The sequence below is a fragment of the Inquilinus limosus genome (assembly GCF_051487185.1).
GTDB classification, from domain to species: domain Bacteria; phylum Pseudomonadota; class Alphaproteobacteria; order DSM-16000; family Inquilinaceae; genus Inquilinus; species Inquilinus limosus_F.
In genome coordinates this window covers 57,672-99,999 of the sequence record NZ_JAHVDK010000033.1, presented here as the reverse complement: position 1 = coordinate 99,999, position 42,328 = coordinate 57,672, and the positions used below count along the sequence as shown (strand labels likewise).

General features: G+C 68.2%; 46 protein-coding genes (1 of these 46 running past the window's edge). 21 read left to right on the top strand and 25 right to left on the bottom strand.

What is annotated here, in order from left to right; genetic code table 11:
- On the bottom strand, positions 1-218 hold a 218-nt coding region (locus KXR53_RS30045), incomplete at its 3' end, for a hypothetical protein (protein ID WP_437379210.1).
- On the bottom strand, positions 215-448 hold the full coding sequence (locus KXR53_RS30040) for a hypothetical protein (RefSeq protein WP_437379208.1): 234 nt from the start codon (positions 446-448) through the stop codon (positions 215-217). The genes KXR53_RS30040 and KXR53_RS30045, both read right to left, overlap by 4 nt.
- A gap of 146 nt (positions 449-594) precedes the next feature.
- Here KXR53_RS30040 and KXR53_RS30035 point away from each other — a divergent pair, with 146 nt between their 5' ends.
- A complete protein-coding gene (locus tag KXR53_RS30035) occupies positions 595-1,266 on the top strand; it encodes a LuxR C-terminal-related transcriptional regulator (protein ID WP_437379206.1) in 672 nt (223 codons plus the stop codon).
- 248 nt (positions 1,267-1,514) lie between these two features.
- Here KXR53_RS30035 and KXR53_RS30030 read toward each other — a convergent pair whose 3' ends face one another.
- From KXR53_RS30030 to KXR53_RS30000, 7 genes are all read right to left on the bottom strand, one after another.
- Positions 1,515-2,450, bottom strand: coding sequence for a M10 family metallopeptidase C-terminal domain-containing protein (locus KXR53_RS30030; RefSeq protein WP_437379204.1), 936 nt, complete (start codon positions 2,448-2,450; stop codon positions 1,515-1,517).
- A 119-nt stretch (positions 2,451-2,569) separates the two neighbouring features.
- Positions 2,570-3,493, bottom strand: coding sequence for a M10 family metallopeptidase C-terminal domain-containing protein (locus tag KXR53_RS30025; RefSeq protein ID WP_437379202.1), 924 nt, complete (start codon positions 3,491-3,493; stop codon positions 2,570-2,572).
- Positions 3,494-3,756: 263 nt separating this feature from the next.
- On the bottom strand, positions 3,757-4,677 hold the full coding sequence (locus KXR53_RS30020) for a M10 family metallopeptidase C-terminal domain-containing protein (RefSeq protein WP_437379200.1): 921 nt from the start codon (positions 4,675-4,677) through the stop codon (positions 3,757-3,759).
- 162 nt (positions 4,678-4,839) lie between these two features.
- Positions 4,840-5,292, bottom strand: a complete 453-nt coding sequence (locus tag KXR53_RS30015; protein ID WP_437379198.1) for a GFA family protein — start codon at positions 5,290-5,292, stop codon at positions 4,840-4,842.
- 241 nt (positions 5,293-5,533) lie between these two features.
- Positions 5,534-5,920, bottom strand: a complete 387-nt coding sequence (locus tag KXR53_RS30010) for an ester cyclase (RefSeq protein WP_437379196.1) — start codon at positions 5,918-5,920, stop codon at positions 5,534-5,536.
- A gap of 11 nt (positions 5,921-5,931) precedes the next feature.
- The gene (locus tag KXR53_RS30005) at positions 5,932-6,468 is read right to left on the bottom strand and encodes a VOC family protein (protein WP_437379194.1); all 537 of its coding nucleotides are present in this window, start codon (positions 6,466-6,468) and stop codon (positions 5,932-5,934) included.
- Between the two features lie 24 nt (positions 6,469-6,492).
- Positions 6,493-8,097 carry an AAA family ATPase gene (locus tag KXR53_RS30000; protein ID WP_437379192.1) on the bottom strand — a complete coding sequence of 535 codons (1,605 nt, stop codon included), beginning with the start codon at positions 8,095-8,097 and terminating at the stop codon, positions 6,493-6,495.
- Positions 8,098-8,486: 389 nt separating this feature from the next.
- Here KXR53_RS30000 and glpX point away from each other — a divergent pair, with 389 nt between their 5' ends.
- The 9 genes from glpX (at position 8,487) to KXR53_RS29955 (ending at position 17,242) form a co-directional block, all read left to right on the top strand.
- A complete protein-coding gene (glpX, locus tag KXR53_RS29995) occupies positions 8,487-9,464 on the top strand; it encodes a class II fructose-bisphosphatase (RefSeq protein ID WP_437379190.1) in 978 nt (325 codons plus the stop codon).
- A 423-nt stretch (positions 9,465-9,887) separates the two neighbouring features.
- Positions 9,888-10,832: a phosphoribulokinase gene (locus KXR53_RS29990; RefSeq protein ID WP_437379188.1), complete on the top strand. Its 945-nt coding sequence runs from the start codon at positions 9,888-9,890 to the stop codon at positions 10,830-10,832.
- Between the two features lie 48 nt (positions 10,833-10,880).
- Positions 10,881-11,960: a class II fructose-bisphosphate aldolase gene (gene fba / locus KXR53_RS29985; protein ID WP_437379186.1), complete on the top strand. Its 1,080-nt coding sequence runs from the start codon at positions 10,881-10,883 to the stop codon at positions 11,958-11,960.
- A 17-nt stretch (positions 11,961-11,977) separates the two neighbouring features.
- Positions 11,978-13,459, top strand: coding sequence for a form I ribulose bisphosphate carboxylase large subunit (locus tag KXR53_RS29980; RefSeq protein ID WP_437379184.1), 1,482 nt, complete (start codon positions 11,978-11,980; stop codon positions 13,457-13,459).
- A gap of 10 nt (positions 13,460-13,469) precedes the next feature.
- Complete coding sequence (locus KXR53_RS29975) at positions 13,470-13,868, top strand: ribulose bisphosphate carboxylase small subunit (RefSeq protein ID WP_437379182.1); 399 nt, start codon at positions 13,470-13,472, stop codon at positions 13,866-13,868.
- A 185-nt stretch (positions 13,869-14,053) separates the two neighbouring features.
- Positions 14,054-14,971 (top strand): CbbX protein, encoded by a 918-nt coding sequence (gene cbbX, locus KXR53_RS29970; protein WP_437379180.1) that lies wholly within the window; start codon positions 14,054-14,056, stop codon positions 14,969-14,971.
- Positions 14,968-15,657, top strand: a complete 690-nt coding sequence (gene rpe, locus KXR53_RS29965; RefSeq protein ID WP_437379178.1) for a ribulose-phosphate 3-epimerase — start codon at positions 14,968-14,970, stop codon at positions 15,655-15,657. Before cbbX ends, rpe begins: the two co-directional genes overlap by 4 nt.
- Positions 15,654-16,346 (top strand): HAD family hydrolase, encoded by a 693-nt coding sequence (locus KXR53_RS29960; protein WP_437379176.1) that lies wholly within the window; start codon positions 15,654-15,656, stop codon positions 16,344-16,346. Before rpe ends, KXR53_RS29960 begins: the two co-directional genes overlap by 4 nt.
- Before the next feature lie 2 nt (positions 16,347-16,348).
- On the top strand, positions 16,349-17,242 hold the full coding sequence (locus KXR53_RS29955; RefSeq protein WP_437379174.1) for an HAD-IA family hydrolase: 894 nt from the start codon (positions 16,349-16,351) through the stop codon (positions 17,240-17,242).
- 44 nt (positions 17,243-17,286) lie between these two features.
- On the opposite strand, the gene KXR53_RS29950 is transcribed toward KXR53_RS29955, so the two are convergent.
- The 7 genes from KXR53_RS29950 to KXR53_RS29920 all read right to left on the bottom strand — a co-directional run bounded on the left by KXR53_RS29950 (position 17,287) and on the right by KXR53_RS29920 (position 22,802).
- Positions 17,287-17,919, bottom strand: a complete 633-nt coding sequence (locus KXR53_RS29950; protein WP_437379172.1) for a hypothetical protein — start codon at positions 17,917-17,919, stop codon at positions 17,287-17,289.
- Between the two features lie 13 nt (positions 17,920-17,932).
- Positions 17,933-18,790 (bottom strand): ABC transporter permease, encoded by an 858-nt coding sequence (locus KXR53_RS29945; protein WP_437379170.1) that lies wholly within the window; start codon positions 18,788-18,790, stop codon positions 17,933-17,935.
- Positions 18,787-19,533 (bottom strand): ABC transporter ATP-binding protein, encoded by a 747-nt coding sequence (locus KXR53_RS29940; RefSeq protein WP_437379168.1) that lies wholly within the window; start codon positions 19,531-19,533, stop codon positions 18,787-18,789. The genes KXR53_RS29945 and KXR53_RS29940 overlap by 4 nt, the downstream gene beginning before the upstream one ends.
- 60 nt (positions 19,534-19,593) lie before the next feature.
- The gene (locus KXR53_RS29935; protein ID WP_437379166.1) at positions 19,594-19,971 is read right to left on the bottom strand and encodes an endonuclease domain-containing protein; all 378 of its coding nucleotides are present in this window, start codon (positions 19,969-19,971) and stop codon (positions 19,594-19,596) included.
- A gap of 113 nt (positions 19,972-20,084) precedes the next feature.
- Positions 20,085-21,050, bottom strand: coding sequence for a YVTN family beta-propeller repeat protein (locus KXR53_RS29930; RefSeq protein ID WP_437379164.1), 966 nt, complete (start codon positions 21,048-21,050; stop codon positions 20,085-20,087).
- Positions 21,051-21,060: 10 nt separating this feature from the next.
- Positions 21,061-22,326 (bottom strand): ABC transporter substrate-binding protein, encoded by a 1,266-nt coding sequence (locus KXR53_RS29925; protein WP_437379162.1) that lies wholly within the window; start codon positions 22,324-22,326, stop codon positions 21,061-21,063.
- Positions 22,327-22,430: 104 nt separating this feature from the next.
- Positions 22,431-22,802, bottom strand: coding sequence for a c-type cytochrome (locus KXR53_RS29920; RefSeq protein ID WP_437379160.1), 372 nt, complete (start codon positions 22,800-22,802; stop codon positions 22,431-22,433).
- 222 nt (positions 22,803-23,024) lie between these two features.
- Between KXR53_RS29920 and KXR53_RS29915 the strand changes: the two genes are divergently transcribed.
- Together KXR53_RS29915 and KXR53_RS29910 are read left to right on the top strand one after the other, a co-directional pair.
- Entirely contained in the window at positions 23,025-24,002 is a 978-nt protein-coding gene (locus KXR53_RS29915; RefSeq protein ID WP_437379158.1) for a quinoprotein relay system zinc metallohydrolase 2, read from the top strand.
- A 24-nt stretch (positions 24,003-24,026) separates the two neighbouring features.
- The gene (locus tag KXR53_RS29910; RefSeq protein WP_437379156.1) at positions 24,027-24,824 is read left to right on the top strand and encodes a quinoprotein dehydrogenase-associated SoxYZ-like carrier; all 798 of its coding nucleotides are present in this window, start codon (positions 24,027-24,029) and stop codon (positions 24,822-24,824) included.
- A gap of 163 nt (positions 24,825-24,987) precedes the next feature.
- Here KXR53_RS29910 and KXR53_RS29905 read toward each other — a convergent pair whose 3' ends face one another.
- Positions 24,988-25,329, bottom strand: coding sequence for a hypothetical protein (locus KXR53_RS29905; protein ID WP_437379154.1), 342 nt, complete (start codon positions 25,327-25,329; stop codon positions 24,988-24,990).
- A gap of 83 nt (positions 25,330-25,412) precedes the next feature.
- Between KXR53_RS29905 and KXR53_RS29900 the strand changes: the two genes are divergently transcribed.
- The 5 genes from KXR53_RS29900 to KXR53_RS29880 all read left to right on the top strand — a co-directional run bounded on the left by KXR53_RS29900 (position 25,413) and on the right by KXR53_RS29880 (position 30,180).
- Positions 25,413-25,868, top strand: coding sequence for a hypothetical protein (locus KXR53_RS29900; protein ID WP_437379152.1), 456 nt, complete (start codon positions 25,413-25,415; stop codon positions 25,866-25,868).
- A 458-nt stretch (positions 25,869-26,326) separates the two neighbouring features.
- Positions 26,327-28,129, top strand: a complete 1,803-nt coding sequence (xoxF5, locus tag KXR53_RS29895; RefSeq protein ID WP_437379150.1) for a lanthanide-dependent methanol dehydrogenase XoxF5 — start codon at positions 26,327-26,329, stop codon at positions 28,127-28,129.
- Positions 28,130-28,223: 94 nt separating this feature from the next.
- Entirely contained in the window at positions 28,224-28,778 is a 555-nt protein-coding gene (locus KXR53_RS29890) for a c-type cytochrome, methanol metabolism-related (RefSeq protein WP_437379148.1), read from the top strand.
- Between the two features lie 10 nt (positions 28,779-28,788).
- Positions 28,789-29,622 (top strand): substrate-binding domain-containing protein, encoded by an 834-nt coding sequence (locus KXR53_RS29885; protein ID WP_437379146.1) that lies wholly within the window; start codon positions 28,789-28,791, stop codon positions 29,620-29,622.
- 6 nt (positions 29,623-29,628) lie between these two features.
- Complete coding sequence (locus KXR53_RS29880; RefSeq protein WP_437379144.1) at positions 29,629-30,180, top strand: PQQ-dependent catabolism-associated CXXCW motif protein; 552 nt, start codon at positions 29,629-29,631, stop codon at positions 30,178-30,180.
- A 123-nt stretch (positions 30,181-30,303) separates the two neighbouring features.
- Here the strand turns inward: KXR53_RS29880 and KXR53_RS29875 are convergent, their stop codons facing one another.
- From KXR53_RS29875 to KXR53_RS29850, 6 genes are read right to left on the bottom strand one after another with little or no spacing between them, the layout of a single operon-like run.
- Positions 30,304-30,582, bottom strand: a complete 279-nt coding sequence (locus tag KXR53_RS29875; protein ID WP_437379142.1) for a type II toxin-antitoxin system ParD family antitoxin — start codon at positions 30,580-30,582, stop codon at positions 30,304-30,306.
- Between the two features lie 60 nt (positions 30,583-30,642).
- On the bottom strand, positions 30,643-31,392 hold the full coding sequence (locus KXR53_RS29870; RefSeq protein ID WP_437379140.1) for an ABC transporter ATP-binding protein: 750 nt from the start codon (positions 31,390-31,392) through the stop codon (positions 30,643-30,645).
- Positions 31,389-32,171, bottom strand: a complete 783-nt coding sequence (locus KXR53_RS29865; protein ID WP_437379138.1) for an ABC transporter permease — start codon at positions 32,169-32,171, stop codon at positions 31,389-31,391. Before KXR53_RS29865 ends, KXR53_RS29870 begins: the two co-directional genes overlap by 4 nt.
- On the bottom strand, positions 32,161-33,144 hold the full coding sequence (locus KXR53_RS29860; RefSeq protein ID WP_437379136.1) for an ABC transporter substrate-binding protein: 984 nt from the start codon (positions 33,142-33,144) through the stop codon (positions 32,161-32,163). Before KXR53_RS29860 ends, KXR53_RS29865 begins: the two co-directional genes overlap by 11 nt.
- A gap of 4 nt (positions 33,145-33,148) precedes the next feature.
- Positions 33,149-33,997: an S-formylglutathione hydrolase gene (gene fghA, locus KXR53_RS29855; RefSeq protein ID WP_437379134.1), complete on the bottom strand. Its 849-nt coding sequence runs from the start codon at positions 33,995-33,997 to the stop codon at positions 33,149-33,151.
- Positions 33,997-35,124, bottom strand: a complete 1,128-nt coding sequence (locus tag KXR53_RS29850; protein ID WP_437379132.1) for an S-(hydroxymethyl)glutathione dehydrogenase/class III alcohol dehydrogenase — start codon at positions 35,122-35,124, stop codon at positions 33,997-33,999. The genes fghA and KXR53_RS29850 overlap by 1 nt, the downstream gene beginning before the upstream one ends.
- 289 nt (positions 35,125-35,413) lie before the next feature.
- On the opposite strand from KXR53_RS29850, the gene nosP reads away from it, so the two are divergent.
- Both nosP and KXR53_RS29840 read left to right on the top strand, forming a co-directional pair.
- Positions 35,414-36,520, top strand: a complete 1,107-nt coding sequence (gene nosP, locus KXR53_RS29845; protein WP_437379130.1) for a nitric oxide-sensing protein NosP — start codon at positions 35,414-35,416, stop codon at positions 36,518-36,520.
- 3 nt (positions 36,521-36,523) lie between these two features.
- On the top strand, positions 36,524-39,202 hold the full coding sequence (locus tag KXR53_RS29840) for a NahK/ErcS family hybrid sensor histidine kinase/response regulator (protein ID WP_437379128.1): 2,679 nt from the start codon (positions 36,524-36,526) through the stop codon (positions 39,200-39,202).
- A gap of 142 nt (positions 39,203-39,344) precedes the next feature.
- Here KXR53_RS29840 and KXR53_RS29835 read toward each other — a convergent pair whose 3' ends face one another.
- A complete protein-coding gene (locus tag KXR53_RS29835; RefSeq protein WP_437379126.1) occupies positions 39,345-39,998 on the bottom strand; it encodes a response regulator in 654 nt (217 codons plus the stop codon).
- A gap of 219 nt (positions 39,999-40,217) precedes the next feature.
- On the opposite strand from KXR53_RS29835, the gene KXR53_RS29830 reads away from it, so the two are divergent.
- Positions 40,218-40,814 carry a sugar phosphate isomerase/epimerase family protein gene (locus KXR53_RS29830; RefSeq protein WP_437379124.1) on the top strand — a complete coding sequence of 199 codons (597 nt, stop codon included), beginning with the start codon at positions 40,218-40,220 and terminating at the stop codon, positions 40,812-40,814.
- Between the two features lie 20 nt (positions 40,815-40,834).
- Here KXR53_RS29830 and KXR53_RS29825 read toward each other — a convergent pair whose 3' ends face one another.
- On the bottom strand, positions 40,835-42,067 hold the full coding sequence (locus tag KXR53_RS29825; protein ID WP_437379122.1) for a TIR domain-containing protein: 1,233 nt from the start codon (positions 42,065-42,067) through the stop codon (positions 40,835-40,837).
- Between the two features lie 190 nt (positions 42,068-42,257).
- On the opposite strand from KXR53_RS29825, the gene KXR53_RS29820 reads away from it, so the two are divergent.
- Positions 42,258-42,328, top strand: partial view of an ABC transporter substrate-binding protein gene (locus KXR53_RS29820; RefSeq protein WP_437379120.1) — the beginning only. It continues 1,006 nt past the right edge of the window; the window shows 71 of its 1,077 coding nt (coding positions 1-71); its start codon is at positions 42,258-42,260; its stop codon lies beyond the right edge, outside the window.

The window sequence follows — 42,328 nt, the reverse complement described above, 5'->3', positions numbered from 1 at the left end:
TCCATCGCCTCGTCGGCCATCTCCAGCCAGCGCTCCGCCTGCACCGGATAGCCCCAGCGCCGGCACAGCGCCGCCACCGCGACCTCCGCCCGGCTGGCTTCCACCAGCTCCACCACCTCCGGCCGTTCCAGCCGCTCGGTCAGCTCGGCGGCGCGGCGATCGGCCTCYTCGCCGTCCTCGGAYACCTCATAGGCCGCCGCCATCATCGCCAGCTTCACCCGCAGCGCGTGCCAGTCCTCCTGCTCAGCCGCACGGCGCGCGAGGCGGTGGCGATCCGCTGGCAGTAGTCGACGCCGGGCTGCGGCGCCTGCAGCGCCTCCTGCTGCGTCGCCCGGGCGATCGACATCTGGATCTCGACCAGCTCCGCCAGCACGCGCAGATCCGCCGCCCGCCCCTTCTCGGGAGCGGCCGGGGCCTCCGGGGCCGGATCGGTCTGCGCCTTGTCCATGGAACATATCATGAACATGATCACAGATTAATACAACTGCACAATGTGTTTACACCACCCTGCCCCCGCGCCTTGGCCCCAAGGACGACGGACAGCGGAGCGCGGACGGGATAGCATCCGGCGGAACCCTTGACCCAGCGCACCGGATGACCAGGCCCCCTCCTCTTTCCCCGCAGTCGCTGCTGACGCCCGCTTTGGGCGGGGCTGAGGCGAACCCGATCCGCCTGGGCCTGGCCGACAAGAACCCGCTGGTGCTGCGCGGCCTGCAGTCGCTGTTCGGCGAGGATCGGCGGTTCGAGCTGGTGGTCTCGGCCAGCGACGGCGAGCGCTTCCTGGACGCCGTGGCGCGGTTCGCGCTGGATGTCGGCATCATCGGCTGGGTGATGCCCAATGGCGACGGCCGCGCCGTGCTGGAGGCGCTGCGGAGCCGGGACTCCGCCCCGCGCATCGTCGTCTACACCGGCGCCGAGCCGGCGGCGGCGCGCGCCGCCATGCAGCTGGGCGCCGCCGGCTTCCTGTCGAAATCCGAGCCGCCGGAGCGCCTCCTGGACGTGGTGGCCGAGGTGGCGCGCGGCCGCATGATGTTCCCCTTCCTCGACCTGGGCCGGGCGCCCGACGACCCGCTGGCCTGCCTGACCGTGCGCGAGCGAGAGCTGCTGGAGCGGCTGGCCGAGGGGCTGAGCAACGAGGGGCTGGCCCGGCGCTTCGGCCTGTCGCCGAACACGGTCAAGTTCCACCTGCGCAACCTGTACGAGAAGCTGGGCGCCGCCAACCGGGCCCAGGCGGTGGCCGTGCTGCTGCAAAGGGACAGGGGGTAGCCGGCCATGCTTTTCATCCTCCCCCTCCCCTTGCGGGAGGGGGTAGGGGGAGGGGTTTGGCGCCGCCAGGGCCGATGTTGGACGTCGCCACGACCCTGGCAGAAATGTCGATCAATCCCGCGCCGGTTCTCTTCGATCGGCACCCCCTCCCCCTACCCCCTCCCGCAAGGGGAGGGGGAGTGTGGAGTGTGCGGGATCGGTGCGCTGGAATCCAGGACGACGATCTCGGGCGGCCCCGGCCTCTTCCCTCAGAGCAGGATGTCCGAGGCCGTGATCTCGGTCAGCTGCTGGTACGGCTGCGGCTCGAGCACCACCGCCATGTCGGCCTGGCCGTCGCCGTCCGCGTCGGCGGAGACGAGCAGCCCGTCGCCCTGGCGCTGATAGCGCAGCTCGCCGGCCGTGCCGCTGAAGGCGGCGTCGCCGATGAAGGTGAAGGCCTGGTTGCCCGGCGCCGTCTGGTCGGCGTCGATCCGCGACACGTCCAGGATATCGCGGACGCTGAAATCCATGACCACATCCTCGCGCCCCGGCTGGCTCTCCACCAGCCGGTCGATTCGGATGGTGTCGACCCCGTTGGCCGTGTGGATGCGGTCCGCGCCCAGCCCGCCGACGAAGGTGTCGTTGCCGGAGCCGGGCTCGATCTCGTCGTAGCTCCTGAACTCGTCGTCCCCGCCGCGCCCGGACAGGAGGTCGTCGCCGAAGGTCGTCTCGATCAGATTGGGGCCGTCGTCGCCGACGAGGATGTCGTTCCCGGCCGTATCGATCAGGTTTTCGATGTCGCGCAGGTCGTATTGATACATCAGCCCGGAATGCTCGGACCGGACCGCCGCCCGGCCTTCGGCCAGGGTGATGAAGGCGCCATCACCGGTGCCCGCGAGGTTCAGGGTGTCGGACCCGGCGCCGCCGTCGATCAGGTTGCCGGCGCCGACGGCCGACGCGGCGAACGCGTCGTCTCCGCCACCGCCATACAGGCGGTTGCCGCCGCCGGTGAAGTGGATATTGTCCTCGATCTCGCCGCCATGGACGGTGTCCCCACCGTCCTCCAGATGGATCGACGTCCATCTGGCGGTCGTCGTCCGGACCTCGATCACGTCCGCGCCGGTATAGGCGTTGACGCGGTAGTCCTCGTCGTCGCCGTCCACGATAATGTGGTCGTTGCCGGTGGTGCCTTCGATCGTCGCCATGCCTGCCTCCGTCGGTGTCGGCTTCGCTGCCGCGATGATAGGAAGGCGATCAGTATAGGTAATACGACGTCCTATGGAACCCGTGGCGGCGGACTCGGCCGGCGACTCCGGCCCTACCGTCAGAGCAGGATGTCCGAGGCCGCGATCTCGGCCAGACGCTCGAACACCACCGCCATGTCGGCCTGGGCATCGCCGTCGGCGTCGGCGGAGACCAGCAGCCCGGTGCCCTGCCGCTCGTAGCGCAGCTCTCCCGCCGTGCCGCTGAAGGCGGCGGTGCCGATGAAGGCGAAGGCCTGGTCGCCCGGCGCCGTCTGGTCGGCATCGATGCGCGACAGGTCGAGGATGTCGCGGATGCTGAAATCCAGGACCACGTCCTCATGCCCCGGCAGGCTCTCCACCAGCCGGTCGATGCGGATGGTGTCGACCTCGTTGGCCGTGTGGATGCGGTCCGCCCCCCGCCCGCCGACGAAGGTGTCGTTGCCGGAGGGTGAGACCTCGTCGTAGCTGGTGAAGGTGTCGTCCCCGCCGCGCCCGGACAGGAGGTCGTCGCCGGAGTCCGTCGACAGGCTGTTGGGCCCGTCGTCGCCGACGAGGATGTCGTTCCCCAACGTGTCGCTCAGGTTCTCGATGTTCCGAAGGTCGTACTGGTAGAAGATCCCGGACGACTCGAAGCGGACGGCCGCCCGGTGCTCCGCCAGGGTGATGAAGGCGGCGTCGCGCGCATGGCCGCCCTCGGGATCGAAGGTGTCGGCCCCGCCGCCACCGTCGATCAGGTTGCCGGCGCCGAGGGATACCGCGCTGAAATCGTCGTTCCCGCCTCCGCCGTACAGGTGGTTGCCGCCGCCGTTGAAGCCGATCAGGTCGACACTGTCGCCGCCATTGACCGTGTCTCCGCCGTCGTCGAGATGGAGCCCCACCCCGGCGGTGTCCGGCAGGATGATGTCGATCACATCCGCGCCGGTGTATGCCTTGACATAGTAGAAGTCTTCATCGCCCTGCACGATCAGATGGTCGTTGCCAGGGGTGCCTTCGATCGTCGCCATGCCTGCCTCCGTTGTGTCGGCTTCGCTGTCGCGATGATAGGAAGATGGTCAGTATAGGCGATGTGCGATCCTATGGAACCCGTGATGGCGGAATCAACCGGCCCGCCGGCTCTCCCCCTCACCCTCCCGTCGCCTTCGGCGCCGGGCCCCTCCCTCTCCCCGAGGAGAGGGGAATGCGAGCCACGGCCCCTTCACCTCTCCTTGGGGAGAGGTCGAAATCGCGGCAGCGATTTCGGGTGAGGGGGCGGCGCCGGCCCCGCCGGTCAGAGCAGGATGTCCGCGGCCGCGATCCCGGCCAGGCGCTGGAATCTCACCGCCATGTCGGCCAGGCCGTCGCCATCGGCGTCGGCGGAGACCAGCAGCCCGTCGCCCAGCCGCTCGGTGCGCAGCTCCCCGGCCGTGCCGCTGAAGGCGGCGGCGCCGATGAAGGTGAAGGCCTGGTTGCCCGGCGCCGTCTGGTCGGCGTCGATGCGCGACAGGTCGAGGGTGTCGTTGACGCTGAAATCGGTGACGACGTCCGCCCGCCCCGGCAGGCTCTCCACCAGCCGGTCGATGCGGATGGTGTCGGCCCCGCCGGCGGTGGTGATGGTGTCCGCCCCCCGCCCGCCGACGAAGGTGTCGTTGCCGGAGCTGCGGGGCGGGATGTCGTCGCGGCTGGTCAGCACGTCGTCGCCGCCGCGCCCGGACAGCAGGTCGGCGCCCCCGGTCGCCTCCAGCCGGTTGGGGCCGTCGTCGCCGACGAGGATGTCGTTCCCGGGCGAGTCGCGCAGGTTCTCGATGCCCCGCAGGTCGTATTGGACCAGCAGCCCGGACTCCGGCGACCGGAGGGCCGCCCGGTGCTCGGCCAGGGTGATGAAGGCGCCGTCGGCACCGCCGGCGGAGACGGTGTCGGCGCCGCTGCCGCCGTCGATCAGGTTGCCGGCGCCGACGCCCGACACGGCGAAGAGGTCGTTCCCGGCGCCGCCATACAGGCGGTTGCCGCCGCCGGAGAGATAGACGGTGTCCCAGCTGTCGCCACCATGGACCGTGTCGCCGCCATCCTCCAGATGGATCGAGGTCTCGCTGGTCGCCGGCAGCAGGATGTCGATCACATCCGCGCCGGTGCGCGGGTTGACGCTGTAGAACGGGTCGTCGCCCTGCACGACCAGGTGGTCGTCGCCCGGGGTGCCTTCGATCGTCGCCATCTCCGCCTCCGCGCTGCCGGCATCGTCGTCCCGACGATAGGAAGGAGGTCAGTATATGTGATGGACGACCCTATGGAACCGGCACGGACGACGGCGGATCCAGTGATCCGATCGAGACGGACGGTTCCCGAGGCTCGGCGCGCAACCTTGGCAAACGCACCGTCAGGATCGCTGCTGCGGGAGTTGGAGCAGCTCGCACCGGAAGTCTATCCAGGGATGCCTGGACTGTTCCCAAGCCGATACCGTCGGCGCCGGGAAACCCGGGTCGGCAAAGGCGCCGACTGCGATGCCGACCTGCCCCGGCCGAAAGTCGGCCTCCCAGAAGACGGTCGTGCCGCAGTTCGGGCAGAAGTGAAAATGAAGCTTCCGGCCCTTCTGACCGTCTCGCACGAAGACGCTGCTCACGCCCTCGGTTCTGACCTGGTCGACGGGGAAGAAGGCGATGAGCCCGAACGCCGAACCCGTGCGGCGCTGGCACTGTTCGCAATGGCAGGCGGCAATCAGGGCGGGATCGCCCGACACCTCGGCCCGGAGCGCCCCACAGCAGCACTGCGCGATCCTCTGCCGCTCCAGATCCTTGAATGAGACGGAGGCGCCGGCGGCGTGCTCGGCCATGGCTCCACCCCTGTCGCAGGTCGGCATGGCCGGCTGACCCATCAGCTCCAGCCGGCCTGAAAACGAGGAAAATTTTATCCTTTTGGCGGCACTCCATCAATTGATCTGCGGCCCGGGATTCGCTGACCGACTATGGGGCAGGACGTTTCGCCACGATCTGGATGGTTTCGGAATCGCCGTCGGAATATGGTCAGCACAAGCGACACACGGTCCTATGAACCCCGTGGCGGCGGATTCATCCTCACCCCCGCAATTGAGCCTCGATCGCCGCCTTGTCGATCACCGACCAGACCTGCACGATCTTCCCGCCCCGGAACTCGTAGAACACGTTCTCGCTGAAGGAGACCGTGCGGCCGTCGACGTCGAGCCCGAGGAAGCGGCCCCTGGGCGAGCAGGTGAAGTCCAGCCGCGCGGCGACATAAGGCGGGTCGCAGACCAGCAGCCCGATATTGAAGCGCAGGTCGGGGATCTCGCGGACATCCTGCTCCAGCATCGCGCGATAGCCGGCCAGGCCGAAGGGCCGGCCGTTGTGGCGCGCCCCGTCGTCGACGAAATCGCCCAGCCGCGCCCAGTCCCGCCGGTTCAGGCAGTCGATATAGGCGCGGTAGAGGGTGGAGAGGTCGGCCATAGCAGGAACTCTTACGCCGTGGGCAGCTTCGCGACCAGCTGGATGTGGTTGCCCTCGGGGTCGGCCAGCCAGGCGGCGCGCAGCGTGCCGATGAAGTCGTGAGGCGGCGAGACCAGGCGCGCGCCGCGGGCGACGAGGGCGGCGGCCGCCGCGTCGACATCCTCGGTCCACAGCGCGATCTCGCCGCGCGGCGGGCCGGCCGGCCCTGAGGGTCCGGCGTCGAGCGGCAGGCCGTGCATCGCCTTCGCCGCCGCGATCGAGGCGAAGCCGAGGACGAAGGCGCCGAGCCGCAGCTCGACGCGCCCTCGCTCGGGGTGCGGAAGGTCTCGGCGAAGCCGAACGCCTCCCGGTAGAAGGCGGCGAGGCCTTCCACGTCCCGGACATAGAGGTTGACCATCGCGTCCCGGGCGGGGATGGGGGGCATGGCGGGATCTTGCTGGCAGTGGGACGTGCTGAGAAGCGATGTAGCGTAGCCAGAAGGAGTGGAGGCAGCCAAGGTTCGATAGGCGGCTAATATCCAAACACCCTCTTGGGCACGAGATCGCCATTCTGTGCCTGCCACCTTCAAAAGGTTACGACGCGATGTCGGCGGCCAAAGTTCCAAATAGACTCCGAACGAAATCAAGCGCGTCCCTGTCGTCCATCAGCAACTTTCGTACCGCGCCTTCGTATTGTTCTCGCCCTCGAAAGCCCAGATGTGTTGCTATCCGTCCTAGAACTGGTGTCTCTCGCACCGGATATCTCTCAATAACAAAGCCAAGATCGCCAGAGTCACAAGCCTGCTGAAGGCGCGCGACCTCCGCGGCGACTACAGCCGGTATGTCGATTGCGACATTGATCGGTTGGGCGGCGGAGATATCGCTTTGCCGCGGGAGCCGGCTCATCAGACTTTGCCTGATGGTAGCCTCTATGCCACGCTCACTCAGGCGTTGGATATGTGGCCGCAGCGCCTCCAAGGCACTAACTCGCGCCCCTTCGAGCAATTGTTCGGCATCAGTACCCAATACACGGCTGTGTCGCAACACTACTCGCTTTTGAATATCTAAGTTGTAGTAAATTGATTCGATGGAAAAGACCGGGATGGCGTACACACCTTTGGTGCGTAACTGCTCTATATCTGCCTGTACACGTCTATCATTATCGATGATACCGAATGCTTGCAGCCAATGAAGATCTTTGGCACTCCGAATTCCAGATACTGCGTGCTCTACGTCTCGGCATGAGGACTTTGCGATCACAGATACATTAGGAAATATCAAACTATAAATGGGCTTGTCGAGGCTGCGATCCGTTCCTTCCACAAACAAAAGTTTTCTACGCCCCCCGAGGATGTCTTTCTTAAGCTCGTCATCGATCTCCGCTTCGGAAGCGATCAAGTCGGCATCCCAACCTGTAACGTTGGAATCTTTATAAGTGCACGCTCGGAGCAGCAGCGTTCGCGAACTCGGATTATCAAGAGGCAGCATCACATCATGCGTTGAGATAACGAATGTACAATCCGAACGATGAGCAACGAGCAATGTTATAAGCGGCGATATAATTGACCTATGCAGGTGCCTCTCAGGTTCGTCAATTAGAATGAGTGATTTTGGTTTTGCGGCCAAAACATCAGCAGCAATCAACAATGCATTTCTCTCTCCATCGGAGAGCTCCGCAATACTATAAGGATTGCAATTCGATTTATTAGCAATAACTTCATCATAATCGCGAATGGAAATTTCTATTTGTAAATTAGACAACTTTAAGAGATCATTTATAACCTTAATTGGCGAATCCTTCTTGGAAAGCTCACTCGCAAGCTCAACATTTTGCGAATCCATGGCATCAGCAATTAGGCGCGCACGACGGTTTTCGGCATCTATAAGGTCATAAATCGATGTCACCGCGCGTTGATGCGAGTAATCATCTTTCCATCGAGAATCAATACTTTTATCACTGGCATTAATATTTGATTCCGCATTTTTTCTATCGTAGGATGACATACTTATGGCGCGCGAGTGAAACCATGTTTGACGGTGAGCTAATATACGACGAACATTTCCCGAAGAAGTCTCGTATAATTTATGCATGAGACTAGATTTTCCAGTCCCATTTGCGCCAAGAACAAACATTACATCCCCACAATTCAAATTAATTTCCAAATTTTTATCGCCGGGTATGCTCAAATTGAATGACATGTTTTACTTCCTCTATACGATTTCACTCACAATGCAATAATCAGACAACATAAGTCCAGCATGAAGTGGCCGGAGACTCGTAATCCCATCAGAACCGGGCGATCCTAGCAACAGTATATGAATGAGCGCGATGACTGGAGCAAGGCGGTCGGACGTGCTCTCTTGGGTTTCCGCCTTTCAGCCATGCTAGATCGTCTCCACAGATATCCCACCCATCCGGGTAGCTCCCACCCCACCCGTAAGATCGTGCCCGCCCACCCGGGCGGGCGTTCCGGTTCGCTGTCCCCTCCCCGATCCTGACGGTCCATGGGGAGCGCGAGACTCCCCGCCGATCAAAGCCCCCGCCTCGGTCCTCCCGGCCGGTTCGCGGGGAACGGGTGGAGATGCGCATGACCGGTGCCGCCATCGCCGAGGACGGCTTCATCTACGCGCTGCGCCGCGTCACCGAGGCCGCCGCCCGCGCCGCCTTCGACTGGATCGGACGCGGCCGCAAGGACGAGGGCGACGCCGCCGCGGTCGACGCCATGCGCACCGTCCTGAACCATCTCGACATCGACGGCCGCGTCGTCATCGGCGAGGGCGAGAAGGACGAGGCGCCGCAGCTGTACAAGGGCGAGCGGCTGGGGCGCGGCGGCGCCGGCGATCTCGCCGTCGACATCGCGGTCGACCCCGTCGACGGCACCAGCCACCTGGCCAACGGCCAGACCAACGCCCTGGCCGCCGTCGCCATGACGCCGCAGGGCGCCATGTTCGACCCAGGCCCCGCCTTCTACATGGAGAAGTTCGCCGGGCCGCCGGCGGTGAAGGGGCGCATCGACCCGCTGGCCCCGACCCGCGACAAGCTGCGGCTGCTGGCCGAGGCGCTGGGCAAGCCCGTCTCCGAGATCTGCGTCTATGTGCTGGAGAAGCCGCGCCACCGCAGGCTGGTGGAGGAGATCCACGCCGCCGGCGCCCGCGTCGCCCTGTACCCGGCCGGGGACGTGGCCGGCGCCATCGTCGCCGCCATGCCGGGCGGCGGGGTGGACTGCCTGATGGGCACCGGCGGCACGCCGGAAGGGGTGCTGGCGGCCTGCGCCATCCGCGCCCTGGGCGGCGAGTTCCTGGGCCGCATCGACCCGCAGCTGGAGCATGAGCGCGCCGCCGTGGCCCGCGAGGGCATGGACACGAGCCGCTGGTGGACGGTCGAGGAGCTGGTGCGCAGCGACCGCGTCTGGTTCGCCGCCACCGGCATCACCACCGGCCTCCTGTTCGAGGGCGTGTCGCGCCGGGGCCCGAGCATCCGCACCCAGTCGCTGATGCTGACCGCGCCCGACCGGCGCTGGCAGGTGCTGACCACCTATGTCGAGGCGGCGGAGGCGGGGCGGTGACGCACGACCTGTCGAGGCCGGAGTCGCCCCCTCACCCTCCCGCCGCCTTCGGCGTCGGGCCCCTCCCTCTCCCCGAGGAGAGGGGAACATGAGCCGAGCCCCGCATCACCTCTCCTTGGGGAGAGGTCGAAATCGCGCAGCGATTTCGGGTGAGGGGGTGGCACCGGCCGCTCCGGCGGCTCTGGCCGAGACAGCCCCCTCCCCCTATCCCTCCCGCGAGGGGAGGGGGAGGATGAAACAGGCGGCGCCGCCGCCACCCCGCCCCACCATCCCTCCGCCCGCCGCGGCGATCTTCCGGGCGGAGGCAGCCCCCTCCCCTTTTCCTCCCCCTCGGGGAGGGGGCGACATCGCCGGCCGCAGCTGGATCAGGCCCAATCCTTCCGAGCCGCGCCCGAGGCTCACGACCCGAGATGGGAGACAAGAATGACCAAGCCCTCCTTCGACCGGCCGATCATCCTCGGGATCGTCGGCGACAGCGCCGCGGGCAAGACCACGCTGTCGCGCGGCATTGCCGAGATCCTGGGCCCGCAGCGCTGCACCCTGATCTGCACCGACGACTATCACCGCTACGACCGGCGCGAGCGGGCGGCGAACGGGGTCTCGGCCCTCGACCCCGCCGGCAACTACATCGACATCCTGGAGCAGCATCTGCAGCTGCTGCGCCAGGGCCAGCCGATCCTGAAGCCGATCTACAACCACGACCACGGCACGCTGGACCGGCCGGAATACATCGAGCCGAAGGAGTTCGTGGTGGCGGAAGGGCTGCTCGGCTATGCCACAAGGGCGATGCGCGACTGCTACGACGTCAAGATCTACCTCGACCCCGAGGAGGAGCTGCGCGTCCGCTGGAAGGTGCACCGCGACACCACCAAGCGCGGCTACACCGCAGAGCAGGTGCTGGAATCACTGAAGAAGCGGGAATACGACAGCCCGACCTTCATCCGGCCGCAGCGGCTGTTCGCCGACATCGTCATCCGCTTCCAGCGCCCGCCCGGCGCCAACAACGGCGGGTCGCCCGACACCGACCATCGCCTCGACGTCGCCCATATCCTGCGCCCGACCCTGCCGCACCCGAACTTCACGCGGCTGATCGAGGCGGTGGGCGACGGCAGCGTCGGCTTCGAGCTGACCCGCGACGAGGGCAAGCCGGTCGACGTGCTGGAGATCCGCGGCTCGATCTCCGACCGCCGCGCCGAGCGGGTGGAGGAATACCTCTGGGAGCACATCCCCGAGGCCAGCCATCTGCGCGACGGCCTGGGCCGCTACGAGGGCGCCGCCGGCCGCGTGGTCAGCCACCCCCTCGCCCTCACCCAGCTCCTGGTCGCCTTCCACATGGTCAAGGCCGCCCAGGGCGTGCACGCGGTGTGAGGACAGAACGCCAGAGCCCGCGCCCCGACTGAACCCAAGGAGGCCCCGATGGCCCGCATCACGCTGAGACAGCTGCTGGACCACGCCGCCGAGCACGGCTACGGCGTGCCGGCCTTCAACATCAACAACATGGAGCAGATCCTGGCGATCATGGCCGCGGCCCGCGCCGTCGACGCGCCGGTGATCCTGCAGGCCAGCCGCGGCGCCCGCTCCTATGCCGGCGACCTGATGCTGGCGAAGATGGTGGAGGCGGCGGAGGCGATGCATCCCGGCATCCCGATCTGTCTGCACCAGGACCACGGCAACGACGACGGCACCTGCCTCTCCGCCATCCAGCACGGCTTCACCAGCGTGATGATGGACGGGTCGCTGGAGGCCGACGCCAAGACCCCGGCCAGCTGGGACTACAATGTCGGCATCACCCGCCGGGTGGCGGAGACCGCACATGCCGTCGGCGTGTCGGTCGAGGGCGAGCTCGGCGTGCTCGGCAGCCTCGAGACCGGACAGGGCGAGGCCGAGGACGGGCACGGCGCCGAGGGCGCGCTGGGCCACGACCAGCTGCTGACCGACCCGGACCAGGCGGTGCAGTTCGTGCGCGAGACCAGGGTCGACGCCCTCGCCATCGCCATGGGCACCTCGCACGGCGCCTACAAGTTCTCGCGCCGGCCGGACGGCGAGATCCTGGCCATGCATGTGGTCCAGGCGATCCATGAGCGGCTGCCGGAGATCCACCTCGTCATGCACGGCTCCTCCTCCGTCCCCGAGGCGCTGCAGGAGCAGTTCAACCGCTTCGGCGGCGAGATGCCGAAGACCTGGGGCGTGCCGGTGGAGGAGATCCAGCGCGGCATCCGGCACGGGGTGCGCAAGGTCAATATCGACACCGACTGCCGCCTGGCCATGGCGGCCGAGATCCGCCGCGTGGCGGTGGAGAAGCGGGGCGAGTTCGACCCGCGCAAGTTCCTGCAGCCGTCGATGGCCGCGCTGGAGGCGCTGTGCCGCGAACGCTACGAGCAGTTCGGCACCGCCGGCCAGGCCGCGAAGATCAAGCCCCTGCCCCTGCCCGAGATGGCGAAGCGCTACCGCTCCGGCGCGCTGGACCCGCGCATCGCGGTCGGCGCCGCGGCATGACCCCACAGGAGAGCGCCATGAGCACGAATGTCACGACCCTCGACGCCAAGAGCGGCACCGTCACCGGCAAGGAGCGCTACAAGGCCGGCGTCCTCGAATACCGGCGGATGGGGTATTGGGAGCCCGACTACCAGCCCAAGGACACCGACGTCATCGCCCTGTTCCGGATCACGCCGCAGGACGGGGTCGACCCGATCGAGGCGGCGGCGGCGGTGGCGGGCGAGAGCTCGACCGCGACCTGGACCGTGGTCTGGACCGACCGGCTGACCGCCTGCGAGAAGTACCGGGCCAAGGCCTACCGGGTGGACCCGGTGCCGAACCAGGAAGGCCAGTACTTCGCCTATATCGCCTACGACCTCGACCTGTTCGAGCCGGGGTCGATCGCCAACCTGACCGCGTCGATCATCGGCAACGTCTTCGGCTTCAAGCCGCTGAAGGCGCTGCGGCTGGAGGACATGCGGCTGCCGGTCGCCTATGTGAAGACCTTCGACGGGCCGCCGACCGGGATCGTGGTCGAGCGCGAGCGGCTGGACAAGTTCGGCCGGCCGCTCCTGGGCGCCACGGTGAAGCCGAAGCTGGGCCTGTCCGGCCGCAACTACGGCCGCGTGGTCTACGAGGCGCTGAAGGGCGGGCTCGACTTCACCAAGGACGACGAGAACATCAACTCCCAGCCCTTCATGCACTGGCGCGACCGGTACCTGTACTGCATGGAGGCAGTGAACCGGGCCCAGGCGGTGACCGGCGAGGTCAAGGGCACCTATCTCAACGTCACCGCCGCGACCATGGAGGACATGTACGAGCGGGCGGAGTTCGCCAAATCGCTCGGCAGCGTCATCGTCATGATCGACCTGGTGATCGGCTACACGGCGATCCAGTCGATGTCGAAATGGGCCAGGCGCAACGACATGATCCTGCACCTGCACCGCGCCGGCCACGGCACCTACACCCGGCAGAAGACGCATGGCGTGTCGTTCCGGGTGATCGCGAAGTGGATGCGCCTGGCCGGGGTCGACCACATCCATGCCGGCACCGTGGTCGGCAAGCTGGAGGGCGACCCGCACACCACCCGCGGCTATTACGACATCTGCCGCGAGGACCAGGTGCCGCAGAACCTGGCCAACGGCGTGTTCTTCGACCAGCCCTGGGCGTCCCTGCGCAAGGTGATGCCGGTGGCGTCGGGCGGCATCCATGCCGGGCAGATGCACCAGCTGCTCGACTATCTGGGCGAGGACGTGGTGCTGCAGTTCGGCGGCGGCACCATCGGCCACCCGATGGGCATCCAGGCCGGCGCCACCGCCAACCGCGTGGCCCTCGAAGCCATGATCCTGGCCCGCAACGAGGGCCGCGACACCAAGGCCGAGGGGCCGCAGATCCTGGCCGACGCCGCGCGCCACTGCCAGCCGCTGCGCCAGGCGCTCGACGTCTGGAAGGACGTCACCTTCGACTACGCCTCGACCGACACGCCGGATTTCGTGCCGGCCGTCACCGCCGCCAGCTGAGGAGGCCGCGATGCGCATCACCCAGGGTTGCTTCTCCTTCCTGCCCGACCTGACCGACCGGCAGATCGCCGCCCAGGTCCAGTACTGCATCGACAACGGTTGGGCGGTGAACATCGAGTTCACCGACGACCCGCATCCCCGCAACACCTATTGGGAGATGTGGGGCCTGCCGATGTTCGACATCCGCGATGCCGCCGCGGTGATGACCGAGCTGGCGTCGTGCCGGAAGGTGCATGGCCACCGCTACATCCGCATCTCCGGCTTCGACGCCACCCATGGCTGGGAGTCGCTGCGCATCTCCTTCCTGGTCAACCGCCCGCCCGAGGAGCCGGAATTCCACCTGGAGCGCCAGGAGGCGGAGGGACGGAGCATCCGGTACACGACGAGGCTGATCGAGGCGCCGCGCTAGCCCCCGGCGCCTGAGCCACCCCCCTCACCCGAAATCGCTGTGCGATTTCGACCTCTCCCCGGGGGAGAGGTGAATGGGATGCAGCCTCCCTTCCCCTCTCCTTGGGGAGAGGGAGGGGCCCGTCGCGAAGCGACGGGAGGGTGAGGGGGAGAGCTGACATAGCAGAAAAGACGAAGAGGCCCGCCATGACCGATGCCGCCCTCGAGGCGCCCGCCCGCATCGACCTGCGCCAGGAATTCGCCGAGACCCGGATCGACGAGGTGTTCGACCAGCTCGACCGCGAGCTGGTCGGCCTCGCCCCGGTGAAGACCCGGATCCGCGAGATCGCGGCGCTGCTGCTGGTCGAGCGCGTCCGGGGCCGGCTGGGCCTCGCGGTCGAGGCGCCGACCCTGCATATGAGCTTCACCGGCAACCCGGGCACCGGCAAGACCACGGTCGCCCTGCGCATGGCCGACATCCTGCACCGGCTCGGCTATGTCCGGCGCGGTCATCTGGTCTCGGTCACCCGCGACGACCTAGTCGGCCAGTACATCGGCCACACCGCGCCCAAGACCAAGGAGATCCTGAAGAAGGCGATGGGCGGGGTGCTGTTCATCGACGAGGCCTATTACCTGTACCGGCCGGAGAACGAGCGCGACTACGGCCAGGAGGCGATCGAGATCCTGCTGCAGGTAATGGAGAACCAGCGCGAGGACCTGGTCGTCATCGTTGCCGGCTATGCCGACCGGATGGAAACCTTCTTCACCAGCAATCCCGGCTTCCGCTCGCGCATCGCCCATCACGTCGAATTCCCCGACTTCACCGAGGCGGAGCTGATCGCGATCGGCGAGGGCATGCTGGAGCGCCAGAACTACCGCTTCAGCCCGGAGGGGCTGGCTGCCTTCCGCGACTATGTCGCCCGCCGTATCCGCCTGCCGCATTTCGCCAACGGACGGTCGATCCGCAACGCGCTGGACCGCGCCCGGCTGCGCCAGGCCAATCGGCTGGTGCGGGACATGCCGCCCGACCTGACGGTCGAGGATCTCGTCACCATCGGCGAGGCCGACATCCGCGCCAGCCGGGTGTTCGCGGCCGAGCCGCCGGAAGTGGAGGCCAAGCTGTGACCGCCCCCGTCTCATCAGTCATCGCCCCCTCGATCCTCTCCGCCGACTTCGCCCGGCTGGGCGAGGAGGTGCGCGCGGTCGCAGAGGCCGGCGCCGACTGGATCCATATCGACGTGATGGACGGGCATTTCGTGCCCAACCTGACGATCGGGCCCGACGTGGTGAAGGCGCTGCGGCCGCACAGCGACCGCGTCTTCGACGTGCATCTGATGATCGCCCCGGCCGATCCCTATCTGGACGCCTTCGCCAGGGCCGGCGCGGACGTCATGACCGTGCATGCCGAGGCCGGGCCGCATCTCGACCGGTCGCTGCAGCACATCCGCGCCCTCGGCAAACAGGCCGGCGTGGCGCTGTGCCCGGCGACGCCGGAGGAGGCGGTGGCCCATGTGCTGGACCGGGTCGACCTGATCCTGGCGATGACGGTCAATCCCGGCTTCGGCGGCCAGGCCTTCATCCCGGCCATGGCGGCGAAGATCCGCCGCCTTCGCGCCATGATCGGCGACCGGCCGATCCGCCTCGAGGTCGATGGCGGCATCACGCCGGAGACGGCGGCGGTGGTCGCCGAGGCCGGGGCGGACGTGCTGGTCGCCGGTTCCGCCGTGTTCCGCGGCGGCGCCTATGCCGCCAACATCGCCGCCATCCGCCGCGGCGCCGAAGGAGGGACCGGCCGGTCGGCGGCCGCATGAGCGCCCGCGCGCCCCGCACCCGCGCGGTGGTGTTCGACCTGGACGGCACGCTGGTCGACAGCGTCGCCGACGTCGCCGCCGCCCTGGCGCCGCTGTTCCGCGAGGCCGGGATCCACCCGCTGTCCGAGGACGAGGTGCGCGGCCTGATGGGCCATGGCGCGCCCGGCCTGGTGCGCGGCGCGCTGCGGCTGCGCGGCTGCGACCCGGGCCGGGCCGTCGACCCGGGCCGGGCCGTGTGGATGACCCGGCGCTTCCTCAACCACTACGCCGCGGCGCCGGCGGCGCGGACCACCGCCTATCCCGGCGCGGTCGAGGCGGTGGCGGCGCTGGCCTCGGCGGGGATCGCCGTCGGCATCTGCACCAACAAGGCGGCCTGGACCGCGCGCTCGGTGCTGCGGGAGCTGGGCTTCGCGCCGCATGTCGGGGCGCTGGTCGGCGGCGACAGCGGCCACGGCATGAAGCCGGATCCGGAGCCGCTGCTGGCCTGCATCGCGGCGCTCGGCGCCCGCCCCGAGGACACGGTCTATGTCGGCGACCACCCGGTCGACATCGCCACCGCCCGGGCCGCCGGGGTGCGGGTGCTGGCGGTGCCGTTCGGCTATGGCGAGGTCGACCGACGGGAGGCCGACGGGATCCTGGCCGACTTCGCCGCCCTGCCCGAATGCCTCGGTCTTGTCGAGGCGGTGTAGCCGTGGCGCTGCGCGCGATTCTGTTCGATGTCGACGGCACCCTGGCCGAGACCGAAGAGGTGCACCGCCGGTCCTTCAACGCCGCCTTCCGCGCCGCCGGCCTCAACTGGTGCTGGAGCCGGGAGCAGTACCGCGAGCTGCTGGCCGTGACCGGCGGCAAGGAGCGAGTCACCCGCTTTCTCGCCGGGCTGCCCGACCCGCCGGTCTGCGACGTGGCGGCGCTGCACCGGGCCAAGACCGAGCGCTACACCGCGACGGTGGCGGCGGGCGCCGTGGCCCTGCGCCCCGGCGTCGCCCGTCTCCTAGCCGAGGCGCGAAGGCAGGGCGTGCGGCTGGCGATCGCCACCACCACCACGCCGGCCAATGTCGCGGCGCTGCTGACGGCGGCGCTGGGGCCGGAGGGGCCGGCGCTGTTCGAGGTGACGGTCGCGGGCGACGCGGTGCCGCGGAAGAAGCCGGCGCCGGACGTGTATCTGGCGGCGCTGGAGGCGATGGGGCTTGATCCGGCCGGCTGCATCGCGATCGAGGATTCGCGCAACGGCGTGCTCGCCGCCCGCCGCGCCGGCCTGCCGGTGCTGGCGACGCCGAGCCTCTACAGCCGCGACGAGGACCTGCGCCATGCGCTGGCGGTGCTGTCCGACCTGGGCGAACCGGACGCGCCCTACCGGCATCTCGGCGGCGCGGGCGCCGGCGAGGGCTGGGTGACGGTCGAGGCGCTGGAACGGTGGGTGGCGGAGTCCACCGGGCGATCTTGGGCGAGCGGTGAAAGCCCCCTCACCCTCCCATTCGCTGTCGCGAATGGGCCCCTCCCTCTCCCCGAGGAGAGGGATTTCGGTGCAGCGCTTTCTTCACCTCTCCTTGGGGAGAGGTCGAAATCGCGCAGCGATTTCGGGTGAGGGGGCGGCGCCGGCCGTGGGCGTCCAGCTCGATCTATCGCCCCCTACTTCCCGATCTCCTCCTGGATCGTTCGCGACAATGCGAACAGGCGGCGTTCCAGGACGAAGGGCTGGTCGCAGATCGCCGGCAGCAGGCGCTCGCGCTCGTCGAAGACGCGCTGGTCCCAGGAGAGCTGCCGCTCCAGATCCTGCCGCTTCTGCGCCACGGCCATGTCGGTCGAGGTCGGGTCGACGCCGTCCAGCGCCGCGGTCGTCTCCTCGATCCGCTGCGCCAGCGCCGCCTGCCGGGCGTTGTAGCGTCGGATGCCGCGGATGATGGTGGCGCGCTCGCCGTTGATGCTCTCGAACAGCCCGGCGAAGAGCTCGCTCAGCGCCGTCTTGCGGTCGCCCTCATAGCCGGCGGCGAAGCGGCGGATCTCGGCCGTCGCCTCGTCGACCGGCACCCGGCGCGGCGCCACCCGCTCGACCAGCGCCGCCACCACCGCGTCCTCGCGCCAGGACGGGCCGCTCGCGGTCGGGTCCTCGCCCGGCCACATCGCGCCGACCGACAGCTCCGGCTGCAACACCTGGACGCAGGGCCAGTCGTCCTTGGGCGGATTGGCCGCCGTCCCCTGCCCCCAGGCCAAGGCGGGCGCCAGTGCCAAGAACGCCGCGAGAAGCCATGCGGATCGGACCATGACGGGCCTCCTTTCAGCCGGCGCCGGGGCCGCGGACGCGGGCGACGAGGCCGCGCGCCGGGTCATAGGCCAGGATCGCCCCGCCGAGGAACACCACGGCGAAGCCGAGAACGAGCAGCAGCGACTGAGTGTCGACCTGGCCGTAGAGGGCGAAGCGCACCAGCTCCACGGCATAGGTGAAGGGGTTGAGGCCGCAGACGTCACGCAGCAGCGGGCTCGCTTCCTCCACCTTCCACAAGGGGTAGAGGGCCGAGGAGGCGAAGAACATCGGGAAGATCACGAAGTTCATCACCCCAGCGAAGTTCTCGAGCTGGCGGATCGCCGAGGACAGCAAGAGGCCGAGCGCGCCGAGCATCAGCCCGGACAGGATGAGGGCCGGCAGCACCGTGAGATAGCCCATCGGCGGCGGCTCGATGCCCCAGAGCCGGGCGATCAGCAGGAAGACATAGACCTGCGGCAGCGACAGCAGCGTCCCGGCCAGGAGCCGCGCCGCCAGCAGGAACCAGCGCGGCATCGGGCTGGTCAGCAGCACCCGCATGCTGCCCATCTCGCGGTCATAGACCATGGACAGCGAGCTCTGCATCCCGTTGAACAGCTGGATCATCGCGATCAGCCCGGGGACGATGTACTCGTCATAGAGGATGTAGGTCTCGTAGGGCGGGATGATCGAGACGCCGAGCACCGAGCGAAAGCCGGCGGCGAAGATGAACAGCCAGACCAGGGGCCGCACCAGGGCCGAGATGAAGCGGGTGCGCTGGTGCACGAAGCGCAGCCCCTCGCGCCACAGGATGCCGTTGAGGCAGCGCAGCGCGCCGGCGACGGAGACGGCACCGAGAGGCGCGCGCGGGGCGATTTCCTCGACCGTGCTCATGCCGCCTCCGTCAGCCGGCGGAAGGCATCCTGCAGCCCGCCGGCGCCGAGATCGGAGATGATCGCTGCCGCCGGCCCCTGCCGCAGGATGCGGCCGCGATGCAGGATGATGGTGGGGTCAGCGGCCTCGACCTCGTCGATCAGATGGGTGGCCCAGACCACGGTCAGGCCGCGGTCGCGCACCAGGCCGCGGACATCGGCCAGGATCGCGGCCCGGCTGCGGATGTCGAGCCCGATCGTCGCCTCGTCGCAGAGCAGCAGCCGGGGCTCGTGCAGCAGGGCGCGGGCGATCTCGATCCGCCGCATCTCGCCGCCGGAGAAGCCGCGGATCTTGCGGTCGGCCTCGCGGGCCAGGCCGACGCGTTCCAGCTCCGCCGCGATCCGATGCCGGGCGACCGTGCCCGGCATGCCGTGCAGCGCCGCGTGGTAGCGCAGATTCTGCCGGGCCGAGAGGTCGGGGTCGAGCGCGCGCTGCTGGAACACCACGCCCATCAGCGCCAGCGCCCGGCCGGGCTCGTTCGCCAGGTCATGGCCGAACACCCGGATGCTGCCCGACCGGGCGGTGTAGAGCCGGGTGACCAGCGAGAACAGCGTGGTCTTGCCGGCGCCGTTCTGACCGAGCAGCACGGTGAAGGTGCCGGGCTGCACCGCGATCTCGATGTCGGCCAAGATCTCGCGCCCGCCGATCCGGTGGGAGAGGCCGGAGACGGCGAGGGCTGGTATGGCGCTATCGGGCGCGGACATGATGAAAAGCTCGACGACAGCACTTCCCCTCTCCTCGGGGAGAGGGAGGGGCCCGCCGCGTCAGCGGCGGGAGGGTGAGGGGGTGGCCCGCTGCCGCAGTTCGTGCGCGATCATCTCGGCCACCGCCTCGGTCTCCAGTAGAACCTGATGATTCCAGAACCGCAGCACCGATACGCCCTGTCCATTCAGATACGTCGTGCGGGCCTGATCCCGTTCGGCCGTGTGCTGACCGCCATCGACCTCCACGGCGAGGCGCGCCTTCTCGCAATAGAAATCCAGGATGTAGGGGCCGAAGGGATGCTGGCGGCGGAACCTCGCGCCCTCGACCTGCCGGCGGGACAGAACGAACCACAGCTTCCTCTCTGCATCGGTCGCATTCTGCCGTAGGCGCCGCGCCCGCCGCACGGATCGACTCTCGCGCTCCCGATCGCCGGCCATCCCCCTCACCCTCCCATTCGCTGCCGCGAATGGGCCCCTCCCTCTCCCCGAGGAGAGGGGATTCTACAGCCGAGGAGAACAGGGGATGAAGCATCTTCATGTCAGCGTGAGGCTTACCGGATCGCCACGCCCCAGGGCAGTTCGCCCACGGGGATCGACTTGATCACCTTGCGCTCCGCCACATCGATCACCGAGATGTCGTTCGAGGCGCCGTTGGTCGACACCAGGTACTTCCCGTCCGGGGTGAAGGCGAGCTGCCAGACCCGCTGACCGACCAGGAGATAGTCTGTCACCTCATAGGTCGCGGTGTCGATCACCGCGACCCGGTTGGCCGGGCCGAGGGCGACGAAGGCGGTCTTGCCGTCCTTGGTGATGCGCACGCCGACCGGCTGGAGCGTCTCCTTGCGCACGCCCTGCACCTCGAAGCCGATCTTCTTCACCACCTGGCGCGACGCGGTGTCGATGACGCTGACCGTGCCGCCGATCTCGGCCGAGACCCAGACCTGCTTGCCGTCCGGCGTGAACTCGGCGAAGCGCGGCCGGGAGTCGACCAGCACGTTGTCGGCCACCTCCAGCGTCTCGGTGTCGATGAAATGCGCCATGTTGGTGGTCTCGGAGGTGTTGACCAGCCATTTGCCGTCCGGGCTGACGCCCATCCCCTCCGGCTCCACCCCCACCGGCACCTCGGTCTCCATCGCCCGCTGCTCGAGGTCGAGGACCGTGACCATGTTGTCGTCCTCATTGGCGACGTAGAGTCGCTTGCCGTCCGGCGCCAGCACGAACAGCTCCGGGTCCGGGCCGCTGGGCAGGGTGCCGAGCGGCTTCAGCGTCTCCGTGTCGATCATCTCGATGTGGTCGTCGTCGCTGGTGCAGACATAGAGCACCTTGCCGTCATGGCTGAGGGTGATACCGCGCGGCCGCTGGCCGACCTGGATGGTCTGGGTCACCGCCATGCTGTCGAGGTCGACCACGCTGACGGTGTTGCCCTTCTCGTTCGAGACATAGGCGGTGAAGGCCTGCGCCTGCGCGGTGGCGAGGAAGATCGCTGCGGTGAGGGTCGGGAGAACGAACCTGGTCATGCGCGCCTCCTCACGGGTTCAGCCGGCACTGCGATTCCGGCTCGTCATAGCCGAGCGTATCGAGCGGCGTGCGCTGGTGCAGAAAACCCTCCTGCGGTGAGACCGAGACCAGCATCATCGGCGAGGCCAGCAGGATCGGCTGGCGCATCTGCTGGTCCCAGCGGCGGAAGGTCAGGGGCACGCCCTTGAAGGCGCCGAGCTGGAACTCGTCGGACAGCAGGTAGGACCGGATCGCGGCGGGATCGGCCTTGCCGGTGCGGGTCACCGCCTCTCCCAGTGCACGGACCGCGGCCCAGGCGGCGTAGTCGCGCTCCAGCATCCAGCGGCCGGCGGCCCGCTGGAACCGGCGCTGGATCTGGGTGCCGCCCCACTGCTCCTGACTGCGATGCCAGGCGGTCGGCACCAGCCCCTGGGTGCCGACGACCGGCCGCGCATCCCAGGTGCGATAGGGCAGGTATTCGCCGAACACCTCGCTCTCGTCGGCCACGACCATGACGTCGTAGTCCGGCAGGCGCTGGGTCAGCTGCGTCATCTGCCGCTGCACCTGCTGCTCGCCGGTGTCGGCGCGGCGGGAGCCGGCCTGGAACTCGTAGGTGCGCTCCTCGACGATCTGGGCGCCGTAGCGCTTGGCGGCGCGGCGGATGGCGTCGGCGAAGGCCTTGTCGTCGTCTCGCGTGCCGGAGACCAGCACCCAGCGGGTCCAGCGCTTGAACGCCAGATACTGGGCCAGGGCGTCGGCCTTCATCGCCCGGCTTGGAATGGTGTGGAACAGGTTGGCGCGGCAGTCGGCGACGCGCAGCCGGTCGTCCTGGGCGCGGGCGTCGAGGATCACCGCGTCCTTCATCTCCGGCAGGTCGGCGAGCTGCAACAGCCGGTCGGCCGTCAGGTCGGCGACGATCAGCCTGATGCCCTTGCCGGCCATGGCCGCGGCGGCGCCGGCCAGGTCGCCGCCGGCGGGAACGACCGTCTCGTCCAGCTTGTAGTCCTGGCCAAGGAAGCGGCCGGTGGTCTGGTTGTCGGTGAGGGCGAGGCGGGCGCCGGCCAGCCCTTTGTCCTTGGCCACCGGCTCGACCAACGACAGCGGCTCCGGCTCCGGGATCGCCTCGCTGAGCCAGCCGATGGTGACCGACAGCTTCGGCGCCTGCTGCTGTGCCGCGGCCGGAAACGCCAGCAGCGCCGCGGCCAGGCCGAGCGCTGTGAGGAGACGGCTCAGAAGCCGAGAGGCCTGCGCCGCCCCCTCACCCGAAATCGCTGCGCGATTTCGACCTCTCCCCAAGGAGAGGTGATCAAGGCCCGGCCGGTCTTCCCCTCTCCTCGGGGAGAGGGAGGGGCCCGCGCGCGAAGCGCGTGGGAGGGTGAGGGGGCGCCCCGCGCCCATCGTCAGCTCGCGCCCGATTCCTTCAGATAGGCGATGACGGCTTGGCGGTCCTCCTCCTTCGGCAGGCCGGGGAAGACCATCTTGGTGCCGGGCACCAGCTGCTTGGGATTGGCGAGATACTTGTCGAGCGTCGCCTCGTCCCAGGTCAGATGCGCGTTCTTCATCGCGTCCGAGTACTTGAAACCGTCGACCGAGGCCGCGGCCCGGCCGATCACGCCGTGCAGCGTCGGGCCGAGCTTGTTGGTGCCGGCGTCGACCGAATGACAGGCCTGGCATTTGGCGAAAACCTGCTTGCCCTTGGCCGCGTCCTGGGCCTGGGCCGCCATCGGCAGCGCGAGAGCGGCGATTGCCGCAACGAGCGCAAAACCTCGCATCTCGGACGTCCTCCTGCTGGGCCGGACGGGCCGGCGTTCCGCTTCGGCATCGGCCTGGGCCGGAGCCCTGCCGCGCCTGCCCGCTCGACGGGCGGGATTGGCCCGACTGTATGAACCGCCCCCGGCCCCGACAAGGCGAGAAGAAGCAACTGAGACCAAAGTCCAATTCAGCCGCAGGGCAAAAGCGCGGCCTGATGATCCTGGTCCTGCGGGAGAATTCGAGTGCCGTCATCGGACCGCAAGGGAGATCCGAACCCGCCGGGGGCACTGAGCCGCCGACGCGCGATCGGTGGCGCCCTGGCGCTGGGCCTCGTGGGCGGCGCGGCTGCCCCACCGACCGACCCGCCGCTGCCGGTGACGGAGGTCGCGCCCGGCGTCTTCGTGTTCCAGGGCGCGCATGAGGAGGCGACGGAAACGAATCTCGGCGGCATCGCCAATCTCGGCTTCGTCGTCGGCAACGAGGCGGCAGCGGTGATCGACACCGGCGGCAGCGCCGCCGAGGGCCGGCGGCTGCTGGCGTCGATATGGCAGCGGACCACCCTGCCCATCCGCTGGGTCATCAACACCCATTTCCACCCCGATCATGCGCTGGGCAACGCCGCCTTCGCCGGGCCGTTCACGACCGTCGTCGGCCACGCCAACATGCCGCGCGGCCTGGCCGCCCGGGCCGACACCTATCTCGACGGGCTGCGCCGGGCGCTGGGCGACGCCGCCGCGGGCACCGCGATCGTGCCGCCAACCGTCCTGGTGCGCGACCGGCTGTCGCTCGACCTCGGCGGCCGGACGCTCGAGCTGAAGGCCTGGCCGCCGGCGCACACCGATGCCGATCTCACTGTGCTGGACACCGCGACCGGCACGCTGTTCGCCAGCGACCTGGTGTTCCTGCAGCGGGTGCCGGCGATCGACGGCTCGCTGCGCGGCTGGCTGGACGCCATCGCCAGGCTGCGGCGCGAGGGCGGGGTCCGGCGGGTGGTGCCGGGCCATGGCCCGGCCTCCGCCCCCTGGCCGGATGCGCTGGACGACGAGGAGCGTTATCTTCGCCTGATCCTGACCGAGACCCGCGCGGCGCTGGCCGCCGGGCGCAGCCTCGACCAGGCGGTGGCCACGGTCGGCCGGTCCGAGCGCGACCGCTGGCTGCTGTTCGACGACTACAACGACCGCAACGTCGCCACGGCGTACACCGAGCTGGAATGGGAGTAGCCGGGAGGCGGAAGGGAGGATGCCATGCCGAAGCACGCCGTTGCCCTGGCGCTGATCGCCCTGGTCGCCTTGGCCGCCCCCGCCCGGGCCGCCGACGCGGATCCCTGGCCCGAGCTGCAGACCGCGATCTTCGGCGACAAGCCGGTCGCCGACGGCAGCGCCTTCATGCGGGTGGAGGCGCCGCAGCGCGCCTATGACGCGGCGGTGGTGCCGGTGACCATCCGCTTCGACCGCGAGCGCATGCCGGCCGGGCGGATCCGCGCCGTCACCCTGGTCGTCGACAAGAACCCCGCCCCGGTCGCCGCGGTGTTCCGGCTGGGCGACGGCGTCTCCGACCCGACCATCGGCACAAGGGTGCGGGTGAACGAGTACACCAACATCCACGCCGTGGCCGAGACCGCCGACGGATCGCTGTTCATGACCGCCGCCTTCGTCAAGGCGGCCGGCGGCTGCTCCGCCCCCGCCATGAAGACGCCGGATGAGGCCATGGCTCATCTCGGCGAGATGCGGACCAAGAACCTGGACGCGGCGCTGATCGGCCAGCCGAGCCGGGTCGAGCTCTTGATCCGGCACCCGAACTATTCCGGCATGCAGATGGACCAGATCAAGCGCACCTATGTCCCGGCGCGCTTCATCGAGACCATCGAAGTCAGCTATGACGGCGCCGAGCTGCTGCGGGTCGAGGGCAACATCTCGCTGAGCGAGAACCCGATGGTGGAGTTCAGCTTCACCCCGGCGGAGGCCGGGCGGCTGAGCGCGACCGCCAAGGATTCGGACGGCGCCGTCTTCACCGGCGCCTGGCCGGTGCCGGCGACGATGTGAGGCGACGGCTCATGCCAGACTGGAACCCTAGCCCATCCTCGTCATGGCGAGCCCCGAAGGGGCGCGGCCATCCAGCGGCACAGCCCTCTGGATGGCCACGTCGCTACGCTCCTCGCCATGACGGTTTCAGGTCGTCATGACCTGCGCCGCACGAGGCCTGGCGTCAGAAGCAGCGGAAGTCGGCCTCGATCTGGGCCAGGCGCAGCGTGTCGACCATGGTCTTCAGCATCGTCATCTCGCGGAAGATGCCGGCCTGGTCGCCGGTGGCAAGCTGCATGCGCAGCACCGTCTCGGCCTTCTCATAGGCGCTGTAGGGCATGATCGAGGCGACCGTGTCGATGCTGCAGGAACAGCGCTGCAGCATCTCCTGCGTCTCGCCGTTGCTGGCCATGCAGCCGATCACGTAGTCGGCCACCACCGGGGTCGGATAGTCGTTCGCCCGCGCCGGGCCAGGCGTGGCGAGCAGCGCCGGGGCGAGGAGGGCGAGAATCGCGCAGCCCTTCATGGCGGTCGCTCCGCAGTCGCGTCGGGCGGTCAGCAGAGCAAAGGGCCGGCGGCGGGTCAATTCGTTCCAAGGGACGAGATTCGATGACCGGCCCGGTCCCGGCCGCGCTGGTCGCCAGCCTGCTGACCGCCGTTTCAGGCTACACCGGCTATGCGATCCCCGGCGACCCGCCGACCGTGCTGATGGTGCCGCATGCGGCGCTGGAGGCGATGGCCTGCAGCCATCCCTGCGCCGTGATGGGCTATGCCGGGCAGGACGGCACCATCGCGCTCGACGACCGGCTGAGGATCGGCACCGACCCGGCCGACACCAGCATCCTGGTGCACGAGCTGACCCATTTCCTGCAGCGCGCCGCCGCGGGCGGGGCGCCGGCGGCCGACTGCGACGCCTGGCTGGAGCGCGAGCGCGAGGCCTATGACGTGCAGTACCGCTGGCTGCGCGACACCGCGCCGACGATGCGCGAGTTTTCGCTTCGCCTCGTCCGCCTCGGCCCCCACCCGCTGATCCCGGCCTGCCGGCCGGGCCAGCCCATGCCGTGAGCGGCGCCGCGACATGATTGGACCGGTGTCGCGGAAGTACTGCCCTGGCCCTTGAACAAGCGGCGCGGCCGCTTTCTTTCGCACCGCAAAAATCCGGTCGAGGCGCCGGTTTCACTGCCAGCCCGACCGCTATGCCCCTGCCGACCCCCGCACTGTCGACCAGGGCACGAAATCAATATTTGAAGATTGTACCTTGGTATAAATCCAGTATTTACTTCGCAATCGCGAAAAACGGATTTCGTACCAAAGGACAATATGATTTTGTGTGTTTGCAATTGACTGGGATTTGGATGTCTCCGCAAAGTGATGGCGGTCGTCTTCCGAATGAAGCACCAACAGGCCCGGAGACGAGGCCATGACGACCGGGCCCGATGGCGTGAACGACCGTCGAGGCGGACCTCCGGCGTGCCGCTGGCATTGCCGCGGGTCCCGCATCGCGATCAATGGGAGGAGAGCGAATGCCCAGATTGCTGCGCGTTTCCGGGACCGCCTTGGCGCTTGTGCTCGCGCTGGCGGCGCTGCCGACTGTCGCGTCGGCCAATGACGAGCTGATCAAGCTGGAGAAAGACCCCAACCAGTGGGTGACGCCGCTCGGCAACTATGCCGGCACGCGCTACAGCGCGCTGAAGCAGATCACCGCGGAGAACGTCAAGACCCTGCAACCGGTCTGGACCTTTTCCACCGGCGTGCTGCGCGGCCATGAGGGCGGACCGCTGGTGATCGGCAGCACGATGTATGTCCATGCGCCGTTCCCGAACACGGTCTATGCCCTGGATCTCGCCAACAACGGCAAGATCATCTGGAAGTACGAGCCGAAGCAGGACCCGAACGTCATCCCGGTGATGTGCTGCGACACCGTCAATCGCGGCGTCGCCTATGGCGACGGGATGATCTTCCTGCACCAGGCCGACACAACGCTGGTGGCGCTGGACGCCAAGACCGGCAAGGTGGCGTGGAGCGCCAAGGACGGCGACCCGACCAAGGGCGAGACCGGCACCTCGGCGCCGCTGGTGGTCAAGGACAAGGTGCTGATCGGCAATTCCGGCGGCGAATTCGGCGTCCGCGGCAAGGTGACGGCCTATGACATCAAGACCGGCAAGGTCGCCTGGACCGCCTGGTCGATGGGGCCGGACGCCGACACGCTGATGGATCCGGAGAAGACCACCCATCTCGGCAAGCCGGTGGGCAAGGATTCCGGCATCACCACCTGGCAGGGCGACCAGTGGAAGATCGGCGGCGGCACCACCTGGGGCTGGCTCTCCTACGATCCGGAGACCAACCTGATCTATTACGGCACCGGCAATCCCAGCACCTGGAACCCGGTGCAGCGCCCCGGCGACAACAAGTGGTCGATGACCATCTTCGCCCGCGACGCTGATACCGGCATGGCGAAATGGGTCTATCAGATGACGCCCCATGACGAATGGGACTATGACGGCGTCAACGAGATGATCCTGGTCGACAAGCCGTTCAACGGCCAGGACCGCAAGCTGCTGGTCCATTTCGACCGCAACGGCTTCGCCTACACCATGGACCGGGTGAGTGGTGAGCTGCTGGTGGCCGAGAAATACGACCCGGCGGTCAACTGGGCGACGAAGATCGACCTGAAGACCGGCCTGCCGGAGCGCGACAAGAAGTACTCGACCGAAGCCAATGGCGAGGACGTCAACTCGCAGGGTATCTGCCCGGCGGCGCTCGGCACCAAGGACCAGCAGCCGGCGACCTATTCGCCGGACACCGGCCTGTTCTACGTGCCGACCAACCATGTCTGCATGGACTACGAGCCGTACAAGGTGGCCTACACCGCCGGCCAGCCCTATGTCGGCGCGACGCTGAGCATGTACCCGGCCCCGGGTGGCGACCATCTCGGCAACTTCATCGCCTGGGATGCGGAGAAGGGCAAGATCGTGTGGTCGATCCCCGAGCCGTTCTCGGTCTGGAGCGGGGCCTTGGCCACCGCCGGCGGCGTGGTCTTCTACGGCACGCTGGAGGGCTATCTGAAGGCGGTCGACGCCAAGACCGGCAAGGAGCTGTACAAGTTCAAGACCCCCTCCGGCATCATCGGCAACGTCAACACCTATACGTACGATGGCAAGCAGTACGTTGCCGTTCTCTCCGGCGTCGGCGGCTGGGCCGGCATCGGGATGGCGGCGGGCCTGACCAACCCGACCGAGGGTCTCGGCGCGGTCGGTGCCTATCAGTCGCTGTCGCAATACACCCAGCTGGGCGGAACGCTGACCGTCTTCGCCCTTCCCGATTGAAGCCTCCCTGTGCCTCGGAGGCGGGCTTCGGCCCGCCTCCTCTTTCTTCGGCCTGTGCCAAGCCGACGTGCCACATCATCCAAGAGGATCGAGGATGCCTTTCCGCGCCTTCCTGTTCCGCACCGCCCTCCTGACCGGCAGCCTGATCGCGATCGGCGGCTTCGCCGCCGCGACCTTCGCCCAGGACAAGAGCAGCGACCCGGCGGGGCAGCAGCCGGCGGCGAATGCGGCCGCGGCGCCGGCGGCCACGGAGGAGGAGAAGCCGTACCACATCGGCGCGGACGGCACGGTCGACTGGCTGGTCTATAATGGGTTCCGCCGCTACAACAGCATCTGCTACGTCTGCCACGGGCCGGACGGCGAGGGCAGCAGCTTCGCCCCCAGCCTGGTCGATTCGCTGAAGACGCTGTCCTTCGACCAGTTCATGGACACGGTGGTGAACGGCAAGGAGACCGTGAACACGGCCAGCGAGAAGAAGATGCCGGCGCTGGGGTCGGACCCGAACGTGATGTGCTACATCAACGACATCTACGCCTATCTCAAGGCCCGGTCCGACGGTGTCGTGGGGCGCGGCCGGCCGGCCAAGTTCGAGAAGAAGTCCAAGGACTATGCCGAGGCGGAATCCGCCTGCATGGGGACGCCGGGCTAGGGCGCCCCGCGTGACCGCGACCCGGCGTCTCGCGGCGCTGGCCCTGCTGGCCGGCGCCGTCCTGCTGTCCGCCCCGATCCGGGCCGAGCCGCCACGGCCGGAGGCGATCGACCGTTCGGCGCTCAGGGTCTGCGCCGACCCCGCCAACCTGCCCTTCTCCAACGACAAGGGTGAGGGCTTCGAGAACCGGATCGCCGAGCTGCTGGCGAGCAGGCTCGGCGTGCCGGTGCGCTACACCTGGTACCCGAACTCGACCGGCTTCCTGCGCATGACCCTGCGGGCGCGGCGCTGCGACCTGGTGATGGGCATCGCCGCCGGCGCCGATATGGTGCAGAACACCAACCCCTATTACCGCTCCGGCTACGTCATGGTGACGCGGCGCGAGGACAAGCTGGCCGACCTCACCGGACTGGCCGACCCTCGGCTGAAGACCCTGCGCCTCGGCATCACCGCCGGCACGCCGCCCGCCAACCTGGCGGCGCGCGACGGGCTGATGGCGCAGGCCCGGCCCTATCCGCTGGTCGTCGACACCCGCTTCGACGCGCCGGGCCGCCAGATGATCGAGGACCTGGCGGGCAAGCAGATCGACGTCGCCGTGCTGTGGGGGCCGATCGCCGGCTACTTCGCCAGGCAGCACGGCGACGCGCTGGTGGTGACGCCGCTGTCGAACGAGGCGAAGGACACACGGCTCGACTTCTACATCACCATGGGCGTGCGGCCGGGCGAGAGCGACTGGAAGAACCGGATCAACGCGCTGATCCGGGAGAACCGGGACGCGATCACCGCGATCCTGAAGGAGTACGGCGTGCCGATGCTCGATGCGCGCGGCCAGCCCATGCTTTGAGCCGGGATGCGTCGCTGCCTGCTCCACCTCGCCGTCCTGGCCCTCTGCCTCGCCGCCGCACCGGCCGCGGCGCAGCAGCCGGCGGAGCCCGACGGCTACCGCATGGAGGACTACCGGGCGCCGACCCCGGCGACGCTGCAGGGCGCCACGGTGGTCGACGCCGCGGCGGTGGAGCGGCTGATCCGCAGCGGCCCGGTGGTGCTGATCGACGTGCTGCCGCAGCCGCCGCGGCCGGACAAGCTGCCGCCGGGGACGCTGTGGCGGCCGCCGGAGCGGCGCGACATCCCGGGCAGCGTCTGGCTGGCCAACACCGGCTACGGCGCCCTGTCGGCGGAGATGGAGGCCTATTTCCGCGACGCCCTGGCGGCGCTGACGCTGGGCGACCGCGCCCGGCCGCTGGTGTTCTACTGCGATGCGGAGTGCTGGATGTCCTGGAACGCCGCCAAGCGCGCGGTGGCCGAGGGCTACACCGCCGTGCACTGGTTCCCCGGCGGGGTGAAGGACTGGACCGCCGGCGGCCGCCCGACCCTGCCGAACGCGCCGCTGCCGGTGAAGTAGGGCAGCCCCTCCCCTTACACATTCGTCATCCCCGCGAAAGCGGGGATCTCGTTACGTCTCAAACCGGATAGAGATTCCCGCTTTCGCGGGAATGACGACAGGAGGTGGGTGGGTAAAATCGCTTCAGCGGTGTTTCGCCATCCGGGCGCGCAGCTTGGCCAGTCCCTCGAGAACCTCTTCGCTGGTGACAAGGCTCGACGGATCGGCCTTGGCTTCGTCATAGGCGGCCACCACCTCCGTGCGCAGCCATTTCTCGAGCGCCTGATCGCGGGCCTGCAGGGCGCGCAGACCGTCGCGGATCACCTCGCTCTCGCTGGCGTACTCGCCCGAGGCGACCTTGGCCCGGACCATCTCCGCCATCTCGTTCGGAAGAGTGACGCTGAACTGCTGGGTGGTGCGCAATTGCGCCTCCGATCCTGCTGAATAGGATGGAACACTATCACAGATCCGGCCGGGATGCAGTCAGGCTTGATCCGCCGGCTCGCCCTCCTCCGCCACCGCCAGCCCCGGGTCGAAGCGCAGCAGGGCGTCGACGATGGCGTCGATGCGCGGATCGGCGGGGTCGCGCGGATGCGGCAGCTCGATGCCCCGCTGCAGCGACACCCGCCCGACACCCTCCGCCAGCACCACCACGCGGTCGGCCAGGGTCACCGCCTCGCGCAGGTCGTGGGTGACCAGCAGCACGGTCGGCCGGTGGCGTTGCCAGTATTCGGCCAGGAGGGTCCGCATCCGCCCGGCCAAAGCGTGGTCGAGCGAGACCAGCGGCTCGTCCAGCAGCAGCAGGTCGGGCTCGACCAACAGCGCCCGGGCCAAAGCGGCGCGGCGCTGCATGCCGCCGGAGAGCTGGCCGGGGTAAGCATCTTCCCGGCCGTCCAGCTCGACCGCTGCCAGCAGTTCTCTGGCCCTCGGCTCGGCGCCGCGGCCGGCGACCAGCAGCAGGTTGTCGAGCAGGCCGAGCCAGGGCACGAGGCGCGGGTCCTGGAACACCGCGGCACGGCGGCGCGGCGGCCCGTCCGGCCAGTCGATGCGGCCCTGATAGCCAGGGTCGAGCCCGCCGATGATGCGCAGCAGCGTGGTCTTGCCGCGGCCGGAGGGCCCGGCCAGGGCCACGAACTCCCCGGCCCCGATCGCAAGGTCGACGCCGTCCAGCACGTCGCGCGGCACGGGCGCGGCGAAGCGCCGGCGGATGCCCTGCAGCGCGAAGCCGATCATGGCGACCGCCAGCGTCCGGCGGCGCGGTCGAGGGGCTGCAGGATGAAGGCCTCGATCGCCAGGATCACGGCGATGAACACCAGCGTGTAGGCGAGGATCCCGGCAATGTCGAAGAAGTTGAAGAAGCTGCGGATCTGGAAGCCGACGCCGTCCGGCCGGCCCAGCAGCTCGACCACGAGAACGATCTTCCAGGTCAAGGCAAGGCCGGAGCGGGCGGCGGCCATCAGGCTGGGGGCGAGTTGCGGCAGCACGATCCGCCGCAGCACCCGGCCGCGCGGCACGGCGAAGAGCTGCGCCATCTCCATCAGCGGCCGGTCGAGCGCCCGGGCGCCCTCGCGGGTGATCGCCACCACCAGTGGCGCCTTGTTGACCGCGACCGCCACCACCGCCGCCACCTCGTTCAGCCCGAACCAGACGTAGCAAAGCACGATCGTCACCAGGGCCGGCATGTTGAGCGCGATCACCAGCCAGCCGTCGAACAGCTCGTCGAGCAGGCGGCTGCGGCCGAGGGCAATGCCGATGGCAGCGCCGACCAGCATGGCGGCGGCGAAGGCGACCAGCACCCGCGCCAAGGTGACGGCGATGTTGTACGGCAGGTCGCCCGCGACCAGGTGCTGCCAGGCGGCGGCCGCGACCTCGGCGGGCGGCGGCAGCACCGGGCTGCCGGCCAGCAGGGCGGCGACCTGCCAGATCGCGGCCAGGATCAGGAGCGACAGCAGCCAGCGCCAGCGCCGCAGGCCCGGCGCCGCCGCAGCCGCCGGTGCGGCGTCAATCGCCATAGCCGGGCCAGAAGGTGCCGGGCGGCAGCGCCGTCAGCCCGCCGACCGCGGCCGGGGTAATTCCGGCCATCAGGCGCAAAGCCGCAGCGGCCGCCGCCTCATCCGCCGGACTGGGAGCAGGCGGGATGCCGGCGCGGTAGCCGTCGCGCAGGGCGGCGAAGACGGCCTCGTCCTCGGCCTGCATCTGCGGCTTCAGGCTCTGCCACAGCGCGTCGTCCGACTTCAGCGCCGCCTTGGCGGCGAAGGAAGCGTCGAGGAAGCCGCGGGCGAGGTCGGGTTTCTGCGCCGCCCAGGAGTCTCGGAACACCCAGCCGAGCAGCGGCGGTGGCCGGTCCAGACCGAGCTCCGGCAGGATCTTCGCGATCTCCACCACCGGCCGGAAGCCCTTCGCGGCCAGCCGGGCGGCGAACTGCCAGAAGTTGAGCACGGCGTCGAGGTCGCCGCGCAGCGCCAGCTGGTTCAGGAGCGGCGGCGCTGCGAAGTTCACCACCGCGGCGCGCGGCAGGTCGAGGCCCGCGACCTTGCGGGCATAAGCCTGGATCAGCACCCAGCTCTTGTCGTCCTCGCCGCCGGCGACGCCGAGGCGCTTGCCGCGCAGATGCTGGATGGTGCGGATGCCGGTCTTGGGGTCGGCCATCAGCGCGCCGACAGTCAGGGAGAAGGGCACGAAGGTGAAATCGCGTCCGGCCTGGCGCTGCCGTGCCACCCAGATCCAGTCGGTGACGATGGCGTCGACCGCGTCGGACTGGAAGGCGACGGCCGCCGCGTCCTTGTCGGCCAGCACCAGCGGGTCGAGCACGAAGCCGTGGCTGCGGTCGAGCCCGCCGTCGCGGATCACCGCCAGCTCCCAGTTCACCGTGCCGAACTGCAGCGTGCCGACGCGCACCCGCGGCAGGTCCTGGGCACGGGCGATCGACGCCGCCAGCAGCGCGCCACCGATGAGGAACCCGCGGCGGCCGATGGCGAGCGTCACGTCTCTACCCCCGGTTCAGCGTGCCGGCGTGGTGGCGGATGTGGTCGGCGATGAAGGTGGAGATGAAGTAGTAGCCGTGGTCGTAGCCGGGGTGACGGCGCAGCGTCAGCGGCTGGCCGGCCTTGCGGCAGGCGGCCTCGAGCAGATGCGGGTGCAGCTCGCGCTCGAGGAACTGGTCGGCCTCGCCCTGGTCGATCAGCAGATCCGGGCAGCGCGCACCCCGTTCGACCAGAGCCGTGGCATCCCACTCCGCCCAACCGGACTGGTCCGGGCCAAGATAGTTGCCGAAGGCCTTCTGCCCCCAGGGGCATTGCGACGGCGCGGCGATCGGCGCGAAGGCCGAGACCGAGCGGTAGAGGCCGGGGTTGCGGAGCGCCGCCACCAGCGCCCCGTGCCCGCCCATCGAATGGCCGAAGATCCCCATCGCCGAGCGCCGCGCCGGGAAGTACCTGCCGATCACCTCCGGCAGCTCGCGCGTCACATAGGCGTGCATGCGGTAGCCGTCGCGCCAGGGCGCCTGGGTGGCGTCGAGATAGAAGCCGGCGCCCAGGCCGAAATCCCAGCTGTCGTCGTCGCCCGGGTAGCGCCGGTCGCGCGGGCTGGTGTCCGGCGCCACCAGCATCAGCCCGAACTCCGCCGCATGCTGCAGGGCGCCGGCCTTGATGATGAAGGTCTCCTCGGTGCAGGTCAGCCCCGCCAGGTAGACCAGCACCGGCACCGGCCGCTCGGCCGCCTGCGGCGGCACGTAGACGGCGAAGCGCATCTCGCCGCCGATCTCGGACGAGGCGTGGCTGTAGAACCCCACCTCGCCCGCGAAGGCCCGATGCTTGCTGCGTATGACCAGCTCCACCATCAGTATTCGACGACCGTGCGGATCGACTTGCCCTCATGCATCAGGTCGAAGCCCTCGTTGATGCGGTCGAGCGGCAGCTTGTGGGTGATCATCGGGTCGATCTCGATCTTGCCGGCCATGTACCAGTCGACGATCTTCGGCACGTCGGTGCGGCCGCGCGCGCCGCCGAAGGCCGTGCCCTTCCACACCCTTCCGGTGACCAGCTGGAACGGCCGGGTCGAGATCTCCTGCCCCGCGCCGGCCACGCCGATGACGATGCTCTGGCCCCAGCCGCGATGCGCGCTCTCCAGCGCCGCCCGCATCACCTTGACGTTGCCGGTGCAGTCGAAGGTGTAGTCGGCGCCGCCGATCTGGTCGGCCCCGCGCTTGGTCATATTGACCAGATGGGGCACCAGGTCGCCCCCGACCTCGGTCGGGTTGACGAAATGGGTCATGCCGAAGCGCTCGCCCCAGGCCTTCTTGTCGTTGTTCAGGTCGACGCCGATGATCATGTCGGCGCCGGCCAGGCGGAGGCCCTGGATCACGTTCAGCCCGATGCCGCCGAGGCCGAAGACGATCGCAGTGGCGCCCGCCTCGACCTTGGCGGTGTTGATCACCGCGCCGATGCCGGTGGTCACGCCGCAGCCGATGTAGCAGATCTTGTCGAACGGCGCGTCGGGGTTGACCTTGGCCACCGCGATCTCCGGCAGCACGGTGAAGTTCGAGAAGGTCGAGCAGCCCATGTAGTGGAAGATCTTCTCGCCGCCGACCGAGAAGCGGCTGGTGCCGTCCGGCATCACGCCCTGGCCCTGGGTGGAGCGGATCGCGGTGCAGAGATTGGTCTTGCGCGACAGGCAGGACGGGCACTGCCGGCATTCCGGCGTGTACAGCGGGATGACATGGTCGCCCTTCGCCACGCTGGTGACGCCTGGCCCGACATCGACGACGATGCCGGCGCCCTCATGCCCCAGGATCGCCGGGAACAGGCCTTCCGGATCGGCGCCTGACAGGGTGAACTCGTCGGTGTGGCAGATCCCCGTCGCCTTGATCTCGACCAGCACCTCGCCGGCCTTCGGGCCTTCGAGGTCGACCTCCATGATCTCCAGCGGCTTGCCCGCGGCGACGGCAACGGCGGCACGCGTCTTCATCGTTTTCCTCCACATTTGTCGCGTCGTCCGGCGCGGGGCGCACGGGGAGTCGCGCCGCTGCCGCTCGAACCGGCGCCTGAACCTGCCGGGGAACGGTACCGGCAAAGAAACTCCGCTCGGAATAGGACTTTGGCACAAGCGCGATCAAGCCTGATAATTGGTCCTTGGATCAGTGGTCCCCGCCAGAGGGCCCCGCTAAGCTTCTCGGGAGGAAGCAATGCCCCAAGCCAGTGAAGCCAGGGAGAGGACGGCCGTCGTCGGCCAGAACGGCATCCGTCGGGGGATGAGCATGAAGGCGGCGACGGAAGACGCGGTCGAGGAGCTCCTGGACGCGATCGCCCAGGACCGGATGGAGATGGTCCTGCTGTTCTGCTCGCCGATCTACGACCTGCCCGCGGTGCTGACCGCCATGGCCCGGCGGCTGCCGGAGGTGCGGGTGCTGGGCTGCACCACCGCCGGCGAGATCACCCCTGCCGGCTACCGCCAGGGCACGATCACGGGCCTCAGCCTGTCCGCCGACCACTTCGCCGCCTCGGTCCGGCTGATCGAGCCGATGTCGAGCTTCGAGATCGCCGACGGCGCTGCCATCGCCAAGGACCTGCTGGCCGAGCACCAGGCCCGCCACCAGAACCGCTTCGACCCGTCGCGCACCTTCGCCCTGCTGATCAATGACGGGCTGTCGATGCATGAGGAGATCATCGTCAGCGCGCTGGGCGACGCGCTCGGCGAGATCCCGCTGGTCGGCGGCTCGGCCGGCGACAACCTGGCCTTCCGCGAGACCGCGATCTTCCTGGACGGCCGGGTGCTGTCGAGCGCCTCGCTCCTGGTGCTGGTCTCGACCGACCTCGCCTTCCGGGTATTCGAGCGGCAGCATTTTCAGCCGCTGGACCAGAAGATGGTGGTGACCAGGGCCGACCCGGCGCGGCGCGTGGTGATGGAGATCAACGCCGAGCCGGCGGCCGAGGAATACGCCCGGATGATCGGGCTGACGCCGGCCGACCTGACGCCCCTGGTCTTCGCCTCGCACCCGCTGGTGGTCCGGGCCGGCGGCCGGCATTATGTCCGCGCCATCCAGCGGGTCGACGAGCAGGGCTGCCTGCATTTCTTCTGCGCCATCGACGAGGGCATCATCCTGAGCGTCGCAAAGAGCGGCGATCTGGTCGCGAATCTGGCCTCGCTGTTCGACGATCTGCGCGCGGAATTGGGCAGCATCGACGCCGTGATCGGATTTGACTGCGTGCTGCGCTACGTCGAGATGGAGCAGCGCCAGATGCTGACCGAAGTCTCGAAGATCATGGCCCAGAACAACGTCGTCGGCTTCAACACCTATGGCGAGCAGTTCGGCATGATGCATGTCAGCCAGACCTTCACCGGGATCGCCTTCGGGCCGGGGTGAGCGATGGGGCCTGAGGCGGCGCAGGAGAACCGGCGGACGGAGGGCGACCAGGAGGCCGCGCTGCGGCGGCACATCGCCAAGCTGTCGGAGATCAACCGCGCCCTGATGCAGCGGGTCGAGCACAGCCTCGACATGCAGGGCAACGCCTATCAGCTGTTCCAGACCGCGATCCTCCTGGACCAGAAGGTGCGCGACCGGACGCGCGAGCTGGAGCACGCGCTGGAGGCGGTCGAGCTGTCGAACCGCGAGCTGAGCGAGGCGATCGTCGCCAGCCGCACGGCGCAGAACCGGCTGCAGGACGCGATCGACAGCATCTCCGAAGGCTTCGCCATCTTCGACCCGGACGACCGGCTGGTGCTGTTCAACCGCCGCTTCCTCGACTTCTGGCCGCAGCTGACCGACCGGATCCGGCCCGGCCTGTCGCTCGATGCGCTGATCCGCCTGGCGCTCGACGCCGGCATCATCCAGTCCGACGGCCTCAAGCCCGAGCTGTGGATCGCCGAGCGCCGGCGGGACCGCGCCTCCACCCGCGGCGGCGGCGCCCAGCGCTGGGTCTATGCCCTGGCCGACGGGCGCTGGGTCCAGGTCAATGACCGGCGGTCGACCGAGGGCGGCATCGCCTCGATCTACACCGACATCACCGACGTCAAGGACGCCGAGCGGCAGGAGCGCGAGAAGGCGCTGGCCGAACGCTCGGCCCATCTGCAGGCGACGCTGGAGAGCATGTCGATCGGCGTCGCCGTGTTCGACCGCGACCAGAAGCTGGTGACCGCCAACCGGCGCTACGGCGAGCTTCTGGAGCTGCCGGCGGAGCTGCGCCAGCCCGGCGCCTCCTACCGCCGGTTCCAGGAGTTCAACGACGGGCGCGGCGCCCCGGCGCTGGGCACCGCCTCGCCGATCGGCCCCGGCTCGGCCCGCGGCTCCGGCCCGCCCTCGGAGGTGGCGCTGAACGGCCGCTGGTTCGAGGTCAAGGGCGACCCGATGCCGGATGGCGGCTTCGTCACCTCCTATGTCGAGATCACCGAGCGCAAGCTGGCGGAGGAGGCGCTGCTGGACAGCGAGCAGCGGATCCGGCTGTTCGCCAATGCGGTGCCGACCATGATCTCCTATGTCGACCGCGACCAGCGCTACCGCTTCGTCAACCGCGCCTACCGCGCCGCCTATGCGCCGAACGGCACCCCGATCCTGGGCCAGACGCTGCGCGCGGTGCTGGGCGGGGCCGAATACGCCCATCGCCAGACCTTCATCGAGCGGGCGCTGGCCGGTGCCACCGTGACCTTCGATCTGCCGCTGCCGGGGTCGGACACCGAGCCGCGCTTCGGCTTCGCCACCTATGTGCCGCACCGCAACCACCGCGACGAGGTGGTCGGCTTCTTCACCCTGATCCAGGACATCACCGAGCGCCGCCGGGCCGAGCGCATCCTGGAGGCGGCGAATGAGGAGCTGGAGCGGCGGGTGCATGAGCGCACCGCCACCCTGTCCCGGCTGAACGAGGCGCTGTCGCTGGAGGTGGAGAAGCGCCGCCGCATCGCCCGCGAGCTGCGCATCGCCAAGACCGAGGCGGAGCGCGCCAATATCAGCAAGACCAAGTTCCTGGCCGATGCCAGCCACGACCTGCTGCAGCCGCTGAACGCCGCCCGGCTGTTCGTCGCGACGCTGGAGGACACGACGCTGCCGCCCGAGGGCGAGGCGCTGCTGGGCAAGATCGACCACGCGCTGGAGAACGTCGAGGAGCTGCTCAACATCCTGCTCGACATCTCCAAGCTCGACGCCGGCCGGGTCGGCGCCAATCTGCAGAGCGTGCCGCTGCCGCCGCTGATGGAGGCGCTGCACGACGAGATCGCGCCGCTGGCGGAGCGCAAGGGCCTGCGCTTCACCCTGCTGCCCTGCTCCCTCACCGTCTGCTCCGACCCGCAGCTGCTGCGCCGCCTCTTGCAGAACTTCCTGACCAACGCCGTGCGCTACACCCATGCCGGGCGGATCCTGTTCGGCGCCCGGCGCCGCGGCGGCGCGGTCGAGCTGCAGGTGGCCGACACCGGCATCGGTATCCCGCAGGAGCGGCTGGACGAGATCTTCGAGGAGTTCCGCCGGCTGGACGGGCCGGAGGGCCGGGCCGACGCAGGAGAGAAGGGCTACGGCCTCGGCCTGTCGATCGTGCGGCGGATCAGCCGGCTGCTCGGCACCGAGGTCAAGGTGCGCTCGACCGTCGGACGCGGCTCGACCTTCTCGGTCCTGGTGCCGCTGACCGACCCGGCGCAGGACTGCGTGGCGGCGCAGCCGGCCGCGGCCGCCGTGGTGCCGGGCGCGGTCGACCGGGTGCGGGTGCTGGTGATCGACAACGACCCCGCCATCCTCGACGGCATGACCCGGCTGCTGCGCAGCTGGGGCTGCCGGGTCGCCGCCGCCGCCGACCGGGCGGCGATGGAGGCCTGCGTCGGGGCCGATGGCTTCCGGCCGGACATCGTGCTGGCCGACTACCACCTCGACGCCGGCCAGCGCGGCACCGAGCTGATCATCGGCCTGCGCCATGCGCTGGACGAGGAGATCCCGGCCGCGGTGATCACCGCCGACCGCAGCCCCGAGGTGCAGTCGATGGTGCAGGCCCTGTCCGGGGTGAGCCTGCTGACCAAGCCGATCAAGCCTGCCCGGCTGCGCGCGCTGATCGCGTCGGCCCGGCGCTGAATGCTACTGGTGCGGCCGCCTGACGGCGGTTTCTGCGCTTCCGGTGCTCACGGACTCATGTCCGCTGCGCTCCGGTTCTCGAAACCACCGCCATTCGACTCGCACCAGCGCATTCCGCGCCGGGCCGACACGGCCGGCGGTGTCACAGCGCGCGGCGGTATTTCTGGAACAGGATCACCGCCTGGGTGCGGCTGGAGACGCCGAGCTTCTGCAGCAGGCTGGAGACATGCGCCTTGACCGTCGTGATCTGGACGTCGATGGCGTAGGCGATCTGCTTGTTCAGCAGGCCCTCGGCCATCAGCTCCAGCACCTTGCGCTGCTGGTTGGTCAGGAGCTCGAACCGGCAGCGGACGGCCTCGTCCAGCGGCTCGTCCTCTTCCAGCTCGCCCGGCCCGATCACGTCGAGCCCCTCCGACGGGGTGTAGCTGCCGCCGTCGAGGATGGTGGTGATGGCGGCGACGATGGCGTCGCGCGGCAGCGACTTCGGGATGTAGCCGACGGCGCCGGCGTCGAAGCATTCGCGCATCACGAAGCTGTCGGCCAGGGCCGAGATCACCGCCACCGGCACATCCGGCCGCCGGGTGCGCAGCGAGCGCACGCCCTTGACCCCGTTCATCCCCGGCATGCGGAGATCGAGCAGGATCAGGTCGAGATCCATGACCGAGGTGATCCGCTCGACCGCCTCACCGAAGCTGCCGCTCTCGAGCACATCGACCTGGTCGTCGAGCGACTTGAGCGTGCCCGCCAGAGCCTCGCGGAACATCGGGTGATCGTCAGCGACCAGGACCGTGCGCATCGGCGACCTCCCTGTCTCGACTGCAAGTGAGAAATTGAACGCTGCGTGACTCGGCGGGTCAAGCGAGAAGAGCCGGCATTGATCCTTGGTCGTAAGCGGGGCGAGCCCCGGCGGGTGAATCAGAACCCGAGCCCGCCGTTGTGATATGCAGGAATCGCCGCGGGAAAGAGGCGCAGTCCGAGGCAGGTAGAGCACCGCCTCCGCACATGCGCCGGCGTGTTGAACGAAGCCACCATCGCCGCCTGCGGCGAGGCCGGGGTGCCGATCATCCGGATCTGCGTGCCGGTCGACATGGCGATCGGCTTCCGCGCCACGGTCGAGGTGTATCGCCAGCAGTTCGACGCGCTGATCCCGGCCTTGGAGCGGCACGGCGTGGCCATTGGCATCCAGAACCATTCCGGCCTGCAGATCGGCAACGCCGCGGGGGTGCTGCACCTGATCGAGAGATACGACCCGAAGCATGTCTGCGCGGTGCTGGACATGGCGCATTGCGGCGTGGCCGGCGAGCCGACGGCGCTGGCGGTCGACATCCTGGCCGACCGGCTGCGCCTGGCCAACTTCAAGAGCGCCTATCAGCGCCGGCTCACCGCGCCGGAGGAGGAGGCGGTCTACAAGGTGCACTGGACCACGCATCAGCACGCCGCCTATTCCTGGTGCGAGTATGTGGCGTGCCTGCGGAAGATCGGGTACGACGGCGTCTATTGCCTGCCGGCCGAATACAGCCACCCGAGCGGCCAGGGCCAGCGCATGGGCGACGAGGTGCTGCCATTCCTGCGCGGCGATATCGCGCATTTGAAAGGGCTGTTGGGGGAGTAGAACGCCCGCTATCCCGTCGTCTATTCAGACTCGCTCTCGGTCGGAAGAGAGTGGTTCTTTATGTCCTTTATCGCCTCCAGAAGCTTGATTGTCGAGTGGGCGTCAAGTGTTTCGCCGGAATACCTGACTTCATATAATCCCTGCAAATTTGAAGGGAGCTTAACTCCTTCTCGAACCAGAAGAATGAATCGGCGACCATAGAACGCCATAGCTGCGCCGATCTCGATTAGCACATTTGGATTGAGAACTACGTGTTCCGACCCATCATTATCCTTGAGAACTCGCTCTGCGTCGACATGGATGATGGCAGCGCCTGAACGACGCATATCGTCCATGAATTTTTCTGGCACTGGCTTTGAGACAGACTGACGCTCAACCGAAACAATGGGCTCTAATTCACCATACTCCAGCAACTTCTTTATGGGATCCACAAGCTCCCTATTCTTTCCATGCGTAATAAAAACTCTGCGACGTCTTTGATCTTCTGCGAATGCTGCTGTAAGAGCAGCGCCTTTCGGAGACGTTAAGGCGGGAGGAGCTAGCACCCTCTGAGGTAATTCCTCAGGAACAGCTCTGCCATTAATTTCGGCCAAAGACTGATCAGGTATACCAAGCCTTTGCTGCTCATCCTGTCTAGACGGATCCGGCGCATTCATATCCAGCCGGACATAATACTTTCCTTTCAATTCCTCAATGAATCCCACGGACCGGGCGCTATCGCTAATTCTTTCCAATACTTCTTCCGTCTTAATCCTGGGAACACCCATTTCCTCTAAAACATTCAGAGCGATGTCCTGGCGCGGAAACTGATTGCCATCGTATCTCCTGAGAAAATCCCCGAACACACGAGGCCGAAGCACTGCTTCACGCTTAGCTATGACATCCTCGTCCTCGACCTTTGGTCGGATGATGCGTCGCGCAAGATCAGTAGCAGATATATTTGCTGCTTGCGCTCCACCTTCGATTAGACCAAATGCAATTGCAGCACCAGATATTAGGCGAAGCTGGGATCCTTTTGGATCAACATTCAATGCTTTGGCGACATTGAACGGCGTAGTTGGCCTTCCCGCATAATGGTCGAAGATCGCTTGAGGGAGACGTAACGCCTCATTTAAGGAAGCATTCGGCACGTCAGCCTGACGCACATACGCTCGTTTGGCCGCCGGCGCAGCCTCGGTCTTTCGCGGGCTTTTGGCAGCCCCGTTAGTCGTCTCCTTTATCGGATTGGATGCAGTTGCTTTTGCCTTTGCCATATCGAATCCAATTCAATGCATTGATCTAATACATTCAATTTAACCCGAGCCCGTTTAACTCACAACGGTATCTCATGACTCATTCGACGGATTTTTATCCTAGAACTGGCCTTCCAAGGTAATTTGACAGCCCCCGCCCCCTGCGTTAGCGTTGTTTGTGTACAAACAATAACCGCCGGGGAGCACCTTCATGTCCATCACGCTGAATCGGCGCCGCTTCGGCGCCCTGATCGGGGCCGGGGCGCTGGCCGGAGTCGCCGG

What these genes read in the sequence shown, in the direction of transcription:
- KXR53_RS30040 (WP_437379208.1), bottom strand. Translation starts at nt 448, where the DNA reads ATGGACAAGGCGCAGACCGATCCGGCCCCGGAGGCCCCGGCCGCTCCC.
- KXR53_RS30035 (WP_437379206.1), top strand. Translation starts at nt 595, where the DNA reads ATGACCAGGCCCCCTCCTCTTTCCCCGCAGTCGCTGCTGACGCCCGCT.
- KXR53_RS30030 (WP_437379204.1), bottom strand. Translation starts at nt 2,450, where the DNA reads ATGGCGACGATCGAAGGCACCACCGGCAACGACCACATTATCGTGGAC.
- KXR53_RS30025 (WP_437379202.1), bottom strand. Translation starts at nt 3,493, where the DNA reads ATGGCGACGATCGAAGGCACCCCTGGCAACGACCATCTGATCGTGCAG.
- KXR53_RS30020 (WP_437379200.1), bottom strand. Translation starts at nt 4,677, where the DNA reads ATGGCGACGATCGAAGGCACCCCGGGCGACGACCACCTGGTCGTGCAG.
- KXR53_RS30015 (WP_437379198.1), bottom strand. Translation starts at nt 5,292, where the DNA reads ATGGCCGAGCACGCCGCCGGCGCCTCCGTCTCATTCAAGGATCTGGAG.
- KXR53_RS30010 (WP_437379196.1), bottom strand. Translation starts at nt 5,920, where the DNA reads ATGGCCGACCTCTCCACCCTCTACCGCGCCTATATCGACTGCCTGAAC.
- KXR53_RS30005 (WP_437379194.1), bottom strand. Translation starts at nt 6,468, where the DNA reads ATGGCGATCTCGTGCCCAAGAGGGTGTTTGGATATTAGCCGCCTATCG.
- KXR53_RS30000 (WP_437379192.1), bottom strand. Translation starts at nt 8,097, where the DNA reads ATGTCATTCAATTTGAGCATACCCGGCGATAAAAATTTGGAAATTAAT.
- glpX (WP_437379190.1), top strand. Translation starts at nt 8,487, where the DNA reads ATGACCGGTGCCGCCATCGCCGAGGACGGCTTCATCTACGCGCTGCGC.
- KXR53_RS29990 (WP_437379188.1), top strand. Translation starts at nt 9,888, where the DNA reads ATGACCAAGCCCTCCTTCGACCGGCCGATCATCCTCGGGATCGTCGGC.
- fba (WP_437379186.1), top strand. Translation starts at nt 10,881, where the DNA reads ATGGCCCGCATCACGCTGAGACAGCTGCTGGACCACGCCGCCGAGCAC.
- KXR53_RS29980 (WP_437379184.1), top strand. Translation starts at nt 11,978, where the DNA reads ATGAGCACGAATGTCACGACCCTCGACGCCAAGAGCGGCACCGTCACC.
- KXR53_RS29975 (WP_437379182.1), top strand. Translation starts at nt 13,470, where the DNA reads ATGCGCATCACCCAGGGTTGCTTCTCCTTCCTGCCCGACCTGACCGAC.
- cbbX (WP_437379180.1), top strand. Translation starts at nt 14,054, where the DNA reads ATGACCGATGCCGCCCTCGAGGCGCCCGCCCGCATCGACCTGCGCCAG.
- KXR53_RS29960 (WP_437379176.1), top strand. Translation starts at nt 15,654, where the DNA reads ATGAGCGCCCGCGCGCCCCGCACCCGCGCGGTGGTGTTCGACCTGGAC.
- KXR53_RS29950 (WP_437379172.1), bottom strand. Translation starts at nt 17,919, where the DNA reads ATGGTCCGATCCGCATGGCTTCTCGCGGCGTTCTTGGCACTGGCGCCC.
- KXR53_RS29945 (WP_437379170.1), bottom strand. Translation starts at nt 18,790, where the DNA reads ATGAGCACGGTCGAGGAAATCGCCCCGCGCGCGCCTCTCGGTGCCGTC.
- KXR53_RS29940 (WP_437379168.1), bottom strand. Translation starts at nt 19,533, where the DNA reads ATGTCCGCGCCCGATAGCGCCATACCAGCCCTCGCCGTCTCCGGCCTC.
- KXR53_RS29935 (WP_437379166.1), bottom strand. Translation starts at nt 19,971, where the DNA reads ATGGCCGGCGATCGGGAGCGCGAGAGTCGATCCGTGCGGCGGGCGCGG.
- KXR53_RS29930 (WP_437379164.1), bottom strand. Translation starts at nt 21,050, where the DNA reads ATGACCAGGTTCGTTCTCCCGACCCTCACCGCAGCGATCTTCCTCGCC.
- KXR53_RS29920 (WP_437379160.1), bottom strand. Translation starts at nt 22,802, where the DNA reads ATGCGAGGTTTTGCGCTCGTTGCGGCAATCGCCGCTCTCGCGCTGCCG.
- KXR53_RS29910 (WP_437379156.1), top strand. Translation starts at nt 24,027, where the DNA reads ATGCCGAAGCACGCCGTTGCCCTGGCGCTGATCGCCCTGGTCGCCTTG.
- KXR53_RS29905 (WP_437379154.1), bottom strand. Translation starts at nt 25,329, where the DNA reads ATGAAGGGCTGCGCGATTCTCGCCCTCCTCGCCCCGGCGCTGCTCGCC.
- KXR53_RS29900 (WP_437379152.1), top strand. Translation starts at nt 25,413, where the DNA reads ATGACCGGCCCGGTCCCGGCCGCGCTGGTCGCCAGCCTGCTGACCGCC.
- xoxF5 (WP_437379150.1), top strand. Translation starts at nt 26,327, where the DNA reads ATGCCCAGATTGCTGCGCGTTTCCGGGACCGCCTTGGCGCTTGTGCTC.
- KXR53_RS29890 (WP_437379148.1), top strand. Translation starts at nt 28,224, where the DNA reads ATGCCTTTCCGCGCCTTCCTGTTCCGCACCGCCCTCCTGACCGGCAGC.
- KXR53_RS29880 (WP_437379144.1), top strand. Translation starts at nt 29,629, where the DNA reads ATGCGTCGCTGCCTGCTCCACCTCGCCGTCCTGGCCCTCTGCCTCGCC.
- KXR53_RS29870 (WP_437379140.1), bottom strand. Translation starts at nt 31,392, where the DNA reads ATGATCGGCTTCGCGCTGCAGGGCATCCGCCGGCGCTTCGCCGCGCCC.
- KXR53_RS29865 (WP_437379138.1), bottom strand. Translation starts at nt 32,171, where the DNA reads ATGGCGATTGACGCCGCACCGGCGGCTGCGGCGGCGCCGGGCCTGCGG.
- fghA (WP_437379134.1), bottom strand. Translation starts at nt 33,997, where the DNA reads ATGGTGGAGCTGGTCATACGCAGCAAGCATCGGGCCTTCGCGGGCGAG.
- KXR53_RS29850 (WP_437379132.1), bottom strand. Translation starts at nt 35,124, where the DNA reads ATGAAGACGCGTGCCGCCGTTGCCGTCGCCGCGGGCAAGCCGCTGGAG.
- nosP (WP_437379130.1), top strand. Translation starts at nt 35,414, where the DNA reads ATGAAGGCGGCGACGGAAGACGCGGTCGAGGAGCTCCTGGACGCGATC.
- KXR53_RS29840 (WP_437379128.1), top strand. Translation starts at nt 36,524, where the DNA reads ATGGGGCCTGAGGCGGCGCAGGAGAACCGGCGGACGGAGGGCGACCAG.
- KXR53_RS29835 (WP_437379126.1), bottom strand. Translation starts at nt 39,998, where the DNA reads ATGCGCACGGTCCTGGTCGCTGACGATCACCCGATGTTCCGCGAGGCT.
- KXR53_RS29825 (WP_437379122.1), bottom strand. Translation starts at nt 42,067, where the DNA reads ATGGCAAAGGCAAAAGCAACTGCATCCAATCCGATAAAGGAGACGACT.